Here is a 54,822-nt window from a genome sequence, read left to right as displayed (position 1 = left end):
TGCGCCACGGGGGCCGAAGCGATGATCGCCGCAAGGGCGACACGGGCAAGCATTCACCAACAACTAGCAGACGTGCGGTAGTGGTGCCGTTACTTTGCGTGAATTGCCGTAAGGGCCGGGCTCGCCGTGGGTCCGCCCGTCCACCCGGCGGTAGCTGGTCAAAGGCCGTAACGCCCGGCGAAAACCCCGCCGGCCGCGTGAGTACTCTTGTCCGCATGACGCGCGCTCAGTTGGACAAGCAGCCGGACGAGGTCGCGGCGATGTTCGATCGCACCGCCCGGCGCTACGACCTGGTCAACGACGTTGCCTCGCTGTGGCAGGTCAGGCTCTGGCGCAAGGCCGTGGCCGCCGCCGTCGACGCGGGGCCCGGCGAGGTCGTGCTCGACCTGGGGGCGGGCACCGGCACCTCCACCGACAGCTTCACCAGCCTCGGCGCCCGCGCGGTGGCCTCCGACTTCTCCCTCGGCATGTTGCGCACGGGCGTGCGGCGGCACGGCGGCAACTCGTTGAGCGGGCCCGGCATCCCCTTCGTGGCCGGTGACGCGATGCGGCTGCCGTTCGCGGACGGCGTCTTCGACGCGGTGACGATCTCGGTGGCGCTGCGCAACGTGCACGACACCTCGCAGGCGCTGCGCGAGATGCTCCGGGTGACCAGGCCGGGCGGGCGGCTGGTGATCCTGGAGTTCTCGCACGTGACGTTCGCGCCGTTCGACCTGGTCTACCGCGAGTACCTGATGAAGTTCCTGCCCAAGGTGGCCGGGGTGTTCGGCTCCAACGACGACTCCTACGACTACCTCGCCGAGTCCATCAGGGACTGGCCCGACCAGCGGACGCTGGCCCGGACGATCAGTGACACCGGCTGGGAGCGGGTCGCCTGGCGCAACCTCTCGATGGGCATCGTCGCCGTGCACAGGGCCTTCAAGCCCGCCTGACCGGGCCCGGTCCTGCCTGGCCGGAGTTCAGGGATTCGGCTTGCGCCTTTCTGCCCGCTTTCGCCTTTGCGGGTTGCTCTGAGGGAGACCTCGTGCAATTCCCGCCGGGATGACGACGGGGGCTCTTTCCGGGATTGCTCATTCTGGGCATATCTCCTCGAATTCCCGGAAGGAGCCCGGGTGATCGGAGAAATCAATCCGGCACTCCGCCGCCGGGAGCTCGCCGATGGAGAACGGGCAGGTGGCGCCGTCCGAGAAGGACGTCGCCAGGCTGCTGCGGCACCACGGCACCGGCGGAGCGCGGCGACCTGCTGCTCGCCGTGGCCCGCGACGACGGGCGCGAAAGGCTCCGAATTCACCGCGTCGTTGGCAGATCAATTGTAACGACATGGTTATCGCGGCGTGTCTTGCGGGCTCAGCCGATCTTCTGTTGGCTACCGTCATTGGTCCAGACCAATGAGACTCAGGAGGTAGTCCGTCCGATGAGGCCTCACTGTCTCACCGGACGGATGGCGCAGGAGCAGTCTCAGCGCGGCCGCCGGCGAGTGCGTCGAGTTTACCCGGAGCACAACCGGTGAGGTGCTGTTGCGTGACGCGAAAGACCCCTCCGGTCCGGTTCTGTCCTTCACGCCCGGTGAGTGGCGGGCGTTCCTCGGCGGAGTGCGCAACGCCGGGGTCGAAGTCTGACGCTCTCGTGCGAGGCCCTTCGTTGACGACGGAGGGTCTTCTTGTGTCCGGGATGCGTACCCCGACTGCCACTATGTACAGGAAAAGCAGTAGACTGCGGGCCGACAAGTTTGTGAAGGGGTTCACAAAGGAACGAAGGCGCAAGACCCCGAGGCCTTCGAGCGTGTAGGACAGGACAGTCCAGTGACCGTGCCACCAGCCATACAGGCTGACGCCGACGTCATCGTCGTCGGCGCCGGTCCCGCCGGTTCCGCAACCGCCTTTTACCTCGCTCAGGCCGGTCTCGACGTGCTCCTCCTGGAGAAGACCAGGTTCCCCCGCGAGAAGGTCTGCGGCGACGGCCTGACGCCGCGTGCCGTCAAGCAGTTGCTCAACATGGGCGTCGACATCGACGCGCCCGGCTGGATCAGGAACAAGGGCCTGCGCGTCGTCGGCGGCGGCCACCGCTTCGAGCTCGACTGGCCGCAGTTGGAGCGCTTCCCCGACTTCGGGCTCGTCCGCACCCGCAAGGACTTCGACCAGATCGTCGCGGCCAACGCGGTCAAGAACGGCGTGCGCCTCATGGAGGGCGTCACCGTGACCGGGCCGGTGCTCGACGACCGCAGCGGGCACATCGTCGGCGTGCGCACCAAGGACGGCGCGACGTACCGCAGCCGGGTGGTCGTGGCGGCCGACGGCAACAGCACCCGCCTGGCGATCGGCATGGGCCTGCACAAGCGGGAGGACCGGCCCATGGGCGTGGCCGTCCGCACCTACTTCGAGAGCCCCCGCCACGACGACGACTACCTGGAGACCTGGCTGGAGCTGTGGGACGGCGACACGCTGCTGCCCGGCTACGGCTGGGTGTTCGGCGTCGGCGACGGCACCGCCAACGTCGGGCTCGGGCTGCTCAACACCAGCGCCCAGTTCGGCAACATCGACTACCGCGACCTGTTGAAGCGCTGGTGCAAGGCCATGCCGGCCGACTGGGGCTTCACCGAGGAGAACATGACGGCCCCCATCCGCGGCGCCGCTCTCCCGATGGCCTTCAACAGGCAGCCGCACTACACGCGGGGTCTTATCCTCGTGGGTGACTCCGGCGGGTCAATCAACCCGTTCAACGGCGAGGGCATCGCCTACGCCATGGAGACCGGCGAGATCGCCGCCGAGATCATCGCGAAGGCCCTCAAGGACACCACTCCCGCACAGCGCGAGCGGATCCTGAGGACCTACCCCCAGGTGATGAAGGACGCCTACGGCGGCTACTTCACACTAGGGAGGTTGTTCGTCGAGGCGATTGGGAAGCCGGGTGTGATGCGCTTCGGGACCAGGCACGGCCTGCCTCACCCGAGGCTGATGCGCTTCGCGCTCAAACTCCTTGGTAATCTCACCGACCGGCGAGGCGATGCGTCCGACATGATCATCAACGCACTCTCGAAGGTCGCCCCACCAGCATGATTCCCACGACAGACACATCAAGCTGCGCGCCCGCGCGCGCGGCGACTCCAGAGGAGGCGTAGCGATGGACCTTTACGTGCCCATCCTGGTGCTCGCCGTTCTCGCGGGGGGCTTCGCGATCTTCTCGGTCGCCATCGCTCCCTTCACCGGTCCCAAGCGCTGGAACCGCGCGAAGCTTGACGCCTATGAATGCGGCATCGAGCCGACGCCCCAGCCGGTCGGTGGCGGACGGTTCCCGCTCAAATACATGATCACCGCGATGCTCTTCATCGTGTTCGACATCGAGATCATCTTCCTCTACCCGTGGGCGGTCTCCTTCGCACCGCTGAAGAACGACGCGGGCGACGTCATCGCGTCCGGCCTCGGACTGTTCGCGCTGGTCGAGATGCTGCTGTTCATCGTCACCGTGCTCGTCGCCTACGCGTACGTGTGGCGCCGCAAGGGTCTGGACTGGGACTGAAAATGGGACTTGAAGAGAAACTCCCCAGCGGGTTCATCCTCAGCACGGTCGAAGCGGCCGCCGGATGGGCGCGTAAGAGCTCCGTGTGGCCGGCCACGTTCGGCCTCGCATGTTGCGCCATCGAGCTGATGGCCACCGGTGGCCCCCACTACGACCTGGCGCGCTTCGGCATGGAGCGCGCTTCGGCGTCTCCCCGCCAGGCCGACCTCATGATCGTCGCCGGGCGCGTGTCGCAGAAGATGGCGCCCGTCCTGCGGCAGATCTACGACCAGATGGCCGAGCCCAAGTGGGTCATCGCCATGGGCGTGTGCGCCTCCAGCGGCGGCATGTTCAACAACTACGCCATCGTGCAGGGCGTCGACCACGTCGTGCCGGTCGACATCTACCTGCCCGGCTGCCCGCCGCGGCCGGAGATGCTGATCGACGCGATCGTGAAGCTGCACGACAAGATCCAGAACATGAAGTTCGGCGCTCACCGCGCCAAGCAGATCGAGGACCTCGAACTGCGGGCGCTGCGCACGCTGCCGCTGATCGACCAGGGGGCCGGAAAGTGACCTCGCCCGACCACCTTCCCGGGAGCCCGGAGAGCGGGGAGGCCCCCGAGGCCGCCTCGGTCCCGGCCGTCCCCGAGGCGCCCGTCGCCCGGCACGGCATGTTCGGCGCGCACGACTCCGGCGACACCTCCGGCTACGGCGGCCTCGTCGTCCGCCGGGCGCCGCAGATCTCCACGCCCCGCCCGTACGGCGGCTACTTCGACGAGCTCGTCGACGCCCTCGCCCTCGACGACGCCATCGAGCGCGTCGTGGTCGACCGCGGCGAGCTGACGCTGCACGTGCGCCGCGAGCGCGTGGTGGAGGTCTGCCAGAAGCTGCGCGACGACCCGGCCCTGCGGTTCGAGCTGTCGCTCGGCGTGTCCGGGGTGCACTACCCGCACCTGAAGGGCGAGGAGCTGCGCGCCGTCTACCACCTGTGCTCGATCACCCACAACAGGCGCGTGCGCCTGGAGGTGAGCGCACCGGACAGCGACCCGCACATTCCATCCACCGTGGGCGTTTACCCTGGTCATGACTGGCATGAGCGGGAGACGTACGACTTTTTCGGCATCGTCTTCGACGGTCACCCGTCGCTCACCCGGATCATGATGCCGGACGACTGGGACGGTCACCCGCAGCGCAAGGACTACCCGCTCGGCGGCATCCCGGTCGAGTACCGGGGCGCCACCATCCCCTCGCCGGACCAGAGGAGGTCTTACTCATGAGCACCGCTTATGACGAGGCGACAGAGGGCAAGGTCTACTCGGTCACCGGCGGAGACTGGGACGAGGTCGTCGGCGGAGCGCGCGACACCGAGGAAGAGCGCCTGGTCGTCAACATGGGCCCGCAGCACCCGTCCACGCACGGCGTGCTCCGCCTGGTCCTGACTCTCGACGGTGAGACGGTCACCGAGGCGCGCAGCGTCATCGGCTACCTGCACACCGGCATCGAGAAGAACATGGAGTACCGGACGTGGACCCAGGGGACCACGTTCGTGACCCGCATGGACTACCTCTCGCCGATCTTCAACGAGACCGCGTACTGCTTCGGTGTGGAGAAGCTGCTCGGCATCACCGACCGCGTGCCCGAGCGGGCGCAGGCCATCCGCGTGATGATGATGGAGCTCAACCGCATCGCCTCGCACCTGGTCGCGATGGGCACGTTCGGCATGGAGCTGGGCGCGACCACGCCGTTCCTGTTCGGCTACCGCGACCGTGAAATGATCATGGACCTGTTCGAGTACATCACGGGTCTGCGCATGAACCACGCCTACGTCAGGCCGGGCGGCGTGAGCGTCGACCTGCCCGCGGGCGCGGTCGACAAGGTGGGCGAGTTCCTCAAGGAGATGCCCAAGCGGATCAAGGACATCCGCAAGCTGCTCGACGAGAACCCCGTCTACGTGCGCCGCACCAAGGACGTCGGCTACCTCGACCTGACCGGCTGCATGGCGCTCGGCATCACCGGCCCCATCCTGCGCGCCGCCGGGCTGCCCTGGGACCTGCGCAAGTCGCAGCCCTACTCCGGCTACGAGACGTACGAGTTCGAGGTCGCCACCGAGCGCGGCTGCGACGTCTACTCGCGTTACCTGGTGCGCATGCGGGAGATGGAGGAGTCGCTCAAGATCGTCGAGCAGGCTCTCGACCGCATCGCCGGCCCGCTCAAGGGCGACCCGGTGATGATCGAGGACAAGAAGATCGGCTGGCCCGCGCAGCTCGCGCTCGGCCCCGACGGCTTCGGCAACTCGCCCGATCACATCGCGCACATCATGGGCAGCTCGATGGAGGCCCTGATCCACCACTTCAAGCTGGTGACCGAGGGCTTCCGGGTCCCGGCCGGCCAGGCGTACGCGAGCATCGAGTCGCCCAAGGGCGAGCTCGGGGCGCACGTCGTCAGCGACGGCGGCACCCGCCCGTACCGCGTGCACTTCCGTGAGCCTTCCTTCTGCAACCTGCAGGGCTTCCCCGCCATGGCGGAGGGCGGCCAGGTCGCCGACGTGATCGCCGCGGTGGCTTCTATCGACCCCGTCATGGGAGGTGTGGACCGGTGACTTATTCACCGGAAGTCCGGGAGCGTCTGGAACAGGACGCCAAGGAGATCATCGGCCGCTACCCCAAGACGCGGTCCGCGCTGCTCCCGCTGCTCCACCTCGTGCAGTCGGCCGACGGCTACGTCTCCGACGACGGCAAGGAGTTCTGCGCCGAGATGCTGGGCCTGAGCAAGGCCGAGGTCACCGGCGTGGCCACCTTCTACACGATGTACAAGCGCAAGCCGGCCGGCGACTACCACGTCGGCGTCTGCATCAACGCGCTGTGCGCCGTCATGGGCGGCGACCAGATCTGGGACGAGCTGTCCGAGCACGTCGGCGTCGGCCACGAGGAGACCACCGGCGACGGCAAGATCTCGCTGGAGCGCCTCGAGTGCAACGCGGCCTGCGACTTCGCCCCGGTCATGATGGTCAACTGGGAGTTCTTCGACAACCAGACGCCCGCCTCGGCCAAGCAGCTCGTCGACGACCTGCGTGACGGCAAGGACGTGCGGCCGACCCGCGGACCGAAGAAGCTCTGCACCTTCAAGGAGGCCTCGCGCGTGCTCGCGGGCCTGCCCGACGACCAGGCGGGCGACGGCCCGTCGGCCGCCGGCCCCTCGCTGGAGGGCCTGAAGGTGGCCAAGGCCAACGGATGGAAGGCCCCCGAGGCATGAGCACCACACTGACCCCGGTCCTGACGGCCAACTGGGACCAGGCCGACTCCTTCACCCTCGACGGCTACGGCGGTGACTACAAGGCGGCCAAGAAGGCGCTGGGCATGGACCCCGACGCCGTCATCCAGGCGGTCAAGGACTCCGGCCTGCGCGGCCGCGGCGGCGCCGGCTTCCCCACCGGCATGAAGTGGGGATTCATCCCGCAGGGTGACGGCAAGCCCCACTACCTCGTCGTCAACGCCGACGAGTCGGAGCCGGGCACCTGCAAGGACATCCCGCTGATGATGGCCAACCCGCACTCGCTGGTCGAGGGCGTCATCATCACCGCGTTCGCGATCAGGGCCAACTACGCCTTCATCTACGTGCGCGGCGAGGTGCTGCACGTCATCCGCCGGCTGCACGCGGCCGTGCGCGAGGCGTACGAGAAGGGTTTCCTGGGCGAGGACATCCTCGGCTCCGGGTACAACCTGGAACTCGTCGTGCACAGCGGCGCCGGCGCGTACATCTGCGGCGAGGAGACGGCGCTGCTCGACTCGCTGGAGGGCTTCAGAGGTCAACCGCGACTCAAGCCCCCGTTCCCGGCCGTGGCGGGCCTGTACGCCTCACCGACTGTCGTGAACAACGTCGAGTCGATCGCCAGTGTTCCCTCGATCATCAGCAACGGCGCCGACTGGTTCGCCTCGATGGGCACCGAGAAGTCCAAGGGCTTCGGCATCTTCTCCCTCAGCGGCCACGTCACCAGGCCCGGCCAGTACGAGGCCCCGCTCGGCATCACGCTGCGCGAGCTGCTCGACATGGCCGGCGGCATCCGCGAAGGGCACCAGCTCAAGTTCTGGACCCCGGGCGGCTCCTCCACGCCGATCTTCACCGACGAGCACCTCGACGTGCCGCTCGACTTCGAGGCCGTCGGCGCCAAGGGCTCGATGCTCGGCACCCGCGCGCTGCAGATCTTCGACGAGACCACCTGCGTGGTCCGCACGGTGCTGCGCTGGACCGAGTTCTACGCCCACGAGTCCTGCGGCAAGTGCACGCCGTGCCGCGAGGGCACGTACTGGCTCAAGCAGGTGCTCAAGCGCCTGGACAAGGGCCAGGGCACCGAGGAGGACCTGGCCACGATCACCGACATCGCGGACAACATCCTCGGCCGCTCGTTCTGCGCCCTCGGCGACGGCGCGACCAGCCCGATCCACTCCTCGGTGAAGTACTTCCGCGAGGAGTACCTCAAGCACTTCGAGATCGGCGGCTGCCCGTTCGACCCGAAGAAGTCCACTCTCTGGGGTGAGCAGTGACCGTCGTAGAAACAGAAATCACCCTGGTGACCCTCACCATCGACGGGTTCCAGGTCAGTGTCCCCAAGGGCACCCTGATCATCAGGGCCGCCGAGCTGCTGGGCATCCAGATCCCCCGGTTCTGCGACCACCCGCTGCTCGACCCGGCGGCCAACTGCCGCCAGTGCCTCGTGGACATCCCCGACGCGGGCAACGGCCGCGGCTTCCCCAAGCCGCAGCCGTCCTGCGCGATCGAGGTCGCCGAGGGCATGGTCGTGCAGACCCAGCTCACCTCGCCGGTCGCCGAGAAGGCGCAGCGCGGGGCCATGGAGCTGCTGCTGATGAACCACCCGCTCGACTGCCCGGTCTGCGACAAGGGCGGCGAGTGCCCCCTGCAGAACCAGGCCATGTCGAACGGCCAGGGTGAGTCGCGGTTCCAGGAGCAGAAGCGCACGTTCCCCAAGCCGCTGCCGCTGTCCACGCAGGTGCTGCTCGACCGTGAGCGCTGCGTCCAGTGCGCCCGCTGCATCCGCTTCTCCGACCAGATCGCCGGCGACCCGCTCATCGAGTTCTTCGAGCGCGGCGCCAAGGAGCAGGTCCGGGTCGCCGACGGCAAGCCGTTCAACTCCTACTTCTCCGGCAACACGGTGCAGATCTGCCCGGTCGGCGCGCTCACCGGCGCGGCCTACCGGTTCCGGGCGCGCCCGTTCGACCTGGTCTCCACGCCCAGCGCGTGCGAGCACTGCGCGTCGGGCTGCTCCCTGCGCACCGACCACCGGCGCGGCCGGGTGACCCGCCGCCTGGCGGGCAACGACCCGCAGGTGAACGAGGAGTGGAACTGCGACAAGGGCCGCTGGGCCTTCTCCTACGCCACCCAGCCCGACCGGCTCAAGACGCCTCTGGTGCGCAACGAGGAAGGCGTGCTCGTGCCCGCCTCGTGGCCGGAGGCGCTGGCGGTCGCCGCCGAGGGTCTGGCCGCCGCCCGCGGCAGGGCCGGCGTGCTGGTCGGCGGCCGGGTCACGGTCGAGGACGCCTACGCCTACAGCAAGTTCGCCCGGGTCGCCCTGGGCAGCAACGACATCGACTTCCGCGCCCGCCCGCACTCCGCCGAGGAGGCGCAGTTCCTGGCGCACGCGGTCGCCGGCAAGGGCATCGAGATCAGCTACACCGACCTTGAGAAGGCCCCGGCCGTGCTGCTCGTCGGGTTCGAGCCCGAGGAGGAGTCGCCGATCGTCTTCCTGCGCCTGCGCAAGGCGTGGCAGAAGAAGGGCCTGAAGGTCACCGCCATCGCGCCGTTCGCCTCCGCCGGGCTGGCCAAGATGGGCGGCACGCTCATCGCCACCGCCCCAGGGGCCGAGGCCGACGCGATCGGCGAGCTGGTCGGCACGCTGGCCGAGGGCACGATCGTGCTCGCCGGCGAGCGGCTGGCCACCGTGCCGGGCGCGCTGTCCGCCCTGGTCCGCCTCGGCGCCGGCTCCGGCGTCCGGGTGGCCTGGGTGCCGCGCAGGGCCGGTGAGCGCGGCGCGCTCGAAGCCGGCGCGCTGCCGAACCTGCTGCCGATCGGCCGTCCGGTGGACGACGAGGGCGCCAGGGCCGAGGTCGCCAGGGTCTGGAACGTGGGCTCGCTGCCCGCCGTCCCCGGCCGTGACACCGACGGCATCATCGCCGCCGCCCGTACCGGTGAGATCGACGCGCTGGTCGTGGCCGGCGTCGACCCGCACGACCTGGCCGACCCCGCCGCCGCGCTGGAGGCGCTGGAGAACACGCCGTTCATCGTCAGCCTGGAGATCCGGGCCAGCGCCGTCACCGACCGCGCCGACGTGGTGCTGCCGGTCGCGGCCGTGCAGGAGAAGGGCGGCACGTTCGTCAACTGGGAGGGCAGGGGCCGCTCGTTCGAGGCGCCGCTGCGCGTGCCCGGCATCCAGAGCGACCTGGCCGTCATCGGCAACCTCGCCGACCGCATGGACGTGCACCTCGGCCTGCCGGACGCCAAGGCCGTCCGCCGCGAGCTGGGCAGCCTCGGCGCCTGGCGCGGGGCCCGCGTCGCCGCGCCGAGCACCGCCACCCGCGCCCAGGCCGCCCCGGCGGTCGGTGAGGCGCTGCTGGCGACCTGGCACCTGCTGCTCGACGAGGGCAGGCTCCAGGACGGCGAGCCGTACCTGGCCGGCACCGCCCGCGCCACCGAGGCGCTGGTGTCGGCGGCCACGGCGGCCGAGATCGGCGTCATCGACGGCGACAAGCTCGTCGTCGGCGGCCCCGGCCCCAACGCGGTCACGCTGCCGGTCCGCGTCGCCGACCTGCCCGACCGGGTGGTCTGGGTGCCGGCGAACTCCGGCGGCTGCTCGGTCACGCGCGACCTGCGCGCGCTGGCCGGCGACATCGTCACCATCGGGAGCGCATCATGACCCACGTTCTCGCGGCCGATCCCACCCTTGCCGACTTCGGCAAGGACCCGCTGTGGATCACCATCATCAAGGCCGTGATGCTGTTCGCCTTCCTGATGCTGGGCATCCTGTTCGGCGTCTGGTACGAGCGCAAGCTGATCTCGCGGATGCAGCACCGCTACGGCCCCAACCGGGCCGGCAAGTTCGGTCTGCTCCAGTCGGTGGCCGACGGCATCAAGATGGGTCTGAAGGAGGACATCTTCCCGCGGACCGTGGACAAGGTGCTCTACCTGCTGGCCCCCGTGATCATGGTCGTGCCGGCGTTCCTGGCCTTCTCGATCGTGCCGTTCGCGCCGATGGTCAACCTGTTCGGCGTGCAGACGCCGCTGCAGCTCGTCGACCTGCCGGTGGCGGTGCTGTTCATGCTGGCCATGGGCGCCATCTCGGTCTACGGCGTGGTGCTGGCCGGTTGGTCGTCGCGCTCGCCGTACGCGCTGCTGGGCGGTCTGCGGTCGGCGGCGCAGGTGGTCTCGTACGAGATCGCGATGGGCCTGTCGTTCGTGGCCATCTTCCTGTTCGCCGGGACGCTGTCCACCTCCGAGATCGTCAAGGCGCAGGGCGAGCAGGGCTGGTTCGTCTTCCTGCTGATCCCGTCGTTCGTGATCTACGTGATCTGCATGTTCGGCGAGGCCGCCCGTATCCCGTTCGACCTGCCCGAGGGCGAGGGCGAGCTGGTCGGCGGCTTCCAGACCGAGTACTCCTCGTCCCTGAAGTTCGCCCTCATCATGATGGGCGAGTACCTGCACACCTTCACCGCCTCGGGCATCGCGGTCACCCTGTTCCTGGGCGGCTGGCGGGCCCCGTGGCCGATCTCCCTGTGGGACGGCGCCAACACGGGCTGGTGGCCGGTGCTGTGGTTCTTCATCAAGTTCGTGCTGACCTTCAGCTTCATCGTGTGGGTGCGTGCCTCGCTGCCGCGCGTGCGCTACGACCAGCTCATGTCCCTGGGCTGGAAGGTGCTGATCCCGGTGAACCTGGCCTGGATCCTGCTCGTCGCCGCGGCTCGCAACGTGGTCGTCAACGAGGGCAACAAGACGGTCGGCATCGTGATCGGCGCGGTCATCGTGGTCGGCGCGCTGGCCATCTGGATGCGGTTCGACACCGTCAACCAGCGGCGCAAGGAGGCGCGCAAGGCCGAGGTGGAGGCCGAGTTCGAGCAACTGTCCGACGAGCCGACGGCCGGCGGCTTCCCTGTGCCGCCGCTCGATCTGCCGCACTACCACGGGGTGCAGCACAAGGAGATTCCCAGTGGGACTAACTGATTGGCTGAACCCCGTCAAGGGCTTCGGGGTCACCTTCCACACGATGTTCAAGAAGCCCGTCACGACCAACTACCCGGAGGTCAAGAAGCCGACGGCTCCTCGCTTCCATGGTCGTCACCAGCTCAACCGCTGGCCGGACGGGCTGGAGAAGTGCGTCGGGTGCGAGCTGTGCGCGTGGGCGTGTCCGGCGGACGCGATCTACGTCGAGGGCGCGGACAACACCGACGAGGAGCGCTTCTCGCCGGGTGAGCGTTACGGGCGCACGTACCAGATCAACTATCTGCGGTGCATCCTGTGCGGCCTGTGCATCGAGGCCTGCCCGACCCGCGCGCTCACCATGACCAACGAGTACGAGCTCGCCGACAGCAGCCGCGAGAGCCTCATCTTCACCAAGGAGATGCTCCTCGCGCCCCTGACGCAGGGCATGGAGCAGCCGCCCCACCCCATGCGGCTCGGTGAGACCGAAGAGGACTACTACCGGCTGGGACGAACCAATGGGTGAGACCATCACATTCTGGGTTCTCGCCGTCGTATCCGTCGGCGCGGCGCTCGGCATGGTCTTCAACAGGAAGGCCGTCTACTCAGCGCTGATGCTGGGCACCGTGATGCTCTGCCTCGCGGTGCTCTACGCCGTCCAGGACGCGCCCTTCCTCGCCGCGGTGCAGATCATCGTCTACACCGGCGCCATCATGATGCTGTTCCTGTTCGTGCTCATGCTGGTGGGCGTCGACTCCTCCGACTCCTTCGTGGAGACGCTGAAGGGTCAGCGCTTCTGGGGTGCCCTCGCGGCCCTCGGCTTCGCCGTCCTGATCATCCTGGCGGTGGGCAACGCGATCTTCTCCGGTGAGGCGGGCCTGGCACAGGCCACGGCGCAGGGCGGCTACGTCCGCTCGATCGCGCTGCTGCTGTTCACCAAGTACGTCTTCGCGTTCGAGGTCACCTCGGCCCTGCTGATCACCGCCGCCCTGGGTGCGATGGTCCTGGCGCACCGGGAGAAGCTCACCGAGAAGGTCACGCAGAAGGACCTCTCGCGCGCCAGGTTCCTGAGCGACAACCCCTCGGCCCTGCCCGGCCCCGGCACGTACGCCAGGAGCAACGCCATCGACATGCCGGCGCTGCTGCCCGACGGTTCGGTCGCGCCGTCGTCGGTCAACCGCTACATCGCCCGCTACGACGTCGAGCACGGCCACCTCCCCGAGGACCCGAAGCTCGCCGAGGCCATCCAGCACACGGCCGAGGATGACGCCGAGGAGACGACCAACGAGGTGACCAAGTGACGACCCACTACCTGATCCTGTCGGGTGTGCTGTTCGCGATCGGCGCGCTCGGCGTGCTGATCAGGCGCAACGCGATCGTGGTGTTCATGTGCGTCGAGCTCATGCTCAACGCCTGCAACCTCGCGTTCGTCACCTTCGCCAGGCAGAACGGCAACCTGGAGGGCCAGATCATCGCGTTCTTCGTGATGGTGGTGGCCGCGGCCGAGGTCGTCGTCGGCCTGGCCATCATCGTGACGATCTTCCGAACCCGCAGGTCCGCGTCCGTCGACGACGTCAACCTGCTGAAGTACTAAGAGAGGTGACTGATGCAATCTGAAATCGCTCAGATCACCCCTCACGTCGGCGGTGTGATCGGGAACGCCTGGCTGATGATCGCCCTTCCGCTCGTGGGGGCGTTCATCCTGCTGGTGTTCAACAAGTTCACCAACCGCTGGGGCCATCTGCTCGGCACGGTCATGTCGCTGGCCTCGTTCGTGGTGGCGGTGCTGGCCTTCTTCGAGCTGATCGGGTTCGGGGAGGAGGAGCGTCGCCGGGCGGTGCACCTCTACGAGTTCATCCCCGGCATGGTCGACATGGGCCTGCTCATCGACCCGCTGTCGATCAGCTTCGCGCTGCTCATCACGGGTGTCGGATCGCTGATCCACATCTACTCCATCGGCTACATGTCGCACGACGAGCACCGGCGCAGGTTCTTCGCGTACCTGAACCTGTTCGTCGCCGCGATGCTCCTGCTGGTGCTGGCCGACAACTACGTGGGCCTGTTCATCGGCTGGGAGGGCGTGGGCCTGGCCTCGTACCTGCTGATCGGGTTCTGGCAGTTCAAGCCGTCGGCCGCGGTCGCGGCGAAGAAGGCGTTCGTCGTCAACCGCGTCGGTGACTTCGGCCTGCTGGTCGGCATGTTCATCATCTGGACGTCGTTCGGCACCCTGGCCTTCAAGGACCTGGGCGCGAAGATCGGCTCCGGCGCCGCCTCCGACGGCACCATGCTGGCCATCGGCCTGCTGCTGCTCCTCGGCGCCTGCGGCAAGTCGGCCCAGCTCCCGCTGCAGTCCTGGCTCCTCGACGCCATGGAGGGCCCGACGCCCGTGTCGGCCCTGATCCACGCGGCGACCATGGTCACCGCCGGCGTCTACCTGGTGGTCCGCTCGGGCGCGTTCTTCTTCCCCGAGGGCTCGGGCGCGGCGCTCGCCGTCTCCATCGTCGGCGCGGCCACGCTGCTCGCCGGTGCGATCATCGGTTGTGCGAAGGACGACATCAAGAAGGGCCTGGCCGGCTCGACGATGTCGCAGATCGGCTACATGATGCTCGGCGCGGGCCTCGGCCCCGCGGGCTACGCCTTCGCCATCGGCCACCTCATCACGCACGGCTTCTTCAAGGCCGACATGTTCCTCGGCGCCGGATCGGTCATGCACGGCATGAACGACGAGGTGAACATGAGGAAGTACGGTGGCCTGCGCAAGTTCATGCCGATCACGTTCGTCACGTTCTTCATCGGCTACCTGGCGATCATCGGGTTCCCGCTGCTGTCCGGCTACTTCACCAAGGACGGCATCATCGAGACCGCGGTCCACCACCAGCCGATCCTGGGCTGGCTGGCCGTGCTCGGCGCGGGCATCACCGGCTTCTACATGTCGCGGATGGTCTTCATGACCTTCTTCGGCGAGAAGCGCTGGGCGGAGGACGCCCACCCGCACGAGTCGCCGCTCGTCATGACGGTTCCGCTGATGATCCTGTCGCTCGGCGCGCTCGGTCTGGGCGCGTACCTGGTGCTGGGCGGTACGCTCTACAACTTCCTGCGGCCCGCCGTGGGCGGCGAGGCAGAGGCGCCGGCCTTCCAGTTCGCCAGCACGCCCGGTCTGGCCACCCTCGCGCTCGTCGCCGTCGGTGTGGTCTTCGCCTGGATGAAGTACGGCCGGGCAGCGGTGCCGGCGGTGCAGCCGCGCGGCTCCTTCCTCACCACGTTCGCCCGCCGTGACCTGTACGGCGACGCCCTCAACGAGTCCCTGTTCATGCGTCCCGGCCAGTGGCTGACCCGCATCGCGGTGTTCTTCGACAACCGCGGCGTCGACGGGCTGGTCAACGGTCTGGCGGCAGGCATCGGCGGGAGCTCGGGTCGCCTGCGCAGGCTCCAGACGGGCTTCGCGCGAACGTACGCGCTGTCCATCCTGATCGGTGCCGCCCTGCTGACCGGCGCCCTGCTCCTCGTTGGGAACATCTGATGTCACCCTGGCTCCCGATACTCATGGCGGTGCCCGTTGTGGGCGCCATCGTGGTGGCCCTGCTTCCCAAGGGCGGCGACAAGCTGGCCAAGCAGGTCACGCTGGCGGTCTCGCTGCTGACGATGGTGCTGACGGGCGTCATGGCCGCCGGGTTCAAGCCCGGTGGCGAGCGCTTCCAGTTCAAGGCGGAGTACGACTGGATCCCGAGCTTCGGCGTGAAGTTCGGGGTCGGCGTCGACGGCGTCGCGCTGGTCCTGATCGCCCTGTCGGTCGTGCTGGTGCCGATCGTCGTGCTGGCCTCCTGGCACGACGCCGACGGCGTCCGGACCTCGGACGGCACGCTGATCACGCCCAAGCGGTCGGTCAAGACGTACTTCTCGCTGCTGCTCGTCCTTGAGACGATGATGATCGGCGTCTTCGCGGCGACCGACGTCTTCCTCTTCTACGTGTTCTTCGAAGCCATGCTGATCCCGATGTACTTCATGATCGGGTCGTACGGCGGCGCCCAGCGGTCCTACGCGGCCGTCAAGTTCCTGCTGTACTCGCTGTTCGGCGGCCTGCTCATGCTGGTCGCGGTCATCGGCCTGTACGTGCTGGCCAACAAGGGCACGTTCATGTTCGAGCCGCTCGTCGGCGCCATCAAGGACCCGACGACGCAGAAGTGGCTGTTCGGCGGCTTCTTCATCGCCTTCGCCATCAAGGCGCCGCTGTGGCCGGTGCACACCTGGCTGCCCGACGCGGCCGCCCAGGCCCCGGCCGGCGCGGCCGTGCTGCTCGTGGGCGTGCTCGACAAGGTCGGCACGTTCGGCATGCTCCGCTTCTGCCTGGAGCTGTTCCCCGACGCGGCCAAGGCGTTCACGATGCCGATCGTCGTCCTGGCGGTCATCAGCATCATCTACGGCGCGATCGTGGCCATCGGCCAGACCGACATGAAGCGGCTCATCGCCTACACGTCGATCTCGCACTTCGGCTTCATCGTGCTCGGCGTGTTCGCCATGTCGTCGGTCGCCCAGTCCGGCGCGGCCCTCTACATGGTCAACCACGGCTTCGCCACGGGCGCGCTGTTCCTGGCGGCCGGGTTCCTCATCGCCCGGCGCGGCTCGCCGTTCATCGCCGACTACGGCGGCGTCCAGAAGGTCGCCCCGGTGCTCGCGGGCTTCTTCCTGGTCGCCGGTCTGGCCGGTCTCTCGCTGCCCGGGCTCTCGTCCTTCGTCAGCGAGTTCATGGTGATGATCGGCACGTACTCCAGCGAGGCGCACGGCTCCGGCGCGCTGACGGTGGCCGCGATCATCTCCGCGGTGGCCGTCGTCCTGGCCGCCGTCTACATCCTGTGGATGGTCCAGCGGACGCTGAACGGCCCGACCGCCGAGCCGGTCAAGGCGTTCAAGGACCTCAACGCCCGCGAGATCTGGGTGCTGGCGCCGCTGGTCGCGCTGATCATCGGGTTCGGCTTCTTCCCCAAGCCGCTGCTCGACGTGATCAACCCGTCGGTCCAGCAGACGCTGACCAACGTGCACGTACCCACTGCCACCATCGCTGAGAAGGGGACAGGTCAGTGAACGACGTCATCCAAGCGCCGACGATCGAGTACGGCACGCTGGCGCCGTTGCTGATCATCTTCGGTGCGGCCTGCATCGGCGTGCTCGTCGAGGCGTTCGCGCCGCGCTACCTGCGCAAGTCCATCCACGTCCCGCTCACGCTGCTCAGCCTGATCGGCGCGTTCGCCCTGGTCATCCTGCAGGTCATGCGCGGCGTGCCGACGCAGGCCGCCGCCATGGGCGCGGTCGCGGTGGACGGTCCCGCGCTGTTCATCTGGGGCGTGATCATCGTCCTGTCGTTCGTGTCGGTGCTGCTGATCAACGACGAGGGCCACTTCGTGGCCTCGGCGGCGGCCGTGCCGGGCAGCGCGGACGAGGAGGAGGCCGAGGCGGCCGACAACGGCGCCGGGCAGACCGAGGTCTACCCGCTGGTGCTGTTCGCGGTCGGCGGCATGCTGCTCTTCCCCGCCTCGCACGACCTGCTGACGATGTTCGTGGCCCTTGAGGTCATGTCGCTCCCGCTGTACCTGCTGTGCGGCCTGGCCCGCCGGCGCCGCCTGCTGTCGCAGGAGGCGTCGATGAAGTACTTCCTGCTCGGCGCGTTCTCGTCGGCGTTCTTCCTGTACGGCACCGCCATGATCTACGGCTACGCGGGCACCGTCTCGCTGCCCGGGATCAACGCCGCCCTGTCCAAGGGCGCGCTGCTCGACCCGCTGCTCATGGCCGGGCTCGCGCTGCTCGGCGTCGGCCTGCTGTTCAAGATCGGCGCCGCGCCCTTCCAGGCGTGGAAGCCCGACGTCTACCAGGGCGCCCCGACCCCCATCACCGCGCTCATGGCGTCCGGCACGCTCGTCGCGGCCGTCGGCGCCCTGCTGCGGGTGTTCTGGGTCGGTCTGGGCAACCTCGACTGGAACTGGCGGCCGGTCATCTGGGCCGTCGCGGCCCTGACGATGATCGTCGGTTCGATCCTGGCGATCACGCAGACCGACATCAAGCGCATGCTGGCCTACTCCTCCATCGCGCACGCGGGCTTCCTGCTCGTCGGTGTGATGGCGACGTTCGGCTCGGCCGGGCAGAACGCCCAGTCGCTCAAGTCGATCCTGTTCTACCTGGCCGTCTACGGCATCACCACGGTCGGCGCGTTCGCGGTGGTCACGCTGGTGCGCGATCCCGGCGGCGAGGCGAACCACCTGTCGCGCTGGGCCGGGCTCGGCAAGCGTTCGCCGATGCTCGCCGGGGTGTTCGCCTTCTTCCTGCTCGCCTTCGCCGGAATCCCGCTGACCAGCGGCTTCTTCGGCAAGTACGCCGTGTTCGCGGCCGCCCTCAACAGCGGCACGCAGCCCGGCGACTCCATGGGCGGCTGGATGGCCGGTCTGGTCGTGGTGGGCGTGGTGGCCTCGGCCATCGCCGCGTTCTTCTACGTCCGCGTCATCGTGCTGATGTTCTTCAGCGAGCCCGCGGCCGACGGCCCGGCGATCGCGGTGCCCAGTATGGGGACCGTGGCCGTCATCGCCGTTTCCCTGCTGGTTACCGTAGGAGTGGGGCTCTACCCGGAGTCCCTCCTCGGTGTCGCCAACGACGCCGCTTCGGCTCTGTTCATTAGATAAAAGGGGATCTCGTATGTCTGCGCCGCCCGTGGTTGACCTTCCCATTGAGGACGAACGGTTGGCGCAGGACGTGGCCACCGGATTGGCCGCGGTCGAGAAGCTCCTTCGCTCGTCGGTGGAGAGCGAGGACGCCTTCGTCACGGAGGCGTCCAAGCACCTCATCGAGGCGGGCGGCAAGCGGTTCCGTACGTTGATGGTGCTGCTCGCGGCCCAGTTCGGCGACCCGTCCGCGCCGGGTGTCGTGCCCGGCGCGGTGGTCATCGAGCTGACCCACCTGGGCTCGCTCTACCACGACGACGTCATGGACGAGGCCCCGGTGCGCCGGGGTTCGCCCTCGGCCAACGCCCGGTGGGACAACACCGTGGCGATCCTCACCGGCGACTACCTGTTCGCCCAGGCCTCGGACCTCCTGGCCGACCTCGGCCCCGAGTTGATCCGCATCCAGGCCCAGACGTTCTCCCGGCTCGTCCAGGGGCAGATCCGCGAGACGGTCGGCCCGCGCGCGGACGAGGACCCGGTGGGCCACTACCTGAGCGTCCTGTCCGACAAGACCGGCTCCCTGATCGCCGCCTCCGGCCGGTTCGGCGCGCTGCTGTCCGGCGCCCCCGCCGACGTCGAGGAGCGGCTGAGCCGCGCCTGCGAGGCCGTCGGCGTGGCCTGGCAGCTCGGCGACGACCTGCTCGACGTGGCCTCCTCGGGCGCCCAGTCGGGCAAGACCCCCGGCACCGACCTGCGCGAGGGCGTCAGGACCCTGCCGGTCCTCTACGCGCTCACCAGCGGCGAGCAGTCGCGCATGACCGAGCTGCTGTCGGGCCCGGTGGCCGAGGAGGACGTGGAGGAGGCGCTCACCCTGCTGCGGGCCCACCCGGCCATGGAGCGGGCCCGCGCCGAGCTGGTCGCGTGGGTCGACCGGGCCCGCGTCGACCTCTCCGCCCTGCCCGACATCCCGGCCAGGGCGGCGTTCCTAGCGCTCTGCGACTACGTGGTCGAGCGTTCGGGCTGATCGCCTGACCCGGGCGGCCGTCCGTGCCGCCCGGAAGCTGTCGTACGTGAAGATGGCCAGGGCCAGCCACACGATCGAGAACCCGATCCACCGGCTGGGCGGCATGACCTCGCCGGCGATCGTCACCCCCACCACGAACTGCAGGATCGGCGCGATGTACTGCAGCACCCCGACGGTGCTCAGCGGCACCCGGATCGCCGCCGCGCCGAAGAAGATCAGCGGCACCGCCGTGATGATCCCGGCCCCCACCAGCAGCAGCGCGTGCCCGGCGCCCTCCTGCCCGAACGTGGCCCCGCCCGCGAACTCCAGATAGATCAGGTACCCGAGCGCCGGCAGCAGCAGCACCAGCGTCTCGACGGCCAGGCTCTCGGTGGCGGCGACGTTCGCCTGCTTCTTGACCAGCCCGTACACGCCGAAGCTGACCGCGAGCGTGAGCGCGATCCACGGCAGCCGGCCGTAGTCCACGGTCAGCACGACCACCGCGAGGGCCGCGAACCCCACCGCCGTCCACTGCAGCGGACGCAGCCGCTCGCGCAGCACCAGCACCCCGAACAGCACGCTGACCAGCGGGTTGATGAAGTACCCGAGGGCGCTCTCGACCACGTGGCCGGTGTTGACCGCGTAGATGTAGGTGCCCCAGTTGACGGTGATGACCACGGCGCCGATGGCGAGCAGGACGAGCTTGCGCGGTTGCCGGGCCAGCTCGCGGAACCAGCTCCAGTGCCGGCGTACGGCGAGCACCGCGACGACGGCGACCAGCGACCAGACCATCCGATGGGCCAGGATCTCCACGGCTCCGGACGGTTTGAGCAGCGGCCAGTACAGGGGGAACAGCCCCCACATGGTGTAGGCGGCGATCCCGAACAGTACACCGCGCCGAAGGTCAGGCATGTAACCCATTTTCGGGCCTTACCAGCTTAAATACAAATGTGTGTCACTATACGGGAATCTTTAGGCATCCTTAAGTGTTCGGGCGTTGTGTAGGCGCAATCCCGCTACCCACGCCACGCCGCCGCCCGCGGCGCTGCGTAAGGTAGAGACACCTGATGGAGGTGGCACGATGGGCTGGCTGTTCGGCGGCAACAAGACATCGATGGTCCGTCCCGAGGACGCCCTGCCGGGCCGCTCGGAGGCGATGCCCGTGCCCGCGCGGCACGCGGTCCTGGACGCTCCGCTCGCCCCGCCGTACCCCTCGGGCCTGGAGGTGGCCGACTTCGGCCTGGGCTGCTTCTGGGGAGCCGAGCGCAAGTTCTGGCAGACGCCCGGCGTGGTGACGACGGCCGTCGGCTACCAGGGCGGCTACACCCCTAACCCGACGTACGAAGAGGTCTGCAGCGGCCTCACCGGACACACCGAGGCCGTCCGGGTGGTGTTCGACCCGGCCCAGGTGTCGTACGAGGAGCTCCTGAAGGTCTTCTGGGAGGCCCACGACCCGACCCAGGGCATGCGCCAGGGCAACGACGCCGGCACCCAGTACCGGTCGGCGATCTACTACCACTCGCCGGAGCAGGAGAAGGCGGCGGAGGCGTCCAAGGCGGCCTACCAGCAGGTCCTCACCCAGGCCGGCTACGGCCCCATAACCACCGAACTAGCCCAAGCCAAGCCTTTCTACTACGCCGAGGATTATCACCAGCAATATTTGCACAAAGTGCCCAATGGGTACTGCGGCATCGGTGGCACCGGGGTGGCTTGTCCGGTCGGCCTGACCTCTGGCGAGGCCTGAGGTAACGCGCCGAGGAGAGCGGCACCGGATCGAGTCGATGCCCGGTTTGGACGCTCTGTCGCCCGAGCTGGGACTCAAGGAGCTGTGGCAAGACGCGGACGCATCCACGGATACGGATCAGTGAGCGGCGTGCGTCTTGCCCGACGGTTCTGCTGAATCCGCTGCAGCGACTCTCCGGCGGTGTAGAAGCGTCCCCTCCCGTTGCCATGAGGGACAAGGAGTCCAGCGTTGGCAAGGGCTGCCAGGTCGCGCGTGGCGGTCTGATCCTCGACGCCGGTTCGCTTCAGGTAGCCGGCGCGCCGTACCCGGTAGCCCAAAACAGCCTCGAACAGGGCGTCAAGCGCGCGCTCGGGCAGTGAGTTTTCTGCGATGAGAGTATCGAGTTCGGCCCAGGTGGTTCCCGCCTCCCGTACTCGCTGAGCCACAGTCTGGGCCTGCATGTGGTGGGCGCGTAGATTGAATGAGATCCAGAGGTGGGCATCGTCACGCGGCTGCCACGAACCGTGGCCGGTGAGGGCCAAGGCGGCGTAGTAATCCTCGGTGTTCGCCCCCAACCACTCTTCGATACTTGAGAACTCCGGCTCTCCGATGTCTGATCTCGTCAGTACAGAAGTCGCAAGAGCGCGGGCCATACGGCCGTTGCCGTCGCGAAATGGGTGGATCATGACGAGGTTCAGATGTGCCATGGCTGAGCGCACCACGGGATCGATCTCTGGTTCCGCATGGAGGCTCTCGACCAGCGCGTCCATGAGCGCTGGAACATCGCCAGCATCTGGGCCCTCGTAGACCACTTGATCCTTGCGATCATCGTGTACGAAGACCGAGCCCTTGCGGTAACGGCCGGGGGACTTCGACGGCTCATGTTGCAGCATCATGTAGTGCATCGCGCGAATCTCGGTGGAGTCGAAAGTCGAATAATCGTCTTCGCCCATCGCGAGAACATAACCCAGCGCCTGACGGTAACCCTGAATCTCCAGGAAGGTCCGCTCATCGGCACCGATCGGCTCTTCGCCGTCCAGCGCGGCCACGGCGTCATCCTCGGCGACTTGATAGCCTTCAATGCTGTTGGACCCGCGGATGGCCCGAGCCAAGGCCGACCGACGCAGCCCGCCTTGCCAGCGTTTGGGCGTTTTCAGGACATGCCGAAGTTGCTTGCGCATCTGGTGAATCTCGCCCAGGACGCCGCGGTCCTCTGTGGTCAACGTAGGAGTGACGTAGATCGCGAGATGTCGCGATGATGCCTTCATCTAGTCATGATACCCGCTACTTGAGTACTTGAACTAAACATCGTCAGCGGCCACGTGGCTGGAGACGGGCGGTGGTTCGCGGACAACGACGGATGCGGTCGGTCGGGCTGACTCAGGGCGGTGGAACGTTGCGGCGAGTTCCCTCGCCTCGATCTCGGCATTGGTCATGGCGAGCCGCGTGCCATCGAAAGAGCGAACGCCGTGGTGCTCGTCTGCCTCCGTTCGAAGTCCATGCTTGACCTCCACGAGGCCGTCGACATGTGGGCTGAGTGCCGGTCGAAGGCCAACTGAGCAGCACATCTATGACCTGAAGCAAAGCGCTACCACCAGCAGTACTTGTACAAAGTGCCCAACGGGTACTGCGGAATCGGCGGGACCGGTGTGGCCTGTCCGGTGGGCCTGACCTCCGGCGAGGCATAGACCTGCGGAGATAGCTAGATCCTGGCCCGTGGTCGCCCGGTACGTCCGGCGTCGATCATGGGCCAGAGCCGTCTTCGGCGGCAACCTTCACTACAAGGTCAAGCCGCCGCCCGATGGGCGGCGGGTGGCGGGCCGGTCCGGGCGGGCATGCGCCCTCTCCGGGCCGGTCCCGCCCGGCCACCCCGCCGCCCATCGAACGTAGGCAGAACCGCGTGCAGGACATTCACCATCCGGGATGCCGACGCCCGGACAGAGCCGACGGGGTTAAGACATGCCTCCGGCGGGAGCACTCCGGCACCGAGGTGATCGCCACACGGCCCTGAAGGTTGATGGGTGGCTGGGGGCTGATCACCTCGCACGCCATCGACTCAGGCAAGCCCAGCAGGCCGGGTCCTCCGTATCAAGCCCGGCTCTGACCGCAGGACCACGCATGATCGAAGAACGGCGACCGGCGAACGTACACGCGAAGCCGAGCTTGACACTCCGTCTCCGGCCCACTGCCGCTCCGCGGTGAGTCGCCGGCGTACGGGGTGATCAGGAGTGGAGCCTTGGGGCCGCAGGCGCGAGAACAAATGCCTCGCTGTTGCTAAACTGTTATGCTCTCTAATTTGCAAGTTGGTTATGTCTGGCGAGTGCGATGTGCAATTGAGGGTAACGCTCTCTCACCTGCGATTTGGAGTGTCGAGGGCCGCAATCCGTTGCCCTACCTGTGCATACTGCAGGTGATTTACTCGCCTCTGTTGTTTAGATAACAGCATCTCGCTTATCGCGGTACCTGCTTCTCGCGCAATCTCTCGGCTGTAGCATCGTGCCCTGAAATAGTCCCGCCACAGGTGCCTCCAAGCTTCCCTGTGGCGGGCGTGAGCATCCGTCAAGGGAGTACTCGATGCAAACACTACAGGTCGGAAGCGGGCCACTCGTCATAGCTGCTGTAGTCGCAGCCCTTGTAACGGTGCTCATAGTGACTGGCCATGGTGGGGAGGCTCCGCTTGTCGTTGGTGCCGTGTCCATGGTGCTCGGTCCGTACGCAAACAGGGCCAAGCCTGGAGAGAAGAAGGGGGCGACGACGTCGAGTGAGTGACGAAGTGGGTGACAATCGCGGCGGACGCTCCCGGACGTCCTGAGACGGTTGAGGATCCCTCGCTGGTCAGACGGCGCTTGTCCCGTGTTGAGGGCGCGGGGTATGTGGCTTCGCAGCGAAGGGGTCAGAGGTTCGAAATCTCCTCATCGCGCAACCGAGATAATGGCCCGGTTCCGGATCACGGCGTCGGGCGCTCCCAAGCCGCTTGATCAGTTCCACCAGTCCCGCTCGGGCAGTCGTAGCCAGGTGCCGGGTGGGCCAGTGATCGGCCGGGCGTCGGCCAGGCGCAGGTCTGCACCGGCGCAGCAGAACGCTGGCGGGTGGTTGCGGTAGAGGTAGGCGGCGAGAGTCTCCTCAGCAGGGGCGTCAGTGGGAGTCATGTAGGCGGTGTGCGCCTCCCAAGCTACGATCGTGCCCTCTCGGGCGATGTGTCCGCTGATGCCGCCCTTGGGGTTGGAATACAGGCTGTAGCAGACCGTGCCCGACGAAACACGCTTGACCAGGCCGGGAGTATGGGCGGTGTATCCCCAGGGCTGGGTGATGACGCAACTGCCGGGCACGTCGGTGATGCCGACGATCCGGTCGGCGTCCGGGACGTCGTACCAGGCCTCGTACAGGGCGTCGATGTTCACGTTGTCGTTCGGTGTGGCTTCAAGGCGGGCTGTGGCTTCGGCTGCGCTGATGCCGGCCACGCAGGCCAGGCTCAGGCCGTCGTAATAGAAGTCTCCCAGCGCGGGGATCAGCCGTTTGGCTTCCGCTGCGGCGGCGGCCTCGGCCTCGGAGAGTCCGATCTCCGGTGAGGGAATCTGGAAGAGGCCGGGAGTGGGTCCGGCCAGGCTGAGGCGGCCGGGGGACCAGCCGTCCATCATGGGGCGCCACGGGTCTGCTCCAGCGGCGACGAGGGCTCGGGCGTTGTCCTCGCGTCCTTCGAAGACGGCCATCCAGAGCGCGGTACGGCCTCGATGTTCGGCATCGACATCGTCAACGCGCGTGGCCAGTTCGGCGACGACTTCGGGCGATCCCCGATCAGCCGCGACGTGTAGCGGCTTGTCGAAGACATTCACGCCGGAGTTGGGATCAGCCCCTGCGGCGAGCCGGTCGCGGATCAGGTCGAGGTCTGCCCATCCGTCTCCGCCATAGCCGACAATCCACCATCCGCCGTCATCGGTGGCAGTCATGGCACTCCTCGAACAACGCGGGGACACATGCGTTACTGATCATGGCCTACGGGGCCGACAATTCTGGTTGGTATCTCGCGTGCAATCGCATGTCTGGCAGTTCACGTTGGTCCAGCCTCGGGCATGCCACGCGATTCCACGTCCTGTGATCTTGCTAACGCGGATGCTGACAACGGCTTTGGACACTCGTGGATGCACATGGATGACCAGGCCACCATGGTGGTGCGCAAGCTGGGTTGGCGGAGGTTCGTGGACACCTGTGGACGATCATGTTCTCACCCGTAATGAAGTGGTCCGCGGCTCGACCAAGTAGGGCGTGAAGGGTTCCCCCGCTCTACTTTGGGCGTACGGCCACCTCTGCGAGCGATGCACGGATGGTCAGGCACAGCGTGAAGGTGTACAGGGTGAACAGGTCGGCGCCCTTCCAGTCAAAGAGCTCGACCTGTCCAGGCGGAGCATCACGGTGAGAGGTCACGCAGTCGTGGCCTTCCTGATCCTCGCGCCATTCGACGAGGCGGACATCTTCGAACCGGGAAGACCACGACAGGTGTCTTCGACAGCTCGGGTGGAGTCCAATGCGGGTCGTAGACAAACTCCAACTCCAGCGCTGGCGGTCTGCCGGGCTGGTAGGTGAAGCGTCTGAAGTCGGCGTCGTGCAGATAGATGTGGGCGGAGTCCTCGGTCCAGAACTCATACAGTCCTCCGTTGGAGGTGACGCCACGATCCCTGTCCTTGGTCACGCCGGCGAACTCAGTCGCTGACATGAGGACATGGTCCCGCACACTTGAGCGATCTCGGAAGCCTTATTGGCTGGTGACAGCAGTGCTGACAGCAATGTCCCCGCACACGGGCGCACTGCGGCTACCATCCACACGTTCCTGACCACTGTCTTGACCAGCCGAGCAGGCTGATCGGTCCGCCTGAAAAGCGGACGGTCGCCCCACAGCTACAGCAAGGGCATGGGGTCGGCCATGGCCATGCGTACAGCCAGGGATTTACTGACAGCTTGCCTCGAGGTGCACTTATGCTTGCTGCTCGGCTCCGACGATCAGGGTGTATTCAACGCCTGCGCGAAAGCCGTCTGAGGATCCGCGAATCGTGAGCTTATGGCGGCCTGGCTGTAACGGCTGGAGGCGCACCCAGATGCCGCAGGCGTAGTACTCAGCGGTTCCTTCCTCACTGGTCAGCGGATTATCGGCTACACCGGTCACCGCAACGTTTTCCTCTTCCATGCGTTCGGAGGTGACCGGCTTTCCATCCAGTGCGGCCTTGCCTTTCGCGGTGGCCATGAACTCCTTGCATGACGCTTCGGAGCCGACCTGGTTCACCAAGGGAAACACCACTGGTCGCTTTGCGGGCAGCTTGCATGTCCGCTGCACGATGCCGCCGAAGGTGCCGGCGAGGAACCACACATCCTCCGGTTGGCTGCGATCGCAGAACTCCCCGGTCGTGTCCATCACAGGGTTCGTGTCCACGCCTTCCGAGGCTGCCCAAGTCCACCAGCGCCCCTGGATCGACTCTGCTGACGGAGAGATCGGCTTCGGTTCCGCGCTTCCGTCCAGGACGATCTGGGACGACTCACAGCCAGCAAGAAGACCGAGGAGCAGCAGGAGGGGCAAAGCAGATCTTAGAGACATTCAGGAATCATAAGGCTCCTGATGGGACGCATCCGAACGTGCGAGGTACTCGCCTCTGCCGCAGCACGGAAGTACAGCAGCGCCACTCAGCAGCTCATCACTTCATACGCCAACGCATGCTTGACCGCCACCACAACCGCTCGACCACGGTCATCCCTTTCACCTGAAATCAAGGGCTCATCAACGCCCAAGCGGATTCACGGAGAGCCAATCGGAATGGCTGGCTTTGAGCTGGTCGCGTTCTTGGGCGTTGGCCAGGCTGACGTCGGCACCGCCGTCGTAAGGGTGGGACAGGCAGCGCAGGTCGGTGTCCATGATGATTACATCGGAGCACTCGAATTCGGCGATCGCTCGCAACAGGGGGTCCAGGATCCCCGGTTTCCACTGCTGCCGGCCGATATGCACATCCATAGTGCCGCCCGGGTCCGAGTCGTCGTCATCGCGGACTTTCGTCCACAAACGGGAGCCGGGGTTGCGGGTATGTGGTGGATCAGTGGTGGACAGTTCGGTGAAACCTTCATCCGGAACGTAGCTCGTGATCCCTGCCAAGGAGTATCGGGACGGGCTGCCGGGCGAGTGCCATGCTGCGTACGACGAGTTGCTGGGCCGGGCGGTCCGAACTCGCCGGCTGGACTTTGTGGAGTCCACCGCGGAGTCGCACGTGACGGCCAGTGCGCGGATGCTGGACGACGCAGAGGTGTTGTTCGCCGTCTGGGCGCCATTGATCACCACTACACGGGTGCCGGCGAGGGCTTCCCTCGCCATGGCCGCCGCGCGATGAGGGAAGAGCGTGAGTTCATCCGTGTCCACGGTGCGGAATACTCCGCACCGACATGCAGTGATGGCAGCTTTGTCGTACAGGTCGTGGCGGATCTGCCGCATCTGTAGTGGCTGATCTGCCGAGCAGCGGCCCGGCCTCTCGGTCAGGAGTGCGGGAGGAGACGCCGTACATGATTGCGAGATGTTCGCCTCAACCTCCCCCGAGGCACTGTCAAGGGTGCCGTCCGCTTCGGTCTTACACCACAGGACGCGCCGGGTCGCCCACAGGTGGACAAAAGGTCCACTAAGCTCTTCCGGTGATTTCCTGCCGTGCGATCGTCCCTGCGGAGCTGGACCGTGTGACCTCGTGGGTCGTGACGGAGCCCGTCGGTTGGATCTCCGCCGACCGTTACCTCGCAGAACTGGCCGAGAACATGTACCGGTCGGAGTGGACGTGGATCGCCGAGGTCGGTGACCGGGTCGTGGGACGTGCGCTGTGGTGGGGGCCGAGGGGCAGCGCGTATCCGGTCGCGCTCGACTGCCTCGACGTGGATCCCGCAGTGGGTGAGCGCATCGTCGTCGCCACCGAACTGATCAGGGCCGCACTGGCAGTGTTCCCGCAGCCGGTGCAGTACGCGATCAAGGCGTCCGGCGGCTGGCGTGACGATCCGGTCACCTCGGCGGCCGTGGAATGGCGGCGAAAGGCAGCACACGCGGCCGGCCTCAGCCGGGAGGTCGAGCGGCTGCAGTTCGAGTGGGCGCCGGCTGACGGGATGCCTCCAGCGGCCGGGGCGCTGCGGTTCGCCGAGGCGTCCGATGAGGAGTTCCTGGCGGTGTTCAGGAGAATCGCCCAGGGCAGTCTGGACTTTCAGACCCGAACGAAGGTGGCGGCCAAAGGCGTGGACGCGACCGCGCGCGAAGAGATGGACTTCTATCTCGGCGCGCCGGGCAAGCGGGAGTGGTGGCGGATCGCCTACACGTACGAGGGCGAGGTGGCAGGCATGGCGATCCCCTCGGCGACGCCGTACAGCGTGAACGTCGGATACCTCGGGGTGGTCCCGGAGTTCAGGGGGCGCGGATACGTGGACGAGGTACTCGCCGAGATCACCCGCATGCATGCGGCCAACGGAGAGTCGCGCATCACAGCCACCACCGACGTGGGCAACGCGCCGATGGCGGCCGCGTTCCTGCGCGCCGGGTACCGCAACACAGAGATCCGGATCAACCTCTCCAACGACCTCCAGTCTTAACGATCTGTTGCCGGGAGCGGAGCACTACCACCAGCAATATCTTTTTAAGGTCCCAACGGGTACTGCGGCATCGGCGGGACCGGAGTCGCGTGTCCAGTGGGTCTGACGTCCGGCGACGCGTAGGGTCGCGAGCCCGTCCACCGGAGTCCCGAGAACGTTCGCGTCGTCTTCTTGCCGCTGGTGCCGCCATGGGTAGTTGCGTTATCGACGGCTGTCCGGGCCCGGGGCGGCCGAGGCATACGATGCGGCTCGTCTCGCCTTCGAGCTCGGTCGGGCAGTACGACGGATGCCGGAATCTCGTGGATGGAGCCAGAGTGACCTGGCTCGTGCGGCTGACATGACACAGTCAGCAGTGGCCCGTCTTGAGGGGGGAGGCACTGTGCCGATGCTGCCGGTCCTCGAGCGACTGGCCAGGGCGCTGGACGCCGAGACTGGAGGTGCCATCAGTTCACGCTCTCCCGCGACCTGAGCCGGATGTATCGCGCGAGATGAGTTGTCGCCCAGTTCGGGGCCGCCCTTCCCGCACCGGCCTCGCGGAGATCCACACTTTTTGGCTCATCCGGACGTCTGGGGCAGCGGCGTGTCCATGATCCGTTTGATGGCCGCCTTCGACCGTGTGCGCCCGCTAGCCGCTAGCGATTTCGCTTGCGTTTATTTCGTCTGTTGCGGATACTGCGAAGAGGGGGTGACGTCATGACTGACGTGCAGGCCAAGCGAGTTCAGCCGGGAAGCATCGATGCCGAGGTAGCCGGTCGCGCGGTACGCCGAATCAAGGATTACCTCATGCGGTATCCCGAGCAGCCGACCGTACATGTCGTCGGTGAGCACGGGGACGAGGACCCCTTGATCCTGCCTCGTGAAGCCGTGACTCTGCTTGCCTTCATCCTCGCCCAAGCAGCCGAAGGGCGCGGAGTCACGGTGATTCCGTCGCATGCTGAGCTGACGACACAGCAAGCGGCGGACATGCTGAACGTCTCACGCCCGTATGTGATCAAACTTTTGGAGACGGGAGAAATTCCCTTCCGGTTGATCGGCAAGCACCGCCGAATCAAGTACGAGGATCTCCAGGAGTACAAGCGTCGCGATGACGCCAAGCGCCGGACCGTGGCCGACGAACTCGCTGCGCTGGGGCAAGAGTTGGGCATCTGAGCCATGACATTCGTGGTGGTCTACGACGCGAACGTGTTGTACGGCAACACCCTGCGTGACCTGCTCATTCGTCTCGCCATGACAGGACGGGTGCAAGCCAGGTGGACCAACGGCATCCTTGACGAGATGCAGCGCAACCTTGCCGCCAACCGGCCCGACATTCCTGCGGAGAAGCTCGACAAGCTCCGCTGCCTGATGAACTCCGCTGTCCGAGACTGCCTCGTCGAGGGATATGAGCCACTGATCGAAGGGCTGAAACTACCCGACTCCGATGACAGGCATGTGCTGGCTGCGGCGATCAAGGTGGGCGCGAAGGTCATCGTTACGTCGAATCTCAAGGACTTCCCTGCCGACTACTTGGCTCCATGGGATATCGAGGTGAAGTCACCCGATGACTTCGTGCTGGACCAAATCGACCTGGACGGAAGGGTCGTCTGGGCCTGTGTGCAGCAGATCGCGGACTCACGGACCAGCCCGCCGGAGACCGTTGATGATGTGCTCGACGCTTTGGAGGCGGCGGGTCTCGTCGAAGCGGTTGCTGCCCTTCGAGCCGGCTAAACGCTACCACCAGCAGTACTTGTACAAAGTGCCCAACGGGTACTGCGGTATCGGCGGGAGCCGGCGTGTCCTGCCCCGTCGGTCTGGCCTCCGGCGAAGCTTGACCTACCGGGCGAGCCGTGCCGCGAGGGCCCGCGTTCGGGGACACATGAGCCCGTCCAACAGGTCGTGGAAGACGCGGTCCACAATGCGGATAGTGGAAGAGCGCGCATGCGGTTTCCGAAGGGAAGCGTTTCCTGGCCCACGTACAGGACGTACCCGGCAATGAGCCGGTCGCCCAGTTTGCGGGCCGCCCCTGAAGTCATCGGCGCGTACGGTTTCGGTCGCCTTGACTTCGATGCCGATGATCTCGCCAGAGGCCCGTTCGAGTATGCCGTCGACTTCGACCCCATCTCGATCTCGGTAGTGATAGAGCCGTACAGGCTCCTCGGACCACGTGAGCTGGCGGGCCAGCTCGCCAAGGGCGAAGTTCTCGATCAGCGGACCCACGGGTGCCGTTATGTCGGCCACTCGGGACGGGGTCAGGCCTGCCAGATGGGCGCCAAGCCCGGAGTCGACCAGCAGCAGTTTGGGGGTCGCGATCGCGCGTGTGGTCGCGTTGGACGACCAAAGCTGTTGGAGTCGTGGAAGCTTCCCTTCCGACTGATCGGCAAGCACCGCCGGATCACTTTCGAGGATCCCCAGGAGTGCAAGCGCCGTGATGATGCCAAGCGCCGATCGGCTGCTGACGAACTTGCCGCCTTGCCGCGCTGGGGCAAGAGCCGGACATCTGAGCGGTCGTCCCGATTGGGGGGCGTCTAGCATCGTGAGCATGAATGAGGCCACCACCGTAACGCTCCCGCACGGCCAGAACCTCAGGTGCGACACGTGTCAGGGTGAGATCTTCGAGTCCCGTCAGTGGAAGTTGCAGACCACCGGGATGACCTTCATGGGTCTGGACTGGGCCAACCGAGACGCGACCTGCTTCGTCTGCACCACTTGTCGGCGGATCCACTGGTTCCACCTGTAGAGGCGGAACTGCTGCAGATCGTCATGTGGTTCGCCGTCTGACGTGGTGGCGTGGGATGCCTGTCCAGGTGATTTGGTCCGAAGGGGGTCCGCGAGACCGGGAGCCGCGTTCCCGATGTGTACCCGGCCCGGAGACCCGAAGACGGAGTTGTGGTCGGGCTGTCTTCGATGGCCTTTACGTCAGTTAGTGAACTGGCAGCCTTTACGCGGTGGTGGTGATGGCCGTTGTCATACGAACTGTAGATTCGTCTGCGCTGCCTGGCTTGCTCTGCTCCGGAGCTGTTCGGCTCTGTTTGTGTCCGGGGGGTCGGTGAAAATCTGTACCCCGAAGAGGAAAGAGGTTTGGCGTGGGGAGAAGGAACCACACCTGATCTGCGATATGGCCCGCCGTCTTTGCCATTCGCCTGTCACTGTGCTCATGTCAGAGTCCGTGCCGGGTCTCCGGGGCGGCATCTTCTTCCCTGTGTGGAACAGGCAGGAGTCGTGAACGTAGAGGCGCAGATCCTCGAGGTGTTGCTACGCGTCCAGGCGCTCGAGACGAGTAGCCGCACCGTGGATGACATCACCGTGATCAGCATTGTTCTGATGATGACCGAGCTCGCTGCCTTGCAGGACGAGTTGAGGCAAGATTTCGCGGCCGTGGTCGACGAGCTCACTGCCTTGCGGCATCACATCAACGACCATTTCAACGGCCCGCGCTGTGAGTTCCTGCGCCGCCCCGGCACTTGGCAGCGACCAGAGAGCAACTAGCGGGTCGGAGCCGGGTGAGAAGGCCTTCGGTTGTGGTGGAGATGCTGTCTGCGCCCTGCCGGAGGTCTTCACGTTGCACGTTCTGTGGACGTCGGCTGCGCGTCAAGTAGATCATGGGGTGTGCAGAGAAGTTCGGTGGGGCGGGCGGGGCGGTTGTGGGCGGGGCTGGCGGGGGTTCCGGTCGTGTTTCCTCAGCGGGGAGAGGTGGCGGTGACCGCCTCCGCCGGGTCGGTATTGTGTCCGCCCGGGTGGACAGGGATCGTCGTCCTGGGTGGAGCGGCGCTGGTCACGGTGCCTGAGGCAGGCTTGGTGGGGCCGGTGCGGCGTGCTCTGACCGGCTGTCTTGGTGAGGATGGCGTTGATCTTGCGCGGCTGTCCGAGCGGCTGGAGGTTCGTGAGGTTCTGGGGCCGGCGACGCTCGCGTATCTCGATGCTGACGAGTTCGTTCCCTGCCATGTCGGGGTGGACGTCGAACGTTTGGCGGTGGGGGATCGGGATGTCTCTGGGCTGGTGGCGGGGGTGGACGAGCGGGATGCCGATGAGAGTGGGTTGGAGGAGGTCGGGTCGGGGGTCTGGGTGGTTCGTGAGGGTGGTGACGTGGTCGCCGCCGCTGGGTATCGGACCTGGTCGGGTGTGGCGGCGCATCTGTCCGTACTGACTGCTGGGGAGTTTCGGGGGCGGGGGCTGGGGAGGGTGGTGGCGTCGGCGGCGGTGGCCGACGCGCTGGGTGAGGGGTTGTTGCCGCAGTGGAGGGCGCGTCCGGAGGCGTCGCGGCGAGTGGCGCGAGCTCTCGGGTTCCGCGAGTTGGGGTCTCAGGTGAGTCTTCGCGTGGAACGCTGACCGCTTTTCGGCTGACCGAGTGGGTGGGTGGAGTCGTGGGGCCGTCTACTCCTTCGCGATCGCCTTCACCTTGCCCGTCTGCGCAGCCGCGCGGTGCGGGTGGCGGCGGCCGTCGCGGTCCTCGCCTGCCGTCGTTGCACGTGGTGGGGAGCGAGTGGTTCGAGGTCGCGGTCGTCGGCTCGCGCCTGCTGAGCCCGTCTCGCGGATGACGCCGGGACGGGCAGGGGTCAGATCGCGGCGGTGAAGCGGGCCAGGAGGGTGCGGAGGGTGGCGCGTTCCTCGGGGGTGAAGGCGTCGGCGATCCTGCGTTCGATGATCACGGCGGCCTCGTCCGCCACCCGGAGCGCCTCGCGGCCCGCGTCTGTGAGGTGGGTCTCCAGCATGGTGCGGTGCCATTGGTGGGGGGAACGTTCGATCAGGCCGTGTTCCAGCAGGTTCTTCAGTACGACGTTCATGGCCTGCGGGGTCACCAGGCACTCCCTGGCCAGGGCGGCGGCGGACATGCCGGGGCTGGCGTCGAGGGCGAGCAGGGCGGCGTACTGGGGGACGGTCAGCCCGGCGATCTTGACCGCCGCGTGCTTGGCCGCCATGAGTCGCTGCTCGGCGCGCTTGACGTCGAGGCCGAGCCGCTCCTCCGGGGGCATGTCCATGCAGGGAGCCTACAAGCCGGCACGCCATACAAGCCCGTATAGATATCAAAGCTTTGATAGTGTGCCGCCATGTCTGTGATTCCGGAGAGCCACCTCGACCTGCTGACCCGCCCCCTGTACGCCCACCTGGCGACGTTGATGCCCGACGGCACCCCGCAGGTGACCCCTGTGTGGACCGTCTGGGACGGCGAGTTCCTGCGCTTCACCACCACGAACGACCGGCAGAAGGGGCGCAACGCCGCCGCCCGCCCGTACGTGGCCATTTCCGTCAACGACCCCGACCGGCCGTACCGCTACCTGGAGGTCCGGGGCACGGTCGAGCGCGTCGAGCCCGACCCTCAGGGTGACTTCTTCGACGTCCTGGCCAGGCGGTACGGCCTGGACTACGAACGGCCGGTCGGCGACGCCGAACGCCGGGTGGTCATCGTGGTGCGGCCCACCCGCTGCACCAGCCAATGACCGGGCACCTCTAGGACGGCTGCCGGGAGCGGGGCTGGGCGCGCATGTGCATGCGTTCGCCCTGCCGTCCGAACAGGTTGAGCACCTCCACCGGTTGATCGCCCGCGGGGCCGAACCAGTGGGGCAGGTGGGTGTCGAACTCGGCGGCCTCACCCGGCCCCAGGATCAGGTCGTGGTCGCCCACGATCAGCCGGACGCGCCCCGAAAGCACGTACATCCACTCATAGCCCTCGTGTGTGACCGGCTGCGGCCGCTTCTGGTCGGCGGGGATGACCGACTTCCACGCCTGCAAAGGGCCGGGCTGGGTGGTCAGGGGCAGCACGGTCCGGCCGTTGCGGACGACCGGTTTGAGCCGCACGCGCGGATCGCCCACCTCCGGCGCGCCGACCAGCTCGTCCAGCGGCACCTGGTGCGCCTCCGCGATCGGCAGCAGCAGCTCCAGGCTGGGACGGCGCTGCCCCGACTCCAGCCGCGAGAGCGTGCTCTTGGAGATGCCGGTGGCCTCGGCCAGGGCTGCCAGGGTCACGCCGCGCTCGGTGCGGAGATGCCTGAGCCGGGCGCCGACCTGGGCCAGCGTGGCGTCTATCCGGGATTGCTGTTCCATGAGGCCCATTCCACCTCCGCTGTCCCGGAAATGGCAACAGAAGTTGTCATCTCCGCGTGCCGGATCGCACCATCGGGGCCAGGAGGTGATCGTCATGACCAAGGCGATGAACAGCAAGGACACCGAGCACGACGTGGTGGTGGTCGGCGCGGGGGCGGCCGGACTGAACGCGGCTCTGCTGCTCGGGCGGGCGCGGCGCAATGTGGTCGTCGTCGACGCGGGCGCGCCGCGCAACGCCCCGGCCGCGCACATGCACGGCTACCTGTCCCGCGACGGCCTGCCGCCGTCGACTTTGCTGGAGCTCGGACGGGCCGAGATCGCCCGGTACGGCGTGCGGCTCGTCCGGGCGCGCGTGGACGAGATCGAGCCGGGCCCGTCCGCGTGGCAGGACGGCGAGATCGGGTTCTCCGTGCGGTTGGAGGGCGGCCCGGTGCTCGGTGCGCGTCGGCTCCTGGTCGCCACCGGCCTGTACGACGAACTCCCCGCCATCCCCGGCGTACGGGAGCAGTGGGGCAAGGACGTCCTGCACTGTCCGTACTGCCACGGCCACGAGGTCGGCGACCGGCCGCTCGCGGTGCTCGGCACGCATCCCAGGGCGGTCCACCAGGCCCTGCTCCTGCGCCAGTGGAGCGACGACGTCGTCTTCCTCGCCCACACCCTCGACCTGACGCCGGCGGACCGCGACCGTCTGGAGGCCCGCGGCCTGCGCATCGTCGAGGGTCCGATCGACCACCTCGTCGTCGAGGACGGACGGCTGCGCGGCGTCGAGCTCGCCGATGGACGGGTGCTGCCACGCGCCGCCGTGTTCCTGTTCCCGCGCATGGTGCCGAACGACCGGCTGCTCACCCGCCTGGGCTGCGAGAAGGACGACGCCGGCTGGGTCGTCACCGACCGCACGGGACGGACGAGCGTGCCCGGCGTCTGGGCGGCGGGCAACGTCGTGGACCCGCGGGCGCAGGTCGTCACGGCGGCGGGGATGGGGGCGGCGGCCGCTTTCGCCGTCAACGCCGACCTGGTGGACGAAGAGGTCCGGCACGCCGTCGAGCGGCGCCGCGCCCCGGCTCGCTAGCAACCCCCTCATACGTAAGGAGATCTCGTCATGCCCGCGCATGCTCCGGGCTCGGTGCGCAGCGTCACCGAGCAGAACTTCACCGAACGCGTCCTCCAGGCGGAACGTCCGGTTCTGATCCAGTTCTGGGCGGCGTGGTGCCGTCCGTGCCGGCTGGTCACGCCGATCGTGGAGAGCCTGGCCGCCGACCGCGCCGGTGAGGTGGACGTCGTCAGGGCCGATCTGGACGACCAGCCCGGCCTGGCCGCCCGGCACGACGTCAACGCCGTCCCCGCCTTCGTCGTGTACGCCGGCGGCAGGCCCGTCGGTTCCTGGACGGGAGCCGCTCCCCAGCACGTACTGGACCAGTACCTCACCGCGGCCCTGCGCGACGCGGGGGTGGACCGTTGAGCGCCGAGGCCGCGGCCGCCCGGGGGACGGCGGTCGCCCGCGGCAGGCTCCCCCTGGGGGTCTACCTGCTGTCCTTCAGCTTGTTCTCGATGGGCAGCGCGGAGTTCCTGCTCGCCGGGGTGCTGCCGGCGGTCGCCGAGGACCTGCGGATCACGCTGTCCTCCGCCGGCGGGCTGATCTCCGCGTTCGCCGCGGGCGTCGTGATCGGCGGGCCTCCGCTGGCCATCCTGACCCTCCGCTGGCCGCGCCGGACGACGCTGGTGGCCGCCCAGGCGACCTTCGCCGCCTGCGTCGCGGTCGGCATCCTCACCGACAGCCATCCGGTGCTGCTGGTCACGCGGTTCCTCTGCGGTCTCGCGTACGCGGGCTTCTGGGCGGTCGCGGCGGTCACCGCGATCGGACTGGTCCCGGCGGACCGTACCGCCCGCGCGTCCGGGGTCGTCGTCAGTGGGCTGAGCCTGGCGATGATCGCGGGTGGGCCGGCCGGGGCGATGATCAGCTACTTCACCGGGTGGCGTGGCGGGTTCTGGGCGGTGGTCGCCCTCACCGTCGTGGGCGCCGTCCTGACGCTCGTCGCGCTGCCCGCCACCAGCGGGCACGGGCGGGCGAGCGTCCGCGGCGAGCTCCGCACGATGCGGCGGCCCCAGCTCTGGGTCGTGTACGCCGTCACCCTGCTGAGCACCGCGGCCTACATGATCTCCTACAACTACCTGGCGGCGTTCCTGACCGAGGTCACGGGCGTGCCCGGGGTCTGGGTCCCGGTGATCCTGACGCTCTTCGGCGTGGGGGCCTTCGCCGGGTTGTCGATCGGCGGCCGGATCGCCGACCGGTTGCCCACGCACGCGCTCCTGGCCGGGGCGCTCGGCATCGCCGCCTGTTCCGTGCTGCTCGCCGTGCTCGGACGGCACGTCCCGGCCGTCGTGCCGCTGGTGCCGCTGCTCGGCGTGGCCGGGTTCGTGCTGAACCCGGCCGTCTACGGGCGCGTGTTCGCCATCGCGTCGGGGGCGCCGACACTCGCCGGGGCCACCACCGTCTCGGCCTTCCAACTGGGCATCAGCCTCGTCCCGGTGCTGGCCGCCGCCGCACTGGACGCCGGGGCGGGGATCGCCGCCGTCCCGTGGATCGGCGCGGCACTGGCCGCGACCACGCTCGTCCCCGTCCTGCTGGACCGCTTGTTGTCGCGCCGGTCGCTCTGAAGGTCGTCTTCGCTGTGTGGTGCGGATCACAGTGGGGGTGTGTCACGGACGGGGTGGCTGTTTGCATCGCGTGGTCAGAGGCACCGTACGAAAGGGACGATGATGACCACACAGCGCGAGAACGGCAAGGCTCCGCATCACATCCTGGTTCTGGGGGCGGGGTACGCGGGGATGGCGGCGGCGGTTCAGCTCGCGGCGCGGACCAAGGGGCGTGAGGACGTCCGGGTGACGCTGGTCAATCCGCAGGAGCGGTTCACCGAGCGGTTGCGGATGCACGTCGTGGCGAGTGGGCAGCAGGTCGCCGAGATGAGCATTCCGGAGCTGCTGGAAGGTACGGGGGCGCGGTTCGTCCGGGGCTGGGTGACGGCCGTGGACGCGGACGCCAGGAGCGTGCGGATCGACGACGACCGGGTCCTGCACTACGACACCCTCGTGTACGGGCTGGGCAGCGTGGCCGACACGGCGACCGTGCCCGGGGTGGAGGAGCACGCGTACACGCTGGACAGCGTGCAGGACGCCGAGGCGCTGGCCGCCCGGCTGACCCGGCTGGCCCAGGCGGGCCGGGGCACGGTGGTCGTCAGCGGCAGCGGGCTGACCGGCGTCGAGTCGGCCGCCGAGATCGCCGAGCGTCACCCCGAGCTGGACGTCGTGCTGCTCGGCAGGCAGGAGCCGGGCGCGGCCATGGCGGCCGGGCCGAGGGCGTACCTGCGCGAGGCCCTCGCCCGGCTGGGCGTGCGGGTGCGCAGCGGCGTCGAGGTCACGAAGGTGCTGCCCGGCTCGGTGGAGGTGGCGGGCGGGGAGAGCGTCGCCGCGGACGCCGTGCTCTGGACGAGCGGGACGCGGGTCTCGCCGCTGGCGGCGGCCGCCGGGCTCACCGTGGACGAGCGCGGCCGCATCGTCACCGACGCCTTCCTGCGCTCGGTGTCGCACCCGGACGTGTACGCCCTCGGCGACGCGGCCGCGATCAGCCAGGGCTACGGCGTCATGCACGGCACCTGCCAGAGCGGCATGCCGACCGGCGTGCACGCCGCGGTGTCGATCCTGCGCGCCCTGGACGGCCGGCGGCTCAAGCCGTTCCGCTTCGGCTACTACCACACCCCGGTGAGCCTCGGACGGAACGACGGCGTCGTGCAGTTCACCCACCCCGACGACAGCCCGCGCAGGGTGTACCTCACCGGCCGGATGGCCGCACGGTATAAGGAGACGGTGACCGCAGCACCCTGGCCGACGTACGTCCGCATGAAGAAGATGCCGGTCTCCGGCGCGCTCTGGCCGCGTGGCGGCCGGTTCACCCGGATCGGCGCCGGGCGATGAGCCGCGCGTACTCGGAGCAGGACCAGCAGGTCTTCGACCAGCATCGCAGGCTGCTGTTCTCGGTGGCCTACCGCGTGCTCGGCTCGGCGGCCGACGCCGAGGACGCGGTCCAGGACGCCTGGATCAGATGGTCGGCCGACGACCGTTCGCAGGTGGCCGATCCGAAGGCGTATCTGGCGCGGATCGTGTCGAACCTGGCGTTGCAGCGGTTGCGGTCGACGCAGTACCAGCGCGAGACGTACGTGGGGCCGTGGTTGCCGGAGCCGATCCTGACCAGCGGCGACACCGCCGACGACGTCGCGGGCGCCGACTCGGTCTCGACGGCGATGCTGGTGGTCCTGGAGACCCTGAGCCCGCTCGAACGGGCGGTGTTCGTGCTCAAGGAGGTCTTCGGCTTCAGCCACGCCGAGATCGCCGAGGCGGTGGAGCGTTCCGAGGCGGCGGTGCGCCAGGTCGCGCATCGGGCGAAGGAGCACGTACAGGCCCGCCGGCCGCGCTTCACGGCGGACCGGACACGGCAGCGGGACGTCACGCGGCGCTTCCTGGCCGCCGCGACCGGCGGCGACATCAACACGCTCATGGAACTGCTGTCCCCTGACGTCACCCTGTGGACCGACGGGGGCGGGAAGGTGCGCCAGGCGCTGCGGCCGGTCGTGGGCGCGCAGACGGTGGCCGCGTGGTTCGCCGCGATCGGCACGGTCTCCTACCAGGGCGTCGAGCCGGGCGACATGCGGGCGGAGCTCGCCGAGATCAACGGCGGCCCCGGCGTGGTGTTCAGCGGTCAGGGCCGGGTCGTCGCCACCGTGACCTTCGACTTCGACGCCGACGGGCACATCACCGCCGTCCACAACGTCGCCAACCCCGACAAACTGGGCGCGATCGCGGCTGGGACCGCCCGCGACCTCACGCCTTGACAACCGTCGCTGACCCGGACGGTGGCGACGACCTGACATGTCGGTTGTCCGCCATGACCTAGTCATGGTGTGTACGTCCCTTTCTGGCGAAACTTTGTTCTACCGGTTGCGCAACCCCCCAACCGGTAGAAAGAGAGCCACCGCCATGCCATTCAGTCGTAGAGCGGCGCTGCTCAGCGCCGCCCTCGCCGCCACGCTCGTCGCGGCCGGCACCGGAAGCGCCCACGGTGACGCGACGGCCCCCGCCGCCGGAGTCGCCGGCGTCACCGGCGTCCCGGCGTCGTCGGTCACCACCGCGCGGGTCACCCTCATCACCGGGGACGAGGTCACCGTGGCCGGCCAGGCCGGCCGTCCCGTCTCGGTCACCGTCACCCCCGGCGAACGCTCGGCCGGCGACCTGCGCACCTACACGGTCGGCGGCGACGTGTACGTGCTGCCGAACGAGGCCGCGCCGCTGGTCGCCTCGGGCCAGGTGGACAAGCGGCTGTTCAACGTCACCCAGCTGATCGCCCAGGGGTACGACGACGCCCACAGCGAGTCGATCCCGACCATCGTCCGCTACTCCGGCAAGGGCCTGGCCAAGGCCGCTCCGCCCGACGGCGGCCGGCTCACCCGGTCCCTGCCCGGTATCCGGGGAGCGGCCGTCGCCGCGGACAAGAAGCGCGGCGGCGCGTTCTGGGAGGCCGTGGACGACGACACCGCCAAGGCGGGAACGCCCAAGGCCCGGCTCTCCGGCGGCATCGAGAAGCTCTGGCTGGACGGCAAGGTCAAGACGCTGCTCGACAAGAGCGTGCCGCAGATCGGCGCCCCCGAGGCATGGGCCGCCGGTTACGACGGAACCGGCGTCAAGGTCGCCGTCCTGGACACCGGCGTGGACGCCGAGCACCCCGACCTGGCCGACCGGATCGCCGAGAGCCGCAGCTTCGTCCCCGGCGAGACGGCTCAGGACGGCCACGGGCACGGCACGCACGTCGCCTCCACGATCGCGGGCAGCGGCGCGGGCTCGGGCGGCACGTACAAGGGCGTGGCGCCCGGCGCCCGGCTGATCGTGGGCAAGGTGCTGGCCGACGAGGGCGCCGGCATGGAGTCGTGGATCCTCGACGGGATGAACTGGGCGGCCCACTCGGGCGCGAAGGTCGTCTCGATGAGCCTGGGCGGCCAGGAGGGCGCCGACGGCACCGACCCGATGGCCGTGGCGGTCAACGAGCTGACCGCCGAGACGGGCGTGCTGTTCACCATCGCCGCAGGCAACAGCGGCCCGGGGGCGACCACGGTGGGCTCGCCCGGCGTGGCCGAGGCGGCGCTCACCGTCGGCGCGGTCGACTCGGCGGATGCGGTCACCGACTTCTCCAGCCGGGGTCCCCGCGGCGGCGACGGGGCGCTCAAGCCGGAGATCACCGCTCCCGGCTTCAAGATCGTGGCCGCCCGCGCCGCGGGCACCTCGATGGGCACGCCGGTGGACGGCACGTACACTACGGCGAGCGGCACGTCGATGGCCACGCCGCACGTGGCGGGCGCCGCCGCCATCCTCGCGCAGCGGCACCCCGACTGGACCGCCGCGAGGCTGAAGAACCAGCTCGTCAGCACGGCGCGGACGACGGCCGGCACCCCCGTGCACAGCCAGGGCGCCGGCCGCGTGGACGTGAGCCGCGCCGTACGCCAGCCCGTCTCGGGCTCCGGCGTGATCGACTTCAGACTCGCCGACTGGGACGCCGGAGAGCCGGCCACCAAGCAGATCGAGTACGTCAACGACGGCGACCAGCCCGTCACCCTGACGCTCGCCGCCAAGGGCGCGGGCGAGGATTTGCCGGCCGCGGCGCTGACCCTGGGCGCCCAGACGGTGACCGTGCCGGCGCACGGCACCGCGTCGGCTGCCATCACCGTCGACACCTCGGCCGTGCCGGCGGGGGCGCACGGCGCGCACGTCACCGCGTCCACCGCCGACGGCCAGACGGTCGTGACCACGGCCGTCGGCTTCGTCCGGGACGTGGAGCGCTTCGACGTCACCCTCAAGGTGCTCGACCGGGACGGCAAGCCGACCACCGGCGCCGCCGTCGTGCACGACATCAACCTCGACAGGCTGGCCCTTCCGGACAGCTACCTGATCGGCGCGGACGGCACCACCAAGGTCCGGCTGCCCCGGGGCGAGCACGCCTTCATGGCGGAGATCTTCCACTACGCCGCCGAGGGGAACCGGGTCTGGGAGTACACCTACGGCGCCGAGCCGGGCGCGGTCATCGACTCCGACCGGACCATCACCTTCGACGGCGCCAAGGCCGGACCGGTCACCATGGACACCCCGAAGCCGAACCAGGCGGACAGGGTCCGGCTCGGCCTGTCGGTCCAGAGCGCGGCCGGCACCAGCGCCTACGGCCTCGAACAGTGGATGAACGGCGAGACGAAGGTGTACTCCGTCCCGTCCCAGGGCACGAGCAGCCGCTTCGAGTCCCGGGTCGCCTGGTCGCCCACCGCGCCGGAGCTGAAGGCCCAGGTCCTCGGCGCCGGGGCCGAGCCGATCGAGCCGGCCTACTTCCGGGGCCGGGCCGGCTCCGCGCGCATCGACGGCGCCCAGGTCCTGCGGGCCGCGGACGCCGGGACCGGGCGTCCCGAGGACTACGCGGGGCAGCCGGTCCGGGGACGGCTCGCGCTGGTCAAGCGCAGCGCCGAGCTCACGCCGCAGCAGCAGGTCGACAACGCGGCCGCCGCAGAAGCGGGCGCGGTCATCATCTACAACGACAAGCCCGACAACTGGGGCGCCGACAACTGGAGCACGTCGCCGACCAGGATCCCGGCGATGACGCTCGCGGGTGAGCAGGGCGCTCGGCTGGCCGCGGCGGCGGCCAAGGGCAGGCTGCAGGTCCGGCTCTCGGGCACGGCGGTGAGCCCGTACGCCTACGAGCTGGTCAAGTACCGCAACGGCGGCGTCCCGGCGGACCAGCGGTACAAGGTGCGCGACGGCGAGCTGGCCACCGTGCAGTCGTCGTTCCACGCCTCGGCGCCGGCCACGGAGGCCGGGTACGCCCGGGCGCTGGTCTCGCCGATGCAGGGCACGGCCTACCAGGTCTTCACCCGGATGGTCATCCCGCGGCCCCTCACCGAGTACGTCACGGCCGACCTGCGGACCTTCGAGTCGATGCAGGTGGGCTCGGTCTGGGAGGGCGGCCAGGCGTGGCAGCAGACCGCGCCGTCCGTGCTCAAGGCCGGTCAGCGGGTGTCGCGCGACTGGAACAAGGCGGTGGTCCGCACGGCGCTGCCGGCCGCGGCGGACAAGTCCGCGGTCCGCGAGGGCGCGATCGGCGTGCTCTTCGCGGGCGGGCTGTTCGACACCGCGCCCGGCCAGACGCACCTGTTCCGCGCCTCCGCCGACAAGGAGCAGTCGACGGTCTACCGCGACGGCGAGCTGCTGGGCTCCGCGCCGTCGGCGGCCGTCGCCTTCCCGGTGGTGCCGGAACGCGCCCAGTACCGCGTGGTGACCGACGTGCAGCGGAACGCACCTTTCTGGACGACCTCCACCAAGGTGCGCACCGACTGGACGTTCCACTCGCAGCAGGTGGCCGCCCAGGACCTGCTGCCGGTCCTGTCGATCGACTACGACCTCGACGTGGACGAGACCAACAGCGCCCACGCGAACGCCCCCACCCGCGTCGGCCTCGGCCTGCGCTACCCGAAGGGCCTGGCGGGGCCGCGCATCACCCGGGCCGCCCTGTGGACCTCGGCCGACGACGGCGCCACCTGGCAGCCGGTACGGCTCGCCGGGGCCGGTGAGCGGGCCTTCACCGGCGCGATCAGGAACCCGGCGAAGCCCGGCGGCTTCGTGTCGCTGCGCGTGCAGGCCACCGACGCCGACGGCGGCACCGTCGAGCAGATCGTGACCCGCGCGTACCAGCTACGCCGATAGTTCCAGGTGAGGGGCGTCCCCGGCGGGGGCGCCCCTCACAGCGGGATCATGCCGGACCGGGCCGCGTACCAGGCGAGCTGCATGCGGCTGTCGGTCCCGGCCAGCTTCATCAGCCGCCGGATCCGGCGCTGGACGGTGCGCTCGCTGGTGCCGAGCCGGCTGGCGACCGTCTTGTCCGGCATCCCGGACAGCAGGTACGTCATCAGCGCGACATCGGTGTCGTCCCAAGCCGCGACCCCCTCGGTCACGCTCGTGGCGGTGAGCCGCAGCGGGGTCGCCGCCTGCCACACCCGCTCGAACAACTCCACCAGAAGATGGACCAGGGACTGCCCCCTGACCAGGAGGAAGCCCGGCTCCACGCTCGTCTGGTCGGGCAGGACGGGCAGGAGCACGACCTCCCGGTCCACGATGATCATCTTGCTGGGCAGCTCGACGGCGATCCTGATCTCGTAGCCGCCCTTCAGGAACCTGGCGATCTCGGCCGGGGCCCTGGGGTCGTCCAGCGCGGCGCGTTCGTACACGTAGCGGTAGGTGGCCAGGGCGTTGGTGGAGTCGTCGAGGTTGACGTCGAGCACGTACGGAGGCCGGAAGAAGGCCAGCACCTCCCGGCGGGCGCCGCGTTCCAGGTTGCCGAGCCAGGTGGCGAGCTGTTCCGGCGTGGTGAGCGCCTCGATCTCGCCCGCGGGCGAGGCCGCGCCCGTGCGGTACACCTCCACCAGCTCGGCCAGCCTGCCCTGCACCTGCTGCAACGCGGCTTGGCGCTCGGCGATCAGCGTGCCGAGGCCGACGTCGGGGGGCACGGCCATATACAACCCGGTGTTGTCGCGGCTGGCCAGGCCGAGCGCGACGAGCCGCGTCACGGCCGCCGTCACGGCCGCCACCGGCAGGTCCAGCGCCTCGCCCACGTCGGGGATCGTCACCCGGCGGCGGCGCAGGAGCTCCAGGTAGACGACCTCCTCCTCGTCGCTGAACCCCAGCCTATCCAGCATCTCTCATCACTTTCCGGCTGTCTGGCAGCATCACGGTCGCTCGTACGCGGGCGCGGCCAGCTCCCAGAGGCCGACCGGCCGCAGGGTGGCCGCGGCGGCGAGCAGCTGCTTCTCGTCCATGTCCTCGCCGGAGAGCCGCACGAGGGTGTTCCCATGGGCGGTGAACACGACGCTGCCGAAGTCATCTCTCAGGATCCAGAGGTCCGGCGCCGCCTGCACGCAGGTCTCGTCCTCGTGGCGATCCACTTCGTCAGCGCAGGCCTGCGCCGGGGGCATGGTCTCCGGCAGGACTTCGACCAGGAGGATGTCCGGGGCGCGCTCGTACCTGAGGGAGAGCTCCGGGCCGCGGACCTCCACCTCGTCCAGCCGGAAACCGGGCAGGTCGGGCGCGACGTTCGAGGTGTCCCGGGCGGTCATGGCCCGCGACTGGGCGGCGAGCGCGATCACGTCCTGGTTCGACCACGCCGCCAGGAACAGGGACGCGGCCACGCCGACCGCCGAGACGCGCACAGGTGCGGCAACCGGCAGGGCGATGCCCGCTCCCAGCGCGTAGCCGCACGCCCCGGCGGCCATGATGATCAGGCCGACGCGCCAGGCGCCGAAGCCGACCATGACGGAGACGGGGGCGGTCACGTTCAGGCCGACGTACAGCGCGATGAGGGCGAACTGCCCCAGCAGCGAGGCGAGCCACCAGTTCCGCAACATGGCGTACCAGGACAGCAGCATGCCGAGCGGAAGGGTCGCGAACAGCATCAGCAGCAGGTTGCCCGCGGCGTCATCGGGGCCGTGGAAGGCGATGACCGCCTGTGCCAGGCCGACCACGGCCCCCACGAGCGCCGCACGGATCAACGCATTCATACTCGATCATGGACGTTCTGCGCCCACTGCTGTCAAGAGGGGGTGTCCGCCCGGTCCCGGCTGGAGAACCAGCGCCAGGACGGCGGCAGGAGCAGCAGGACGACGACGGGCAGCGGCCCGAGGACGGTCGCGAAGAGCACCCGTTCCAGGTCGAGGCCGGGGTCGAGCGCGTCCACCGCGACGGCCCCGCCGACCTGCAGCAGCTCCAGGGCGACGGCGGCCCAGAGCGTCCACGTCCTACGGGCGCCGAAGCGTTCCATCAGCCATCCGGTCAGCAGGAGGAACGTCACCTGCACCCCGAACAGCAGGAGCGGGCCGGGCGCGAAGGCGGCCAACACCGCTCCGGCCAGGAAGACCAGCCCCACGAGGCCGAACGCCACCTGAAGCGTCATGACGAACCTGGCGGCCCGTACGACGAAGGGCATCGGCTCGATCCCGACCGTCTTCACCATGGGACAAATACTGACGGATCGGCCATCCAGCGGGACAGAGAAACCACGCGTGAATTCCACCTTTCGATCAGGAGACGATCGTCCCCCGCAGGGGCCCCCAATTGGACAGCGGCATGCGCGCAACGGATATTGGACGGGAATAGGAGGATCTATTACATGGATGCGCGTCTGGACCATCTCGTTCTCTGGGTCTCCGACCAGCTCGCCGCCCTGCGTTTCTACGAGCAGGTGGTGGGCCTGCCGGGGGTCCGGGGGGAGGAGTTCCGCGAAGGCAAGGCGGGGTTCCCGAGCGTACGGATCACCGATGAGACGATCATCGACCTGATGGCGCACGACGTGTCGAACGGCGTGGAGGAGGGCACGGGGGTGACGGGCAGCGCCGGGCACCAGATCAACCACTTCTGCCTGTCGGTGAGCCGGGAGGACTTCGACGCGCTGCAGGTCCGGCTGAAGGACCACGGGATCGAGGTCACCGGCAGAGGCTCCAACTCCTTCGGCGCCCAGGGCATCGCCCCCGAGACCATCTTCTTCCCCGACCCGGACCGCAACGTCATCGAGGTTCGTCACTACCGCTGAGCCGGGGAGGTTGTCGGTCGGGTTTGGTAGACAGACGGCATGGGTGTGAGCGTCGACGAGTTCCTTGATCTGGTGCGGGGGTTGCCGGAGGTGACCGAGCATCCCAGCGCGGAGTGGGTCGGTTTCAAGGTCAACGGCAAGGGCTTCGGCTACCTGTGGGAGAAGACCGAGACGGTCGGGGTCAAGGCCACGATCGAGGAGCAGCTCGCGCTGGTGGCCGAGCGGCCCGAGGTGTTCGAGGTGCAGTTCACCGCCGGGCGCTTCGGATGGGTCGTCGTCCACCTCGACAAGATCGAGGCTGACGAGCTGTTCGAGCTGATGGCCGAGGCGTGGTGCCTGACCGCGCCCCGGCCGCTGGTCAGCGCGTTCGAGGAGGCGCACCAGATCGCCCCGTCATGAGCCGCGGGTAGTCTCGGGCAGCGTGACCCCCATCGACATCCGGCTGCGCGAATGGCGTGAGGACGACGCCCCGGTCGTGCTGCGTGCGTTCGAGACGCCCGATCTGCGCCGCCAGTCGCCTTTCCCCGTCGTCACGCTCAAGGACGCGATGGGCTGGATCACGTCCTGGACGGGCGTGGGGCACGCGTTCGCCGTGACCGTCGAGGGTGGCACGGTGGTCGGGAACGTGGCGGTGGCCGGGATCGACGCCCACGACAACGGGTGGGTGTCCTACTGGGTCCTGCCCGGACACCGGGGGCTCGGGATCGCGACGGCGGCCACCGAGGAGCTGGCCCGGTGGGCGTTCGGCGAGCGCGGGCTCTTCCGGCTGGAGCTGGGGCACCGCACCGACAACCCGGCGTCGTGCCGGGTGGCGACCAAGGCGGGGTTCCTGGCCGAGGGCATCGAGCGCGGCAAGCTCTGCTACGAGGGCGTGCGCCACGACGTCGAGCGCCACGCCCGCCTCGCCACCGACTGACCCGGCCCCGCGACGGGCCGGTCGCGACGGAGCAGGGCGGCGGGCCGGGGTGATCGGCCGGCCTGGTCACGTGGTGGTGGGGTGAACTACCCTTTCCGGGTGGACAGCGAGAGCCGGGCCGCGGCCGGGCTGCTGGCGGCCCTGAGCAGGGCGGCCGAGATCCTCGCCGACTTACGCCACCCCTTCGTGCGCGGCAACCCCTTCACCCGCTTCGTCCCACCCTCGGGCGTGCGCACCGGCACCGCGTTCACCCTGCCCGACGGCCGCGAGGTGCTGTTCGAGGTCTCCCTCACCGTCTCCGGCGACGCCTTCCACGTGGAGGGCGGGATCACCGCCGAGGGCGAGCCGCTGCTGGAGCTGCCGCGCCGGAGCCTGCCGAACGTGCACGACGCGCTCACCGTCCTGGACGACTACGCCGGCGACGTCGCCGCCCCTGCTGACCGCATGCTGGACGGACTTCTGGACGAAATTGTCTAATTGTCTGACAATGTAGGCATGAAGAACGGACCTCTCGCCGTCGTGGGCGCCTCCGCGCTCTGGGGCACCGCCGGCACCGCAGGGCTGCTCGTCTCGGCCGGGTCGGTCGGTTCGGTGGACTCGGTCGCGCTGGCCGCCGCCCGGCTGGTCATCGGTGGCGCCGCGCTCGGCCTGCTGGCGAGGGCCGGCCTCAGGCGGGTGCTGCGGCCGGGGCTGCTGCTGGCCGCGCTGGCGGTGGCGGCGTACCAGTTGTGCTTCTTCGCGGCGGTCGCGCGGACCGGGGTGGCCATCGGCACGGTGGTCGCGATCGGCAGCGGGCCGGCGTTCACCGGCGTGCTGTCCTGGGTGCTGCACCGGCGGCGGCCGAGCGGGCGGTGGGCGCTGGCGACCGCGGCGGCGGTCTGCGGCTGCGCGGCGCTGATCGTCGGCGGCGGCGCGCAGGCGGGCGGGCGGCTGGTGTCGGGCGTGCTGTTCGCGCTGCTCGGCGGCCTGCTCTACGCCTTCTATGCGGTCTCCGCCGCCAGGGCCATCGAGCAGGGGGCCGAGTCGGACGCCGTGATGGGGGTGATGTTCGGCGGCGCCGCCGTGGTCATGCTGCCGGTGCTGCTGGTCGGCGGCGTCGGCTGGATGGGGGAGCCGCGCTCGCTGCTCGCCGTGCTCTACCTGGGCCTCGGCACGACCGCGCTGTCCTACGTCCTGTACGGGCGCGGCCTGCGTACCACGCCGGTCGCCACGGCCGCGACGCTGGCCCTGACCGAGCCGGCCGTCGCCGCGCTGCTGGGCCTGCTGGTGCTGGGGGAGCGCCTGGCCCCGCTCTCGGTCGCCGGGCTGGTGCTGCTGGTGCTCGGCCTGGTGGCGGTGGCCGTGCCGGAACGAGGCAGGGAACGCGTCGCGGAAACGGCACTAGCATCACAGCCGTGATGTTGCCCCTCAAACCCGTCTCCACGGTCGGCGCGCTCGCCGACGCCCTGCGCAGCCGGGTGCTCTCCGGCGAGATCGCGGCGGGGACGTCGCTGCCCGAGCAGGAGATCGCCGCGTCGTACGGCGTGGCCAGGCCGACCGTGCGCGAGGCGCTGGCCGGTCTGGTGCACGAGGGACTGCTCAGGCGCGAGCGCAACCGCAGCGCCTATGTCCCGGAGGTGACGATCGCGGACCTCCAGGACCTCATGTACGTGCGCCGGCCCCTGGAGGACCTCATGGCCCGGGCCGTCGCCGGCCGCCGGGTCCCCGACGCCGAGGCCGCGCTGCTCAGATGGGAGGAGCTGCCCGCCGACGCGCCGTGGTCGGCGACCGTGGCCGAGCACATGGCCCTGCACGAGGCGCTGATCGAGGCGGCCGGCAGCAGGCGGCTCGTACGCCTCTACGCCGCGCTCGCCGCCGAGACCAGGCTCGGCATGGTCCGTCTGCGCGAGGTCTACCGCGACCGGGACGTCCTGGTCCGCGAGCATCGCGAACTGCTCGACGCCATCGCGGCGGGCCCGGTGGAGGCGGCACAGGCGGCCGTAGCGGCGCATCTCAGCCACAACTGGGGCAGTCCCGAGCGTCCCTGAACGGAAACGCCATGGCCGTCATTGAGCGCGAGCCCTTGCGGGACAAGCCCGGAACTCGCAAGAATCGCGGCCATGCACGGCAACCCGATGCCGGACTCCTACGTATATGTCACCGAAGAGGGCGTCACCCGTCACTACGCCGACGGCAGCGTCGAGGCCCTTGCGTGGGAGGACGTGGCGGAGGTCCGGGTCGCCACCGAATCCGGGGAAGACGTTCTCTTCATCCTGCTCGATCGTGAGGGCGAAGGCTGCGTGGTGCCGCGTTCCGCGACTGATGCCACCTTTCTCGCCCGTCTACGCTATTTGCCCGATTTCGATCTCGACCGGCTGAACCTGGCCGCCGATTCCGCGCGTGACGGGGTTGTGGTCGTGTGGCGCAGCCCTGATCCGCCGTCCGCATTGCCGGATCTGGAGTACGACTAGCGCGTTCGCTAGCCTGTTACCTGGCGAAATGTCGCCATAAACATCACATTTCCTCGCCTGCGTGCTGCACTTTTGGATCGTTCCGTCAACCCCCGAAACCCCTAGATCGACGTCCGATTGTGGACATTTCCCGTTATTCCCCAGGTTGGAATCGATCTTTACTCTTTAGTGGGGGCCGCCGCCCTTGATAACGCATGGGTCATTGTCAACCTATGTGGCACAAGGAACGTCCTGTTATCGCGGTGAAAGCAGTTATCACAGGGTGGTGCTATGAGGGTGGGGACTGGGGAGTCCACTGCTGTGCTCCTCAAGGCCGCGCCACGCCTTGAGTCCAGCATCTGGACCCGGGCGTACCTGCGGCTCCTGTTAGGCGGAGACACGGCATGCGCGCTGCTCGCGTGCGTGTGCGTGCTGGGCGTACGCCTGGCCTCCGGCGTGTACGTGCCGATCGCCGAGTACGTGCTCGGGCTCGGCCTGCTCGTCGCGTGGCCGGCAGCGCTCAAGATGGGAGGCGCGTACCGCCAGCGCGCCAACGGTGAGGGCCCGGAGGAGTTCAAGGCCGTCTTCACCGGCGGGATCGGGCTGATGGCCACCACGGCCGTCCTGGCCTACGCCACGCAGACGGCCATCGCGCGCAGCTTCGTCATGGCGATGCTGCCGCTGGTGCTGATCGCCACGCTCTACTTCCGCTACCGCATGCGCAAGCGGCTGCATCGCAGGCGGGCGATCGGCGAGTACATGCGGCAGGTGATCGCGGTCGGGCACCGGGAGTCGATCCTCGACCTCGTCGTGCAGTTCCGCCGCCAGCCGCACCACGGCATGCAGGTCGTCGGGGCCTGCCTGCCGCACGACACGCTGGACGTCGACCTCGACGGCATCCCCGTGATGGGCTCCTTCGGCGACGTCGCCGAGGTCGTGGCCCACTCGCGGGCCGACGCGGTGGCCGTCCTGGCCTGTCCCGAACTGGACGGGGCGGCGCTGCGCCGGCTGGCCTGGAGCCTGGAGACGGCGCGTACGGACCTGTTCGTCGCGCCCGCGCTCATGGACGTCGCCGGCCCGCGCATCAGCATCAGGCCGGTGGCCGGGATGCCGCTGCTGCACGTGGAGCACCCGGAGTTCGACGGCACGCGGCAGTTCGCGAAGTCGGTCTTCGACCGCCTGGTGGCCGGCGCGGCCCTGCTGGTGCTCGCGCTGCCGCTGCTGGCGCTCGCCCTGGTGATCAGGCTGACCAGCCAGGGTCCCGCGCTGTTCCACCAGACCAGGGTGGGCAGGGGCGGCAGGGAGTTCCGGGTGGTGAAGTTCCGCACGATGGTGGTCGACGCGGAACGGCTCAAGCACCAGCTTCTTGAGGCGAACGAGTTCGACGGGGTGCTGTTCAAGATTAGGAACGATCCAAGGATCACCCGGGTGGGCGCCTTCCTGCGCCGTTACTCCCTGGACGAGCTGCCGCAGCTGCTCAATGTGATCCGTGGTGAGATGTCCCTCGTGGGCCCCCGTCCGCCGCTGCCGGAGGAGGTCGCCAGGTACGGCGCCGACGTGCGCCGCCGCCTGGTGGTCAAGCCAGGCATGACCGGCCTCTGGCAGGTCAGCGGCCGTTCCGACCTGACGTGGGAGGAGTCCGTACGGCTCGACCTGCGTTACGTGGAGAACTGGTCGCTCCTGCTCGACCTGCAGATCCTGTGGAAGACCTGGTCCGTCGTCACCCGTGGAGAAGGGGCTTACTAGCAGTGAAGGCACTCGTGCTCGCCGGGGGGTCGGGCACACGGCTCCGGCCCATCACGCACACCTCGGCCAAGCAACTGGTCCCCGTCGCCAACAAGCCGGTCCTGTTCTACGGGCTGGAGGCCATCGCGGCGGCCGGGATCAGGGAGCTCGGCCTGGTGGTCGGGGACACGCAGGCGGAGATCGAGTCGGCCGTCGGGGACGGCTCGGCGTTCGGGCTGCAGGTGACCTACCTCCGCCAGGAGGCGCCGCTCGGGCTGGCGCACGGCGTGCTGATCGCCCGCGAGTACCTGGGCGACGACGACTTCGTGATGTACCTGGGCGACAACTTCGTCGTCGGGGGCATCAACGACCTGGTGGACAGGTTCACCAGGGAACGGCCCGCCGCGCAGATCATGCTGACCAGAGTCGGCGACCCCGGCCAGTTCGGGGTCGCCGAGCTGGACGCGGAGGGCCGCGTGGTCGGCCTGGAGGAGAAGCCGGCCAGCCCCAAGAGCGATCTGGCGCTGGTCGGCGTCTACCTGTTCAGCCCGGCGATCCACGCCGCCGTCGCCGAGCTCAAGCCGTCGTGGCGGGGCGAGCTGGAGATCACCGACGCGATCCAGTGGCTGATCGAGGCCGGGCTGCGCGTGGAGTCGTCGGTGATCTCGGGATACTGGAAGGACACCGGCAACGTCACCGACATGCTGGAGGTCAACCGGCTGGTCCTGGAGTCGGTCGAGCCCGGCGTGCGCGGGCGGGTCGACGAGGCCAGCGAGCTGATCGGCCGGGTCGTGGTCGAGCCGGACGCGGTGGTCGAGCGCTCCCGCGTGGTCGGCCCGGCGATCATCGGCCGGGGTGCGCGCATCCAGGACAGCTACGTCGGGCCGTTCACCTCGGTCGGCGCGTCGTGCGTGGTCACCGGCAGCGAGATCGAATACTCGATCCTGCTCCCTCGGGCGTCCATCGACGGCGTGGGCCGGATCGAGGCGTCCCTGATCGGCCACGACGTCGAGGTCACCCGAGCGCCCAACACGCCCAGAGCCCACCGTCTCGTGCTGGGCGATCACAGCAAGGTACAGATCACTACATGACAAGAATTCTGGTGACGGGCGGCGCGGGGTTCATCGGCTCCCACTTCGTCCGGGGGCTGCACGACGCGTACGTGACCGTCCTCGACAAGCTCACCTACGCCGGGAACCGCGCCAACCTCGAAGGCGTGCGCCACGAGTTCGTCCACGGCGACATCTGCGACGCGGAGTTGCTGCGCGAGGTCGTCCCGGGTCATGACCTGGTGGTGAACTTCGCCGCCGAGTCCCACGTCGACCGGTCGATCGAGGGCGCCGCCGCCGAGTTCATGCGGACCAACGTGCTCGGCACCCAGACGCTGCTCCAGGCGTGCCTGGAGGCGGGCACGCCGAAGGTCGTCCAGGTCTCGACGGACGAGGTCTACGGGTCGATCGACATCGGCTCCTGGGACGAGTCCGCGCCGGTGCGCCCGCGTTCGCCGTACGCGGCCAGCAAGGCGGGCGGCGACCTGATCGCCCGCTCGTACGCGATCACCTACGGCCTGGACGTGTCGATCACCCGCTGCGGCAACAACTACGGCCCCCGGCAGTACCCCGAGAAGCTGATCCCGCTGTTCGTCACGAACCTGCTGCGCGGCCGCCAGGTCCCGCTGTACGGCGACGGCGGCAACGTGCGCGACTGGATCCACGCCGAGGACCACTGCGCCGGAATCCGCCTGGTCGCCGAGAAGGGCGAGCCCGGCGAGGTCTACCACATCGCCGGCACCGCCGAGCTGACGAACAAGGAGCTGACCGGCCGCCTGCTCGAAGCCTGCGGCCGCGACTGGGACTCGGTGCGCTACGTCGAGGACCGCAAGGGCCACGACCGCAGGTACTCCCTGGACGACGCCAAGCTGCGCAAGCTCGGCTATCGCCCGGAGATCCCGTTCGACCAGGGGCTGAAGGACACCGTCCGCTGGTACGCCGACCACCGCGACTGGTGGCCCTCGTGACCGGAGGTCTGTCATGAGGTGGCTCGTCACGGGCGGCGGCGGCATGCTGGCCGCCGACGTGCTCGAACGGGCGGCGCGGACCGGCGATCCGGTGCTCGCGCTCGGCCGTTCCGAGCTCGACCTGTGCGACCGGCGCTCGGTCCGCGACTTCGTCACCGCCTACCGGCCCGGAGTGGTGGTCAACTGCGCCGCCTGGACCGCCGTGGACGACGCCGAGACCCACGAGGCCGAGGCGCTGGAGATCAACGGGCACGCGGTGGGCTGGCTGGCCGAGAGCTGCGCGCGGGCCGGGGCGCGGCTCGTGCACGTGTCCACCGACTACGTCTTCGACGGCACCGCGCCGGCGCCGTACCCGGAGGACGCGCCGACCGCGCCGGTGAACGCGTACGGCAGGACCAAGCTTGCCGGTGAGCGGGCGGCGCTGGAGCACGGGCACCACGTGGTGCGCAGCGCCTGGCTGTACGGCGCGGCCGGCCCCAACTTCGTGCGCACCATGATCAGGCTGGCGGCCGAGCGCGACACCGTGGACGTCGTCGACGACCAGCACGGCCAGCCGACGTGGACCGCCGACCTGGCCGACTACCTGGTACGGCTGGCGCAGTCCGAGCTGCCGCCGGGCGTCTACCACGGCACCAGCTCCGGGGAGACGACATGGTGCGGCCTGGCCAAGGAGATCTTCACGCTGCTCGGCCTGGACCCGGAGCGGGTGCGCCCGGTGAGCTCGGCGGGCTTCCCCCGGCCGGCCCGGCGTCCGGCCAACAGCGTGCTCGCGCACACCAGGGGAGAGCCGATCCGGGACTGGGACCAGGCGCTGCGCGCGGCCTGGCCGGCGCTGACGCACGGGCGCCGGTGCGGCGTCGCGTAGGCGGCGCGGTGCTGTGGCTCATGGTGGCGGGCCTGGCGGGCTGGGCGGGGCTGCGGCTGTCCGGGTGGGAGCCGAAGTTCCTGTGGTCGCAGCTCGTGTCGTTCACGCCGTACGCGGCGGCGCTGTCGGTGGTGCCGCTGGGCTTCGCGTTCCACCTGCGCTCCTGGCCGCTGATCGCCGCCGCGCTCGCCGTGACGTGCGCGTTCGCGGTGGCCGTCGTGCCGCGCGCGGTGCCCGAGGGCAACCCGCCGGCCGCCGGGCCGGTGCTGCGGGTGATGGCGGTCAACCTGCTGCACTCCTCCGTGCTGCCGCCGGTGCTGGTGGAGACGGTCGAGCGCGAGCGGCCGGACGTGCTGAACCTGCTGGAGTTCACCGGCCTGATGCGGGAGCGGGTGGAGGAGCTGGGGCTGGCGCGGCTGCTGCCGTACCGGATCGTGCTGCCGGGGGAGGACTCGTCGGGGGCGGCGATCTACTCGCGTTACCCGCTGCGGGCGGCGGACCTGCCGATCGCGGCGCCGCCCTTCGAGGAGAGCC

Annotated in this window: 56 protein-coding genes and 3 pseudogenes (2 of these 59 cut by a window edge); 47 read left to right on the top strand and 12 right to left on the bottom strand. The window is 68.8% G+C overall.

What is annotated here, in order from left to right; translation table 11 throughout:
• Positions 1-8: the beginning of a hypothetical protein gene (locus ABZ815_RS00580; protein WP_357692408.1), read on the bottom strand. It extends 1,153 nt beyond the left edge of the window; only the first 8 of its 1,161 coding nucleotides appear in the window; the start codon lies at positions 6-8; its stop codon lies beyond the left edge, outside the window.
• A gap of 207 nt (positions 9-215) precedes the next feature.
• Here ABZ815_RS00580 and ABZ815_RS00575 point away from each other — a divergent pair, with 207 nt between their 5' ends.
• The 18 genes and pseudogenes from ABZ815_RS00575 to ABZ815_RS00490 all read left to right on the top strand — a co-directional run bounded on the left by ABZ815_RS00575 (position 216) and on the right by ABZ815_RS00490 (position 19,367).
• Entirely contained in the window at positions 216-932 is a 717-nt protein-coding gene (locus tag ABZ815_RS00575) for a demethylmenaquinone methyltransferase (protein ID WP_357692406.1), read from the top strand.
• A gap of 567 nt (positions 933-1,499) precedes the next feature.
• Positions 1,500-1,619: pseudogene (locus ABZ815_RS00570) on the top strand (DUF397 domain-containing protein); the annotation flags it as partial.
• 183 nt (positions 1,620-1,802) lie between these two features.
• Positions 1,803-3,056, top strand: coding sequence for a geranylgeranyl reductase family protein (locus ABZ815_RS00565; protein WP_357692404.1), 1,254 nt, complete (start codon positions 1,803-1,805; stop codon positions 3,054-3,056).
• A 64-nt stretch (positions 3,057-3,120) separates the two neighbouring features.
• Entirely contained in the window at positions 3,121-3,516 is a 396-nt protein-coding gene (locus ABZ815_RS00560) for an NADH-quinone oxidoreductase subunit A (protein WP_357692402.1), read from the top strand.
• A 2-nt stretch (positions 3,517-3,518) separates the two neighbouring features.
• Complete coding sequence (locus ABZ815_RS00555) at positions 3,519-4,070, top strand: NADH-quinone oxidoreductase subunit B family protein (RefSeq protein ID WP_352322512.1); 552 nt, start codon at positions 3,519-3,521, stop codon at positions 4,068-4,070.
• Positions 4,071-4,168: 98 nt separating this feature from the next.
• On the top strand, positions 4,169-4,774 hold the full coding sequence (locus tag ABZ815_RS00550; protein WP_357693532.1) for an NADH-quinone oxidoreductase subunit C: 606 nt from the start codon (positions 4,169-4,171) through the stop codon (positions 4,772-4,774).
• Positions 4,771-6,096 carry an NADH-quinone oxidoreductase subunit D gene (locus ABZ815_RS00545; protein WP_357692400.1) on the top strand — a complete coding sequence of 442 codons (1,326 nt, stop codon included), beginning with the start codon at positions 4,771-4,773 and terminating at the stop codon, positions 6,094-6,096. Before ABZ815_RS00550 ends, ABZ815_RS00545 begins: the two co-directional genes overlap by 4 nt.
• Positions 6,093-6,749, top strand: a complete 657-nt coding sequence (nuoE, locus tag ABZ815_RS00540) for an NADH-quinone oxidoreductase subunit NuoE (protein ID WP_357692398.1) — start codon at positions 6,093-6,095, stop codon at positions 6,747-6,749. Before ABZ815_RS00545 ends, nuoE begins: the two co-directional genes overlap by 4 nt.
• The gene (nuoF, locus tag ABZ815_RS00535) at positions 6,746-8,038 is read left to right on the top strand and encodes an NADH-quinone oxidoreductase subunit NuoF (RefSeq protein WP_357692395.1); all 1,293 of its coding nucleotides are present in this window, start codon (positions 6,746-6,748) and stop codon (positions 8,036-8,038) included. Before nuoE ends, nuoF begins: the two co-directional genes overlap by 4 nt.
• On the top strand, positions 8,035-10,422 hold the full coding sequence (locus ABZ815_RS00530; RefSeq protein ID WP_357692393.1) for an NADH-quinone oxidoreductase subunit G: 2,388 nt from the start codon (positions 8,035-8,037) through the stop codon (positions 10,420-10,422). Before nuoF ends, ABZ815_RS00530 begins: the two co-directional genes overlap by 4 nt.
• Positions 10,419-11,723, top strand: coding sequence for an NADH-quinone oxidoreductase subunit NuoH (gene nuoH / locus ABZ815_RS00525; RefSeq protein ID WP_352322507.1), 1,305 nt, complete (start codon positions 10,419-10,421; stop codon positions 11,721-11,723). The genes ABZ815_RS00530 and nuoH overlap by 4 nt, the downstream gene beginning before the upstream one ends.
• Positions 11,710-12,225, top strand: coding sequence for an NADH-quinone oxidoreductase subunit NuoI (nuoI, locus tag ABZ815_RS00520; protein ID WP_189646988.1), 516 nt, complete (start codon positions 11,710-11,712; stop codon positions 12,223-12,225). Before nuoH ends, nuoI begins: the two co-directional genes overlap by 14 nt.
• A complete protein-coding gene (locus ABZ815_RS00515; protein ID WP_357692390.1) occupies positions 12,218-13,000 on the top strand; it encodes an NADH-quinone oxidoreductase subunit J in 783 nt (260 codons plus the stop codon). The genes nuoI and ABZ815_RS00515 overlap by 8 nt, the downstream gene beginning before the upstream one ends.
• Positions 12,997-13,293 carry an NADH-quinone oxidoreductase subunit NuoK gene (nuoK, locus tag ABZ815_RS00510; protein ID WP_125643825.1) on the top strand — a complete coding sequence of 99 codons (297 nt, stop codon included), beginning with the start codon at positions 12,997-12,999 and terminating at the stop codon, positions 13,291-13,293. The genes ABZ815_RS00515 and nuoK overlap by 4 nt, the downstream gene beginning before the upstream one ends.
• A 12-nt stretch (positions 13,294-13,305) precedes the next feature.
• Positions 13,306-15,219, top strand: a complete 1,914-nt coding sequence (gene nuoL / locus ABZ815_RS00505) for an NADH-quinone oxidoreductase subunit L (protein WP_357692388.1) — start codon at positions 13,306-13,308, stop codon at positions 15,217-15,219.
• Positions 15,219-16,778: an NADH-quinone oxidoreductase subunit M gene (locus ABZ815_RS00500; RefSeq protein ID WP_357692386.1), complete on the top strand. Its 1,560-nt coding sequence runs from the start codon at positions 15,219-15,221 to the stop codon at positions 16,776-16,778. Before nuoL ends, ABZ815_RS00500 begins: the two co-directional genes overlap by 1 nt.
• Positions 16,775-18,364, top strand: a complete 1,590-nt coding sequence (gene nuoN / locus ABZ815_RS00495) for an NADH-quinone oxidoreductase subunit NuoN (protein ID WP_357692384.1) — start codon at positions 16,775-16,777, stop codon at positions 18,362-18,364. The genes ABZ815_RS00500 and nuoN overlap by 4 nt, the downstream gene beginning before the upstream one ends.
• Before the next feature lie 13 nt (positions 18,365-18,377).
• Positions 18,378-19,367 carry a polyprenyl synthetase family protein gene (locus tag ABZ815_RS00490; RefSeq protein WP_357692382.1) on the top strand — a complete coding sequence of 330 codons (990 nt, stop codon included), beginning with the start codon at positions 18,378-18,380 and terminating at the stop codon, positions 19,365-19,367.
• Here the strand turns inward: ABZ815_RS00490 and rarD are convergent.
• Entirely contained in the window at positions 19,329-20,258 is a 930-nt protein-coding gene (gene rarD, locus ABZ815_RS00485) for an EamA family transporter RarD (protein ID WP_357692380.1), read from the bottom strand. The two genes, ABZ815_RS00490 and rarD, sit on opposite strands and share 39 nt — an antisense overlap.
• A 169-nt stretch (positions 20,259-20,427) precedes the next feature.
• On the opposite strand from rarD, the gene msrA reads away from it, so the two are divergent.
• On the top strand, positions 20,428-21,090 hold the full coding sequence (gene msrA / locus ABZ815_RS00480) for a peptide-methionine (S)-S-oxide reductase MsrA (protein WP_357692378.1): 663 nt from the start codon (positions 20,428-20,430) through the stop codon (positions 21,088-21,090).
• A gap of 74 nt (positions 21,091-21,164) precedes the next feature.
• On the opposite strand, the gene ABZ815_RS00475 is transcribed toward msrA, so the two are convergent.
• On the bottom strand, positions 21,165-22,337 hold the full coding sequence (locus tag ABZ815_RS00475) for a Fic family protein (protein WP_357692377.1): 1,173 nt from the start codon (positions 22,335-22,337) through the stop codon (positions 21,165-21,167).
• A gap of 312 nt (positions 22,338-22,649) precedes the next feature.
• Here ABZ815_RS00475 and ABZ815_RS00470 point away from each other — a divergent pair.
• Positions 22,650-22,757: pseudogene (locus tag ABZ815_RS00470) on the top strand (peptide-methionine (S)-S-oxide reductase); the annotation flags it as partial.
• Positions 22,758-24,047: 1,290 nt separating this feature from the next.
• On the opposite strand, the gene ABZ815_RS00465 reads toward ABZ815_RS00470, so the two are convergent.
• The 3 genes from ABZ815_RS00465 to ABZ815_RS00455 all read right to left on the bottom strand — a co-directional run bounded on the left by ABZ815_RS00465 (position 24,048) and on the right by ABZ815_RS00455 (position 27,535).
• Complete coding sequence (locus tag ABZ815_RS00465) at positions 24,048-25,016, bottom strand: ankyrin repeat domain-containing protein (protein WP_357692375.1); 969 nt, start codon at positions 25,014-25,016, stop codon at positions 24,048-24,050.
• A 1,022-nt stretch (positions 25,017-26,038) separates the two neighbouring features.
• Positions 26,039-26,491 carry a signal protein gene (locus ABZ815_RS00460; protein WP_357692373.1) on the bottom strand — a complete coding sequence of 151 codons (453 nt, stop codon included), beginning with the start codon at positions 26,489-26,491 and terminating at the stop codon, positions 26,039-26,041.
• Between the two features lie 342 nt (positions 26,492-26,833).
• Positions 26,834-27,535 (bottom strand): hypothetical protein, encoded by a 702-nt coding sequence (locus tag ABZ815_RS00455; RefSeq protein WP_357692372.1) that lies wholly within the window; start codon positions 27,533-27,535, stop codon positions 26,834-26,836.
• A gap of 251 nt (positions 27,536-27,786) precedes the next feature.
• Here ABZ815_RS00455 and ABZ815_RS00450 point away from each other — a divergent pair, with 251 nt between their 5' ends.
• The 5 genes and pseudogenes from ABZ815_RS00450 to ABZ815_RS00430 all read left to right on the top strand — a co-directional run bounded on the left by ABZ815_RS00450 (position 27,787) and on the right by ABZ815_RS00430 (position 30,369).
• Positions 27,787-28,662: a GNAT family N-acetyltransferase gene (locus ABZ815_RS00450; protein ID WP_357692370.1), complete on the top strand. Its 876-nt coding sequence runs from the start codon at positions 27,787-27,789 to the stop codon at positions 28,660-28,662.
• A 16-nt stretch (positions 28,663-28,678) separates the two neighbouring features.
• Positions 28,679-28,785 (top strand): annotated as a pseudogene (locus tag ABZ815_RS00445) (peptide-methionine (S)-S-oxide reductase); the annotation flags it as partial.
• 73 nt (positions 28,786-28,858) lie between these two features.
• Entirely contained in the window at positions 28,859-29,131 is a 273-nt protein-coding gene (locus ABZ815_RS00440; RefSeq protein ID WP_357692368.1) for a helix-turn-helix transcriptional regulator, read from the top strand.
• Positions 29,132-29,355: 224 nt separating this feature from the next.
• Positions 29,356-29,811, top strand: a complete 456-nt coding sequence (locus ABZ815_RS00435) for a helix-turn-helix domain-containing protein (protein ID WP_357692366.1) — start codon at positions 29,356-29,358, stop codon at positions 29,809-29,811.
• 3 nt (positions 29,812-29,814) lie between these two features.
• Entirely contained in the window at positions 29,815-30,369 is a 555-nt protein-coding gene (locus ABZ815_RS00430) for a PIN domain-containing protein (protein WP_357692364.1), read from the top strand.
• Between the two features lie 105 nt (positions 30,370-30,474).
• On the opposite strand, the gene ABZ815_RS00425 is transcribed toward ABZ815_RS00430, so the two are convergent.
• Positions 30,475-31,173 (bottom strand): DUF4143 domain-containing protein, encoded by a 699-nt coding sequence (locus ABZ815_RS00425; RefSeq protein ID WP_357693530.1) that lies wholly within the window; start codon positions 31,171-31,173, stop codon positions 30,475-30,477.
• A gap of 7 nt (positions 31,174-31,180) precedes the next feature.
• Between ABZ815_RS00425 and ABZ815_RS00420 the strand changes: the two genes are divergently transcribed.
• The 3 genes from ABZ815_RS00420 (at position 31,181) to ABZ815_RS00410 (ending at position 32,967) form a co-directional block, all read left to right on the top strand.
• Positions 31,181-31,378 (top strand): hypothetical protein, encoded by a 198-nt coding sequence (locus ABZ815_RS00420; protein ID WP_357692362.1) that lies wholly within the window; start codon positions 31,181-31,183, stop codon positions 31,376-31,378.
• Positions 31,379-31,860: 482 nt separating this feature from the next.
• On the top strand, positions 31,861-32,127 hold the full coding sequence (locus ABZ815_RS00415) for a hypothetical protein (RefSeq protein WP_357692360.1): 267 nt from the start codon (positions 31,861-31,863) through the stop codon (positions 32,125-32,127).
• A 210-nt stretch (positions 32,128-32,337) separates the two neighbouring features.
• Positions 32,338-32,967: a GNAT family N-acetyltransferase gene (locus ABZ815_RS00410; RefSeq protein ID WP_357692358.1), complete on the top strand. Its 630-nt coding sequence runs from the start codon at positions 32,338-32,340 to the stop codon at positions 32,965-32,967.
• Between the two features lie 227 nt (positions 32,968-33,194).
• On the opposite strand, the gene ABZ815_RS00405 is transcribed toward ABZ815_RS00410, so the two are convergent.
• On the bottom strand, positions 33,195-33,617 hold the full coding sequence (locus ABZ815_RS00405; protein WP_357692356.1) for a MarR family transcriptional regulator: 423 nt from the start codon (positions 33,615-33,617) through the stop codon (positions 33,195-33,197).
• Between the two features lie 69 nt (positions 33,618-33,686).
• Between ABZ815_RS00405 and ABZ815_RS00400 the strand changes: the two genes are divergently transcribed.
• Complete coding sequence (locus tag ABZ815_RS00400; RefSeq protein WP_357692354.1) at positions 33,687-34,076, top strand: PPOX class F420-dependent oxidoreductase; 390 nt, start codon at positions 33,687-33,689, stop codon at positions 34,074-34,076.
• A gap of 10 nt (positions 34,077-34,086) precedes the next feature.
• Here ABZ815_RS00400 and ABZ815_RS00395 read toward each other — a convergent pair whose 3' ends face one another.
• A complete protein-coding gene (locus ABZ815_RS00395; RefSeq protein ID WP_357692352.1) occupies positions 34,087-34,680 on the bottom strand; it encodes an XRE family transcriptional regulator in 594 nt (197 codons plus the stop codon).
• A gap of 94 nt (positions 34,681-34,774) precedes the next feature.
• Here ABZ815_RS00395 and ABZ815_RS00390 point away from each other — a divergent pair, with 94 nt between their 5' ends.
• The 6 genes from ABZ815_RS00390 to ABZ815_RS00365 all read left to right on the top strand — a co-directional run bounded on the left by ABZ815_RS00390 (position 34,775) and on the right by ABZ815_RS00365 (position 43,461).
• A complete protein-coding gene (locus tag ABZ815_RS00390) occupies positions 34,775-35,749 on the top strand; it encodes an NAD(P)/FAD-dependent oxidoreductase (protein WP_357692350.1) in 975 nt (324 codons plus the stop codon).
• A 30-nt stretch (positions 35,750-35,779) separates the two neighbouring features.
• Positions 35,780-36,139, top strand: a complete 360-nt coding sequence (locus ABZ815_RS00385) for a thioredoxin domain-containing protein (RefSeq protein WP_357692348.1) — start codon at positions 35,780-35,782, stop codon at positions 36,137-36,139.
• Positions 36,136-37,335: an MFS transporter gene (locus ABZ815_RS00380; protein WP_357692346.1), complete on the top strand. Its 1,200-nt coding sequence runs from the start codon at positions 36,136-36,138 to the stop codon at positions 37,333-37,335. Before ABZ815_RS00385 ends, ABZ815_RS00380 begins: the two co-directional genes overlap by 4 nt.
• Positions 37,336-37,434: 99 nt before the next feature.
• Positions 37,435-38,649, top strand: a complete 1,215-nt coding sequence (locus ABZ815_RS00375) for an FAD-dependent oxidoreductase (RefSeq protein ID WP_357692344.1) — start codon at positions 37,435-37,437, stop codon at positions 38,647-38,649.
• Positions 38,646-39,563: an RNA polymerase sigma-70 factor gene (locus ABZ815_RS00370; protein WP_357692343.1), complete on the top strand. Its 918-nt coding sequence runs from the start codon at positions 38,646-38,648 to the stop codon at positions 39,561-39,563. The genes ABZ815_RS00375 and ABZ815_RS00370 overlap by 4 nt, the downstream gene beginning before the upstream one ends.
• A 145-nt stretch (positions 39,564-39,708) precedes the next feature.
• On the top strand, positions 39,709-43,461 hold the full coding sequence (locus tag ABZ815_RS00365) for a S8 family serine peptidase (protein WP_357692341.1): 3,753 nt from the start codon (positions 39,709-39,711) through the stop codon (positions 43,459-43,461).
• 35 nt (positions 43,462-43,496) lie between these two features.
• On the opposite strand, the gene ABZ815_RS00360 is transcribed toward ABZ815_RS00365, so the two are convergent.
• Genes ABZ815_RS00360 through ABZ815_RS00350 form a run of 3 tightly spaced genes read right to left on the bottom strand, consistent with a single transcriptional unit; the run spans position 43,497 to position 45,760 of the window.
• A complete protein-coding gene (locus ABZ815_RS00360) occupies positions 43,497-44,450 on the bottom strand; it encodes a helix-turn-helix domain-containing protein (protein WP_357692339.1) in 954 nt (317 codons plus the stop codon).
• Between the two features lie 30 nt (positions 44,451-44,480).
• The gene (locus ABZ815_RS00355; RefSeq protein WP_357692337.1) at positions 44,481-45,308 is read right to left on the bottom strand and encodes a hypothetical protein; all 828 of its coding nucleotides are present in this window, start codon (positions 45,306-45,308) and stop codon (positions 44,481-44,483) included.
• Between the two features lie 32 nt (positions 45,309-45,340).
• Positions 45,341-45,760 (bottom strand): hypothetical protein, encoded by a 420-nt coding sequence (locus ABZ815_RS00350; RefSeq protein WP_357692335.1) that lies wholly within the window; start codon positions 45,758-45,760, stop codon positions 45,341-45,343.
• A 156-nt stretch (positions 45,761-45,916) separates the two neighbouring features.
• On the opposite strand from ABZ815_RS00350, the gene ABZ815_RS00345 reads away from it, so the two are divergent.
• The 12 genes from ABZ815_RS00345 to ABZ815_RS00290 form a co-directional block, all read left to right on the top strand.
• A complete protein-coding gene (locus ABZ815_RS00345) occupies positions 45,917-46,336 on the top strand; it encodes a VOC family protein (RefSeq protein WP_357692333.1) in 420 nt (139 codons plus the stop codon).
• A 39-nt stretch (positions 46,337-46,375) separates the two neighbouring features.
• Positions 46,376-46,735 carry an MmcQ/YjbR family DNA-binding protein gene (locus tag ABZ815_RS00340; protein WP_357692331.1) on the top strand — a complete coding sequence of 120 codons (360 nt, stop codon included), beginning with the start codon at positions 46,376-46,378 and terminating at the stop codon, positions 46,733-46,735.
• 22 nt (positions 46,736-46,757) lie between these two features.
• Entirely contained in the window at positions 46,758-47,252 is a 495-nt protein-coding gene (locus ABZ815_RS00335; protein ID WP_357692329.1) for a GNAT family N-acetyltransferase, read from the top strand.
• Positions 47,253-47,351: 99 nt separating this feature from the next.
• Positions 47,352-47,729: a hypothetical protein gene (locus ABZ815_RS00330; protein WP_357692327.1), complete on the top strand. Its 378-nt coding sequence runs from the start codon at positions 47,352-47,354 to the stop codon at positions 47,727-47,729.
• 18 nt (positions 47,730-47,747) lie between these two features.
• Positions 47,748-48,650 (top strand): EamA family transporter, encoded by a 903-nt coding sequence (locus tag ABZ815_RS00325; RefSeq protein WP_357692325.1) that lies wholly within the window; start codon positions 47,748-47,750, stop codon positions 48,648-48,650.
• Positions 48,650-49,279: a GntR family transcriptional regulator gene (locus ABZ815_RS00320; protein WP_357693528.1), complete on the top strand. Its 630-nt coding sequence runs from the start codon at positions 48,650-48,652 to the stop codon at positions 49,277-49,279. Before ABZ815_RS00325 ends, ABZ815_RS00320 begins: the two co-directional genes overlap by 1 nt.
• Positions 49,280-49,351: 72 nt before the next feature.
• Positions 49,352-49,702, top strand: a complete 351-nt coding sequence (locus ABZ815_RS00315; protein WP_357692323.1) for a hypothetical protein — start codon at positions 49,352-49,354, stop codon at positions 49,700-49,702.
• Positions 49,703-49,972: 270 nt separating this feature from the next.
• On the top strand, positions 49,973-51,427 hold the full coding sequence (locus ABZ815_RS00310) for a sugar transferase (protein ID WP_357692321.1): 1,455 nt from the start codon (positions 49,973-49,975) through the stop codon (positions 51,425-51,427).
• A gap of 2 nt (positions 51,428-51,429) precedes the next feature.
• Positions 51,430-52,497 carry a glucose-1-phosphate thymidylyltransferase gene (locus tag ABZ815_RS00305; protein ID WP_357692319.1) on the top strand — a complete coding sequence of 356 codons (1,068 nt, stop codon included), beginning with the start codon at positions 51,430-51,432 and terminating at the stop codon, positions 52,495-52,497.
• Positions 52,494-53,423, top strand: coding sequence for a dTDP-glucose 4,6-dehydratase (gene rfbB, locus ABZ815_RS00300; protein WP_357692317.1), 930 nt, complete (start codon positions 52,494-52,496; stop codon positions 53,421-53,423). The genes ABZ815_RS00305 and rfbB overlap by 4 nt, the downstream gene beginning before the upstream one ends.
• A 13-nt stretch (positions 53,424-53,436) precedes the next feature.
• On the top strand, positions 53,437-54,288 hold the full coding sequence (rfbD, locus tag ABZ815_RS00295; RefSeq protein ID WP_357692315.1) for a dTDP-4-dehydrorhamnose reductase: 852 nt from the start codon (positions 53,437-53,439) through the stop codon (positions 54,286-54,288).
• Positions 54,273-54,822: the 5' portion of an endonuclease/exonuclease/phosphatase family protein gene (locus tag ABZ815_RS00290; protein WP_357692313.1), read on the top strand. Its footprint extends 410 nt past the window's final position; the window shows 550 of its 960 coding nt (coding positions 1-550); its start codon is at positions 54,273-54,275; its stop codon lies beyond the right edge, outside the window. The genes rfbD and ABZ815_RS00290 overlap by 16 nt, the downstream gene beginning before the upstream one ends.

This window comes from Nonomuraea sp. NPDC047529 (assembly GCF_040642995.1).
Classification (GTDB): domain Bacteria; phylum Actinomycetota; class Actinomycetes; order Streptosporangiales; family Streptosporangiaceae; genus Nonomuraea.
The sequence above is the reverse complement of the archived record's forward strand: the minus strand, read 5'-3'. Positions and strand labels throughout refer to the sequence as shown.

What these genes read in the sequence shown, in the direction of transcription:
- ABZ815_RS00575 (WP_357692406.1), top strand. Translation starts at nt 216, where the DNA reads ATGACGCGCGCTCAGTTGGACAAGCAGCCGGACGAGGTCGCGGCGATG.
- ABZ815_RS00560 (WP_357692402.1), top strand. Translation starts at nt 3,121, where the DNA reads ATGGACCTTTACGTGCCCATCCTGGTGCTCGCCGTTCTCGCGGGGGGC.
- ABZ815_RS00555 (WP_352322512.1), top strand. Translation starts at nt 3,519, where the DNA reads ATGGGACTTGAAGAGAAACTCCCCAGCGGGTTCATCCTCAGCACGGTC.
- ABZ815_RS00550 (WP_357693532.1), top strand. Translation starts at nt 4,169, where the DNA reads ATGTTCGGCGCGCACGACTCCGGCGACACCTCCGGCTACGGCGGCCTC.
- ABZ815_RS00545 (WP_357692400.1), top strand. Translation starts at nt 4,771, where the DNA reads ATGAGCACCGCTTATGACGAGGCGACAGAGGGCAAGGTCTACTCGGTC.
- nuoF (WP_357692395.1), top strand. Translation starts at nt 6,746, where the DNA reads ATGAGCACCACACTGACCCCGGTCCTGACGGCCAACTGGGACCAGGCC.
- nuoH (WP_352322507.1), top strand. Translation starts at nt 10,419, where the DNA reads ATGACCCACGTTCTCGCGGCCGATCCCACCCTTGCCGACTTCGGCAAG.
- ABZ815_RS00515 (WP_357692390.1), top strand. Translation starts at nt 12,218, where the DNA reads ATGGGTGAGACCATCACATTCTGGGTTCTCGCCGTCGTATCCGTCGGC.
- nuoL (WP_357692388.1), top strand. Translation starts at nt 13,306, where the DNA reads ATGCAATCTGAAATCGCTCAGATCACCCCTCACGTCGGCGGTGTGATC.
- ABZ815_RS00500 (WP_357692386.1), top strand. Translation starts at nt 15,219, where the DNA reads ATGTCACCCTGGCTCCCGATACTCATGGCGGTGCCCGTTGTGGGCGCC.
- ABZ815_RS00490 (WP_357692382.1), top strand. Translation starts at nt 18,378, where the DNA reads ATGTCTGCGCCGCCCGTGGTTGACCTTCCCATTGAGGACGAACGGTTG.
- rarD (WP_357692380.1), bottom strand. Translation starts at nt 20,258, where the DNA reads ATGCCTGACCTTCGGCGCGGTGTACTGTTCGGGATCGCCGCCTACACC.
- msrA (WP_357692378.1), top strand. Translation starts at nt 20,428, where the DNA reads ATGGGCTGGCTGTTCGGCGGCAACAAGACATCGATGGTCCGTCCCGAG.
- ABZ815_RS00475 (WP_357692377.1), bottom strand. Translation starts at nt 22,337, where the DNA reads ATGAAGGCATCATCGCGACATCTCGCGATCTACGTCACTCCTACGTTG.
- ABZ815_RS00465 (WP_357692375.1), bottom strand. Translation starts at nt 25,016, where the DNA reads ATGACTGCCACCGATGACGGCGGATGGTGGATTGTCGGCTATGGCGGA.
- ABZ815_RS00455 (WP_357692372.1), bottom strand. Translation starts at nt 27,535, where the DNA reads ATGCGGCAGATCCGCCACGACCTGTACGACAAAGCTGCCATCACTGCA.
- ABZ815_RS00435 (WP_357692366.1), top strand. Translation starts at nt 29,356, where the DNA reads ATGACTGACGTGCAGGCCAAGCGAGTTCAGCCGGGAAGCATCGATGCC.
- ABZ815_RS00430 (WP_357692364.1), top strand. Translation starts at nt 29,815, where the DNA reads ATGACATTCGTGGTGGTCTACGACGCGAACGTGTTGTACGGCAACACC.
- ABZ815_RS00425 (WP_357693530.1), bottom strand. Translation starts at nt 31,173, where the DNA reads ATGCTAGACGCCCCCCAATCGGGACGACCGCTCAGATGTCCGGCTCTT.
- ABZ815_RS00420 (WP_357692362.1), top strand. Translation starts at nt 31,181, where the DNA reads ATGAATGAGGCCACCACCGTAACGCTCCCGCACGGCCAGAACCTCAGG.
- ABZ815_RS00405 (WP_357692356.1), bottom strand. Translation starts at nt 33,617, where the DNA reads ATGGACATGCCCCCGGAGGAGCGGCTCGGCCTCGACGTCAAGCGCGCC.
- ABZ815_RS00400 (WP_357692354.1), top strand. Translation starts at nt 33,687, where the DNA reads ATGTCTGTGATTCCGGAGAGCCACCTCGACCTGCTGACCCGCCCCCTG.
- ABZ815_RS00395 (WP_357692352.1), bottom strand. Translation starts at nt 34,680, where the DNA reads ATGGAACAGCAATCCCGGATAGACGCCACGCTGGCCCAGGTCGGCGCC.
- ABZ815_RS00390 (WP_357692350.1), top strand. Translation starts at nt 34,775, where the DNA reads ATGACCAAGGCGATGAACAGCAAGGACACCGAGCACGACGTGGTGGTG.
- ABZ815_RS00385 (WP_357692348.1), top strand. Translation starts at nt 35,780, where the DNA reads ATGCCCGCGCATGCTCCGGGCTCGGTGCGCAGCGTCACCGAGCAGAAC.
- ABZ815_RS00375 (WP_357692344.1), top strand. Translation starts at nt 37,435, where the DNA reads ATGATGACCACACAGCGCGAGAACGGCAAGGCTCCGCATCACATCCTG.
- ABZ815_RS00370 (WP_357692343.1), top strand. Translation starts at nt 38,646, where the DNA reads ATGAGCCGCGCGTACTCGGAGCAGGACCAGCAGGTCTTCGACCAGCAT.
- ABZ815_RS00365 (WP_357692341.1), top strand. Translation starts at nt 39,709, where the DNA reads ATGCCATTCAGTCGTAGAGCGGCGCTGCTCAGCGCCGCCCTCGCCGCC.
- ABZ815_RS00360 (WP_357692339.1), bottom strand. Translation starts at nt 44,450, where the DNA reads ATGCTGGATAGGCTGGGGTTCAGCGACGAGGAGGAGGTCGTCTACCTG.
- ABZ815_RS00355 (WP_357692337.1), bottom strand. Translation starts at nt 45,308, where the DNA reads ATGAATGCGTTGATCCGTGCGGCGCTCGTGGGGGCCGTGGTCGGCCTG.
- ABZ815_RS00350 (WP_357692335.1), bottom strand. Translation starts at nt 45,760, where the DNA reads ATGGTGAAGACGGTCGGGATCGAGCCGATGCCCTTCGTCGTACGGGCC.
- ABZ815_RS00345 (WP_357692333.1), top strand. Translation starts at nt 45,917, where the DNA reads ATGGATGCGCGTCTGGACCATCTCGTTCTCTGGGTCTCCGACCAGCTC.
- ABZ815_RS00340 (WP_357692331.1), top strand. Translation starts at nt 46,376, where the DNA reads ATGGGTGTGAGCGTCGACGAGTTCCTTGATCTGGTGCGGGGGTTGCCG.
- ABZ815_RS00325 (WP_357692325.1), top strand. Translation starts at nt 47,748, where the DNA reads ATGAAGAACGGACCTCTCGCCGTCGTGGGCGCCTCCGCGCTCTGGGGC.
- ABZ815_RS00320 (WP_357693528.1), top strand. Translation starts at nt 48,650, where the DNA reads ATGTTGCCCCTCAAACCCGTCTCCACGGTCGGCGCGCTCGCCGACGCC.
- ABZ815_RS00315 (WP_357692323.1), top strand. Translation starts at nt 49,352, where the DNA reads ATGCACGGCAACCCGATGCCGGACTCCTACGTATATGTCACCGAAGAG.
- ABZ815_RS00310 (WP_357692321.1), top strand. Translation starts at nt 49,973, where the DNA reads ATGAGGGTGGGGACTGGGGAGTCCACTGCTGTGCTCCTCAAGGCCGCG.
- rfbB (WP_357692317.1), top strand. Translation starts at nt 52,494, where the DNA reads ATGACAAGAATTCTGGTGACGGGCGGCGCGGGGTTCATCGGCTCCCAC.
- rfbD (WP_357692315.1), top strand. Translation starts at nt 53,437, where the DNA reads ATGAGGTGGCTCGTCACGGGCGGCGGCGGCATGCTGGCCGCCGACGTG.